Origin of the sequence: Streptomyces sp. NPDC060049, assembly GCF_042736715.1 — a bacterium.
Classification (GTDB): Bacteria; Actinomycetota; Actinomycetes; order Streptomycetales; family Streptomycetaceae; genus Streptomyces.
Genome location: NZ_JBHWVV010000002.1, coordinates 42,441 through 83,906, shown reverse-complemented (window position 1 = coordinate 83,906; position 41,466 = coordinate 42,441). Strand labels below are relative to the sequence as shown.

Here is a 41,466-nt window from a genome sequence, read left to right as displayed (position 1 = left end):
GCGTATGAGCGGCCCCGGCCGTGGGGGGCGCCCACCCCCGCGCCCCCCCACCGGGGGCGGGCCGCCCCCCGGGGGGGGGGGGGGGGCCGGCCGGGCCGGCCGGGCCGCCCCACGACCCGGGCGGCCCGCTTCGCGCACGTGCCGTCGAGCAGCGCGACGAGCCCCGGAATCTGCCGAGGTGGGCATGATCCGCTTGACGAACATCGGAGATCGGCAGTTCGTCCCGGCCGCCGCGGCGCGCTGGATCCCGAGGCTCCCGCCCTCCGGGCTGCCGCGATGGGCGGCCCCGGTGGGGCGGGAGCCTCCTCATGCCGTCAGCCGGCCCGCCCGTAGCGGACGTTATCGCTCCAAATGCGTTCCAGCCTGACGCGGGTGCCCGGACGGGGGGCGTGCCAGATCTTGTCGTGGCCGGCGTAAATACCTACGTGTTCGACGGTCGAGCCCTGCGGGAAGAACACCAGGTCACCCAATGCGCGCTTGTCGCGGGAAACGTGAGAAGTGTGCTCGTACTGCTGCTCGGCGGTGCGGGGAAGCTGTTTGCCGGCTTTCCGGAAGGAATACAGCATCAGGCCCGAGCAGTCGAACCTTCTCGGCCCCGTCGCACCGCGTGCATAAGGGGAACCTTCCTTTGAGGCGGCCACGGCCACGGCCTGGGCGCCGTAGGACGGGGCCGCGCCGGCCGGGGAAACCGGGCCGACCAGGGTGCCCGCCATCAGCAGGCAGAGGAGAAGAAAGGGGCGAGGGGGACGGAATCCGGCGGTGCGTCGGACAACTCGGAGAGTCTGTCGGGCTCTATGGGAGTCGTTCCTGCAAACGGACATCGTAATACCTCCGCGTTCGAATGGACTGTCGGTCGATCGGATACCTGTGAAGGTCCTGCTTTCTCGGATGTGACCCTGGCGCGCAACGGCCGACAGTTTTCTCCGAAGCCGTCCGGAATTCAGGCCGGGACGGTGGTGCGGATGTATCGGTTTTGCAACAGATTCGCGAACATATGGAAAAATAACTGGTGGCGACTGTCCTCCGCCGTGCCGCTGCGCATGAGTGGCGGGCGGATACACGGGTCGCGAGCGGCCTGCCGACCCCGGCCCGACGTGCCACGCTCCGCGCGATCCCGCATCCTCGTCGGCGAGCGTGCGGCCCAGCCGAGGGGCGTCAGTCGGGAGGGCGGGGCGACTGGATGAGGGGGATGGCCGATCCGCGTCCATCGGCTGCGGCGGGTCACCTCGGGACGGTCAAGGGGTCGCACGGCGTCATGCCGGGCCATGCCGGCATCCGCTGCCGGCGACGCCGATGAGTTTCGCGGCGCCCGGATGTCTACCTTTTCGTACGCTCGAGAAGCGAGCAGTCACCCCGGAAGGGTGAGGAACATGAAGTACATGATCCAGATGAACGTGCCTGCCGACGACTGGGACGCCATCATGTCGTCGTACTCCGGCGACGACATGAAGGCCATGTTCGCCCACATGGGCGCCCTCAACGATGACCTCGTCGCCGCCGGAGAATGGGTGGAGGGGCAGGGCCTCGGCGGCCCCTCCCTGGTCAAGACGGTGCGGGCCGGAAGCGACGGGCGCCCGCAGGTCACCGACGGGCCGGCCCAGGGGGGACACATCCTGGCCGGGTACTGGGTGGTCGACGTGAAGAGCGAGGACCGGGCACTGGAGATCGCCGCACGGGCCTCGGCGTGCCCCGGCCCGGGAGGGAAGCCCGGCAGCGACCCGGTCGAAGTGCACCAGATCCCCGGGGACCCGACCCCGGCCTGACCCGCACAGCGAGCAGGGCAGTCAGATCAAGAGTGCGGCCGCCTCCGTGCGAGCACGTTCCAGCCAGACCGTGCGTTGCTCGTCGGCTGAGTCGGTGACGGTCCGGAAGACGATCCGCCGTACGTCGGATATGCCGATGTACGGGAGAACGCATGAGGACCAGATGCGTTGCAGCGGATCCCCGAATTCCTGCTCCTCACGGTCGAGGGGAGTGTCGGAGGTGTTAAGCACCAGGGCCCGGTTCGCCTTCAGCAGTCCAGCGGGCTCCCCCTCCGCGCTGCCCAGTTTGTAGGCGACACCAGGAGCGAGTACGCGCTGCACCCAGCCCGTGAGAACGGCGGGCGGCATGCCCCACCAGTTCGGATGGACGAACACCACGGCGTCCAAAGTGGCCAGCTCATTGCGGTGCAGCTCCACCTGCGCGTCATGGCCTGGTGACGCCGATTCGACCGTCCCCGTCTCCGTGGCGGACAAGAGCGGCTCGAACTCCTCGGCGTAGAGGTCGTGTGCCAGTACCTGGGCCCCTCTTCCGCTCAGTTCCGCAACGACCGCCTCGAACACCGCGTGGTTGAAGCTTCCCGGCCGCGGGTGTGCGAGATAGACCCCTACGCGCATGGTTCCTCCAGTTGATTAAGGGATCCCATCATGGCCGGTCGACGTGGTCGTGCCTGGACTGGCGTCCCCGCTCGGTCGTTGGGCGCAACCCGTCGCTCGGTGCCAGACTGAGAGGTGAGGCGAGTACCCGTGACGGCTGCGCATCGAGGTCCAGGACCTGCCCGGCCAGGAACGCGTGGGCCTCGCGGCCCGGCCCACGGTCGCCTCGGACTCCCCGGCGCACCTTCCGGCTGGACGCTCAAGCTGCCCCGCCCGGGACGAGCCCCAGTACGCAGCACGTGAGCACCCTCAGTGGAATGTGCAATTCCGCGCGAATCAACGCCGAGGTGCGTCCATGAAGCGTTCAACCACATTTGCCGGCGCCGGAGTTCTGGTCGCTCTGCTGGGCCTGTCGCCGGCCGTTCTCACGCCGCCGGCAGTCGCTCAAGTCGTCCGGACGACCAGCGCGATTTCCATGGTTCCGCAGGGACTGCTCAGCGAGGATGACGCCGAGCGCGTACTGGGCAGCCCGGTCAAGCCGATCGTGCTGCAGCCCGAAATGGTGCCCGACCTGCCCGAGTGTCCGGCATACGCCCGCATCGGCAAGGACTTCGATCAACGCGTCGCCTACGGAGGTGACGGAGGGGTCATCGTCGAGTTCATCTCGTACGACGGGACGGAGACGCCGGTCCTCAAGGACCTGGAGAAGTGCCGCGAGGGCACAGAACCGGGTGGCGCCCGTGTCGTGATCGAACCGGTCAAGGCGCCCGGGGGCCCCGGAAACCTGGACGTCACGTTCACCCGTGACGACACGGAACCAACGCGCCTCACGGCCAGGGTGGTCGACGACGGATCCAACATCGAGATCATTACGACCGGGACGCCGGAGCAGGCGAAAACTGCCATGGCCATCGCGGTGGCGCGCTACAACGGCACGCCCGTTTCTTGAGCGTTGTCCCGTAGGGCCTTTTCCGGTTGCGGGGGAGGGCGCCGCGTGGTGCTTTCCGCTCAGGGGGTGACGATGGGGAAGAACCGGGCGTGCCCGACCCCCTCCAGCGCGGGCGGCAGCTGGATCGCTTCGGCGATCTCGGAGGCGACCAGGCCCTCGTCGAGCATGCGCAGCGTCTGGTCGTGCAGATGGGCGTACAGGTTCCGCTGCCGGCCCAGCAGCTCGATGACACGGTCGTGCCCCCAGGTGGACCAGTGGCGGGAGGCGAAGCCGACGTCGTACCGGCCGTGGAACATGCCGAGCGGAGGAGCCGACGCCGCCGAGGAAGGTGGCCCGGCGGCCTGGACCAGTTGGCTCAAACTGGGGCTCGGCGTGCTCTTCGTCGTCCTCGCCTACAAGCAGTTCCGCGGCCGCCCTCGCGAAGGCCGTCCGGCTCCGGCTCCGAGGTGGATGGCGGCGATCGACCGGCCCGGGCCGCGGGCCTGGCCGCCCTGCCGGCGGTGGTCAACCCCAAGAACCTGGTCCTGGTCATCGGTGGAGCGGTCGCCATCGCAGGCGCCGGGGCCGGCCCGGGAGGCACGGCCGTCGGGGTGGCGGTCGGTGCTCCTGAGGGCTGCCCCGCCGCAACGGGACCCCGCCCCGCGCGGTGGTGGGCACGAGGGTCGGAGAGCGGGCTTGTCAGAGGGCGGTGCGAGGATGGCCGTGCGCTCCGGGAGGTGACCGGAGCGAGGACACGGACAGGTTTCGAGCGGTCGGAGGCGGCATGGCCAAGGAATTCCAGGTGACTTACGACTGCGCCGATCCGGGCGCGCTGGCGGCGTTCTGGGCTCAGGCGCTGGGCTATCGCATCCAGCCGCCGCCCGAGGGCTTCCCCGACTGGCCGGCTGCGCTGACGGCGTGGGGCGTGCCGCCCGAGCACCACAACGACCGGTCGGCCATCACGGATCCGGACGGCAAGGGGCCGCGTGTGTTCTTCCAGAAGGTCCCGGAGGGAAAGACGGTGAAGAACCGTTTGCACCTGGACGTGCGCACGGCACCAGGCCAGACCGGGGACGAGCGGATGGCCACGCTGGAGGTGGAGGCCACCAGGCTGGAGGGGCTGGGAGCGAGCCGGCTGTACCGGCTCGAGCCCCACGGTATGGACGAGGGGATCATCGTGATGACCGACCCGGAGGGAAACGAATTCTGCCTGGATTGAGAACCGGGCGCAGGTCTTGAGCCCGGCCTCCGCATCGACGAGGGGCGGATGGGCGCACTGAGCACGAGGCGTCCTGCCGAACCGTCAAGAGGGACGTCGAGGGCCATCGTCGGCGCCGTCACCGCGGTCGTCTTCCCCAAGACCGAGGGCCGGCCCTCCCCTTGAGGGAGAGCCGGCCCCGTGCCGAAACCTGCGGGTGGATCAGCGGTTCTCGTACAGGCCGAACATGTCGATCACCAGGTCGGTGGGCTGCCAGCTGCGGTTCCACCAGTCGATGACACCGTTCTTGCCGGTGCTCGCCTGCACCAGGTTCGGGACGGTCGTGCCCTGCGTCCAGTTCAGGTTGGAGGAGTTCGGCGGGGTAGGCCGGACCTGGGTTTTCGCGATGTACTGATCGCGAGTGTTCGGGTCCGGGGCCACGGAGAGATGGCCGTCGCCGATCGTGTTGGTGACCGTCGTGTTCAGGACGTAAGCCGTGACCGAGGGCCTGTCGTAGGACAGCCACAGGTAGCGGTAGTCCTGTCCGGCGACCGGCCAGGACCAGTCCCGCGAGTCGTGCAGCCGCGTCGGCTTCACGGGCAGGTAGGACGCCTTGCTGTCGGCGCTGTAGTAGCCGACGACGTCCACGATCACGTCGGCCGCGTTCCAGGATCCGTTGCGGAAGTCGATCCAGCCGTCCTGGCCGACCGGCACGATCACCGAGTTGGCCACCGTCTGGCCGGCGGTGAAGTTCACGTTCGACGTGGACGGCGCCTGCTGCCCGCCCGGGAACACCGTCAGGTGACCCGCGGCCTTGGGGTTGGTGACGGTGACGTTGAGCGCCACGGCCGTGACGCCGGTGGCCGGGACACCGGCCTGGCCCGCGACCCGGAGGCCGGAGGTGCTCCCTCCGGGGAGCCCGCCCCGCTGGTCACCCCAGCCGTTGCGGCTGTCCACGAGGCGGGTCGGGTCCAGCGAGGTGTAGCCGCTGGCGGCGGAGCGCGTGAAGTATCCCGTCACGTCCGCGATCAGGTCCACCTGACCCCAACTGCGGTTGGCCAGCTCGACGTACCCGTCCGCGCCGACCGGCACGATGGTCAGGTTCGGGACGGTCTGACCCGCGACGAAGTTGACGTTCGATGCGTCCGGCCGCTCCGTGCCCGACGCGTAGGCCGTGATGTGCCCGGCGGCGACGGCGTTGGTGACCGTGAGGTTGAGGGCCACGGCGCTCACGTCGGCCGGAATGCCGCTGTTGCCGCCGACCTTCACCCGGGTCGTGCCGTACGGGGCGACGGCCTGGGCGAACCCCGTGCCGGTTCCGTCGCGCGTGTCCAGCAGCCTGGCCGGGTCGTGCGGGACGAACTCCGAACCGGCCGAGGTGACGCCCATGCTGTTGGTGACGCTCACGCCGTTGTTCAGGTCGGTCACCGTGACCGTGACCGGGTGCGCGCCGACCTCGGCATAGGTGTGCCGCGAGGACAGCGTCTTGCTCTCGACGGTGTACTCGGTCTCGACCTCGCTGCCGTCGCCCCAGTTGGTCTCGATCCGGATCGCGGAGGCGACACCGGTGGAGACATGGGACGTCAGCTCGATGCCGCGCGCGCTCGTACCCCTCGCGCCGAGCGCGACGTCGAGGCCCGCGTTCTCCCGCGCGAGCGGAGCCGCGTCCGCGGCCGCCCCGCGCAGCCCGGCCGCCTTGTTCAGCTCGGCGGCCTTGCTCCGCTCGGCCGGCGAGACGGCGACGGTCTTGCGTACGGAACGCTCCGTGGAACTCTTGAAGGTGCTGGCCTCCGCCGCCGCTTCCTGCGCGGCATCGACCTTCGCGGACACGTCCTTGGCCGACGCGTCCTTCGCGGCCGGGTCGGCGGCGTGCGCCACACCCGGGACAAGAGAAATGGTGGCTGCGACTACGGCAGCGGAAAGCATGACTCGGTGACGCTGCACCGGCCCCCCCGGTTTCTTGAACTTGTTCAGCGGTCATGATCAGAATACACAACCTTGAGGGCTACCCCCTCGGAATAACCTGGTCAGAGGCCGTTCCCGCAAGGCCGGGCGGTCATGCGGGCAGCCGCTGTCCCGACGAGCGCGGCATCGCGTTCTTCGCCGCTCGGGGAGGTACGCGGCACGCTCCTAGCCTGCCGTGCCCGGCACCAGGCGCCGCGGGCGCGGCCGACAAGATCCGGAAGCGACGACCTAGTCCGGCGGTCCCGGCAGTGGCTTCGCCTCCGTGCCGGGTTCCGCGGCGGTCCGGCGTGCCAGGAGCGCGGCGGGGGATTCGCTGTCCGCTTCGGCCGCGTCGGCGAGGGCTTCGGCCGCGGCCTCAGCGGCCTTCGCCGCGTCGTTCGCGGCCTGGACGGCCAGGTCGTCGGAGGACGCCGCGCGGGTGGCGGTGGACGGGGGGAGGGCCTCGGTGAACGCGCGGGAGACGTTCTGGAGGGCGGAGGTGACCTCGCCGGGGATCACCCAGAACGTGTTGCCCGGGTTCTGTGCGAGCTGCGGGAGCGTCTGGAGGTACTGGTAGGCGAGCAGCTTGGGATCGGGGTCGTTGCGGTGGACGGCCTGGAACACCTCGTCGATGGCTCGCGCCTGGCCCTCCGCCTTGAGGATCTCGGCTGTCCGGTTGCCTTCCGCGCGGAGTACCGCGGCCTGCTTGTCGCCCTCCGCCGTGAGGATCTGGGACTGGCGCTGCCCCTCGGCTCCCAGAATGGCTGCGCGCTTGTCCCGCTCGGCACGCATCTGCTTCTCCATCGCGTCCTTGATGGACTGCGGCGGGTCGATGGCCTTGATCTCCACCCGGTTGACCCTGAGCCCCCACTTGCCCGTGGCGTCGTCGAGCACACCGCGGAGCTGGTTGTTGATGGTGTCCCGCGAGGTCAGGGTCTTCTCCAGGTCCATGGACCCCACCACGTTGCGCAGCGTGGTCACGGTCAGCTGCTCCACCGCCTGCAGGAAGTTGGCGATCTCGTAGGCCGCGGCGCGCGGGTCGGTGACCTGGAAGTACAGCACGGTGTCGATCTCGACGACCAGGTTGTCCTCCGTGATGACCGGCTGAGGCTTGAAGGAGACGACCTGCTCGCGGAGGTCGATCACCGGGTAGACCCGGTCGATGTACGGGATGACGACGTTGAGTCCGGGTTTCAGGGTGCGGTGGTAGCGGCCGAGCCGTTCGACGTTGCGGGCGCGGGCCTGGGGGACGATCCGTACCGCACGGATCACGGTGAAGACCGCGAACACCGCGAGGAGCAGGCCGGCGATGAGGTACGCCGAAGCTTCCATGGGTCACTCCCGGGGATAGACGAGCGCGGTGGTGCCCTTGATCTCGATGACGTCGACGGTCGTGCCGGGAGGGATCACCAGGCTCTCGTCGTAGGCGCAGGCGGTCCATTCCTCGCCGCCGATGCGGACTCGGCCGCCCAGGGCCGTCACCTCGCTGGTGACGTAGGCGGCTCCACCGACCAGTGCGTCGACGCCGAAGCGCTCGCTCTGCAGCGGGGTGAGGCGGCGGAGGGCGATCGGGCGCACGAAGACGACGCCGACCGTAGCGGCGACCGCGAACACCACGAACTGCCAGGCGAGCGGAACGCCCAGTACGGCGGATGCGGCGGCGATCAGCGCGGCGCCGCCGAGCAGCCCGAGCGCGGCGGTCAGCGTGAAGATCTCCGCCACGCCCAGCAGCAATGCGGTGATCAACCAGATGAGCCAGGGATCCATCGCTTGCGCCTCCCGGTGCGTGGAGGAGAACGTAGGCTCTAGTCACTTTTGCGACATTTTACCCGTTTGTGATACCGGGAGGCGGATTCGGCGAGGTTTGCTGTGCGGTCGCTGCCCGCCGCGCGACCGGCGCGGCGCAACTGGGATGCCGAGGTCTGCGGCCGGGTCGGACGGGTCGTTAGACAGGCGAAGAGTTTCCTTACATAATCCTTAGACATGGGAAAGACTTACGAACGCATCGACGGCCGGCTGCGCACCTTCATAGAGCAGCAGCCGATGTTCTTCACCGCGACCGCACCGCTGGGGGGTGACGGCACGGTCAACCTCTCCCCCAAGGGCCTCAAGGGCTCCTTCGCGGTGCTCGACGAGGAGCGGATCGCCTATCTGGACTTCGCCGGCAGCACTGCCGAAACCATCGCGCACCTGCGGGAGAACGGCCGGATCACGGTGATGTGGTGCGCCTTCCAGGGAGCCCCCAACATCGTCCGGGTGCACGGCCGGGGCGAGCCCGTCTTCCGTGACGACCCGCGCTTCAAGGAACTGCTCGCACACTTCCCGGGCATCGATCCGGCCCTGCACGGGCTGCGCGCGATCATCGTGGTGACGGCCGAACTCGTCCGTGACTCCTGTGGGTACGGGGTGCCCTTCATGTCGTACGACGAAGATCGCGACCTGCACGGCAAGCGCTTCTCGCGCGAGGACGACGCCTCGCTGAGCGCGTACTTCGCCAAGAAGGACCACATCGCGCAGAGCATCGACGGCCTGCCCGGGCTGCCTCTTCCGCTGCCGCCCGGCAACTTCTGAGCTGCCCCGGACGGCAGCGGGCCGGCCGCTGCCGGACCACCGGCCGGCGCCGGCGGGGAAGTCAGGGGCCCCGGAGCCGCCGACGGCACACACCGTGCGCCCGGGGCCCGTGCCCCCGCCGTGGCTGCCGTCGTCGAGGTGGGAGGAGTAGCCGAAGGAGGAGCCGCTCATCGAGCCGCGCACCGCCGGCCGGTAGCAAGGATCCGCAGGCCAGGGGCGTGTGCCTGGCCCGGCCCGGGGTGATCCAGGGCCGAGGTGTAGGTGCTCCGCCCGGTGCGGCACACTGGGGCCCGGACGGCCGTGGACGCGCCCTGCGGCAAACACGGACCCCCGAGATGTCAAGTGCGCTCGCGCTTGCGGTTCCCAGGGAGAAGTGAGGTATGTCAGTGATCTGCGTCGGCGGCATGATCGGAATCGGCAAGACGAGCGTGGCCGAGATCCTCGCCAAGGAGCTGGGCAGCGAAGTCTTCTACGAGAGCGTGGAAGACAATCCGATCCTTCCGCTCTTCTACACGGCGAGCCCCGACGAGATCCAGGCGAAGCGCTACCCCTTCCTGCTCCAGCTCTACTTCCTGCAGACGCGTTTCGCCTCGGTCAAGGAGGCGTACAGGCAGGGCGACAACGTCCTCGACCGGTCCATCTACGAGGACTGGTACTTCGCCAAGGTCAACCACGACCTGGGCCGGATCAGTTCCCTCGAGATGCGGGTGTACGAGGGACTGCTCGACGAGATGATGCGCGAGATCGACGGCCTGCCGTACCGCAAGGCACCCGATCTCATGGTCTACCTCAAGGCGGACTTCGAGACGGTGCTGCACCGCATCGGGCTGCGGGGCCGCGACTTCGAGCAGGACGAGGGCCTCGTCGAGTACTACCGGACGCTGTGGTCCGGCTACGACGACTGGGTTCACAAGCACTACTCGGCCAGCGAGGTCCTCGTCGTCGACATGAACCACACGGACGTGGTGAACAACCCCGAGGACGCGGCCCGCGTCGTGCGGGAGGTCAAGGACGCCCTGGCGGCGGCCCGGCTCCGGGCCTGAAGCCCGTCCGCGCGGGGGTCCCCGGGTGCCGGGCCGCCCGCCGCGGACCGGCGGCCGGCCCTACCAGGTGCGCCCGGGCGCGCCGGACCTCATCGGATCGGCGGACGGAGTCGATGTCACTGGTCCTGGATGCGCCGGAAGGGCCGGTCGGCTTCCAGTTCGAACGCGATCTCCAGCAGCTTCCGCTCACCGCCGGGGCGGGCGGAGAACATGACGCCGATGGGCAGCCCGTCCGTCGTGGCGCCCGCGGCGGGCACCGAGACCGACGGGGTGCCGACGACGTTGTCGACCGGTGTGAACGCCACGTACGCGAGGATCCGCTCCATCAGCTTCGCGTAGGGAACGGTCGGGCTGAGGTGGCCGATCGGCGGTGTGGTCTGGGCGAGCACGGGCGACATGACGAGGTCGAGCCCGCGGAAGGACGCCGCATACGCCTCCCTCGTACGCTTCAACCGCCGCAGCACGCCCGGAGTCCGCCGCCAGTTCCGCAGGTACTCCTCGCGCAGCCCCCGGCTGAGGCCGTCCATGCGGTGGCGGTCGAAGTCCGCGCCGAGGGTCCGGCCGGTGACGCCGAGGAGGAAGGACAGCATCCCCCAGTACGTGAGGAAGTCGTCGGTGAAGCTCGGGTCCATGCGCAACTCCACCGGCTCCACGGTGTGTCCGAGCCGACCTAGGGATGCGGCGGTCTCCGTGACCGCCGCCCGCGTTTCGGCGTCGGAGTGGACACCGTTCGGCGAGTCCAGCACGACCCCGATGCGCAGCCGTCGCCCCGAAGGGCCTTCGACCAGGCCGAGGGGCGGCAGCTTGGGGCTCCGCCGGTATGACTCCGCGGCGGCGAGGAACGCGGCGGCGTCCCGCACGGAACGGCTCACGATTCCGTCGGAGATGATGTCGAGCGGCAGTTGCCGGCCCAGGGCACTCGCCACGACGCGGCCACGCGTCGGCTTGAGGCCGACGAGTCCGCAGCAGGCGGCGGGAATCCGGATCGAGCCGCCGCCGTCGTTGGCGTGCGCGATCGGCACGGCACCGGCAGCGACCAGCGCCGCGCTGCCGCCCGACGAACCGCCCGCCGAGTAGCCCGTGTTCCACGGGTTGCGCACCGGCTCCGCGCCGTCGTACTCGGTGGTCGGACTGAACCCGAACTCGGGCAGCCGGGTCTTGCCCAGTACCGTCACGCCGCTGCTCAGGAGCTGCCGGGTGAACGGCGCGTGCCGGCGCGCCGCCCTCGGCCGGAAGGCGGCGCTGCCGTGACCCGTGGGCAGCCCCTGGTAGTCGGTGTTGTCCTTGACGAAGGTCGGCACCCCGGCGAAGACCCCGTCCGCTCCAGCGGCGTGCGCCGGGCTGTCGACGCGCGCTTGGACCGCGCCCAGTCGTACGTCAACCGCCTGTACCCGCTCCCTGGCATCCCGGGCTGCTTCGGCGGGGGAGACCTCACCCCGCCGGATCGCCGCGGCGAGACCGACGGCGTCGTGCTCTCCCAGGGCGTCGTCCCGGAAAGCGTGCACGATGGTCCGTTCGTCGAAAGTTGTCACCGCTGCCTCAGCCCCCGCCGTGTGGATGGTCGTCCGCCATCATTCCTTACCGTCAAGTAACACGCGAGGAGTTCGCCGAGCCCATTCGGTGTCCACGACACGCGCCCTCACCCGAGAAGCCCGCCCGCCGTCGCTGACGCCACCCAAGGGAGGGCCGCGTCGTCCCTGACTCAGCGGGGTGCGTGCCTCGGAAGCGGGGTAAGCCAAGGGCACGACGCGTGGGGTTCGGCAAGCGCGAGGCCGCGGTCGCGACGGCGGGGTGGAGCGCCTGGCGCTCAAGGGGGCGGCGGCGCCGCAGGCGGGCGGGTCCGTCGAGGTGACCCGCGATCCGCGGGGCGAGGTACCGATCCGCTTCGGCCCGCGCCCGGACGCGCCCGGCAGCGTCCTCGCGACGATCGCGCTGGTCGTCGTGATCGGCAGCTGCCTGGTCTGTTCCGTCGCGGCAGCCGAAGCATTTCGTTGGGGGCGGGAGGTCCGGGGGCTCCCGCCGTCTGACGTCGAGGCGGGGCTGTCGGACGGCAACTCGGTGTCGATCCGGTTCTCGAAGGCGGCCTGCCGGATCCGCGCGCCCCTGGGAGCACTCCGCCGATGGGCCGAGTGGATCAGCGGCATTGACTCTTCCAGGGACCGATCCGTCCTCGACGGCGAGCTATCGCGTGACGGGGCGGCGGCATTGACTACGAAGGAGTCAGGCAGCGCAAGAGCGACCCGGGAGAGGTGAATGGAGAAGCCTCCGGCGACCGAAGGAGCGGGAACGGGCGGCCGCCCTTCCCTCTCGACCGACCGCAGACGCCTCCTCGCACTCGCCGCCGCGTCCCTGGGAGCCGCCCGCATCCCTGGCGGCGGCGCCGTTGCCGCGCACGCCGTCCCGCGCTGCGGCCTCGACGTATCCGCGGAGAACGCCCTCACCGGCACGGCCGACTGGCGCGTGACCCGCACGGGAGCGGCCCGCGACATCGAGGGCTTCACCAGCCGGGTCAGCGTTCTGCCCGGCGAACCAGTGGACTTGCACGTATCGACCACCGCGACCGGCTACACCGTCTCCGCGTTCCGCATGGGCTGGTACGGCGGCACCCGGGGACGCCTGGTATGGCGCTCCGCACCGCTGCCCGGAGCAGTGCAGCCTCCGGCCGCTACCGACACCGAGACCCGCATGACCCGCGCCGACTGGCGGCCCTCCGCCCGGCTGGACACCGCCGCCTGGCCCGAGGGCTGCTACCTCCTGCGCCTGGAAACCAGCGACGGCCGTGCGCAACGATACGTGCCGCTCACCATCCGATCCGCCTCCACGACCGGCCGCCTGGTGATCGTCAACTCCGTGGCGACCTGGCAGGCCTACAACCGCTGGGGCGGAGCCGACCTCTACAAGGGGACCAGCGGGAAGAAGGCCTCGCGCTCCCTGGCGGTCTCCTTCGACCGCCCCTACGCCGGCGGCTGGGGATCCGGTCAGTTCCTCGTCTACGAAGCCCCGCTCGTCGCACTCGCCGAACGCCTGGGCCTTCCCCTGGCCTACACGACCGGCCTCGACATCGCACGGGACCCGCGACTGCTGCTCGGGGCGGCCGCGGTCATCTCCCTGGGACACGACGAGTACTGGAGCCCGGAGCAACGACTCCACGTATCCGAAGCGCGGGACACCGGTACCAACCTGGCGGTCCTGGGTGCCAATTGCTGCTATCGCCGCATCCGCTACGAGTCGTCCCCGATCGGCTCCCACCGGACCGTCGTCTGCTACAAGGAAGACTACGCCCGGGACCCGGGCTACCAGAGCGGACACCCGCCGACCAACGACTTCCGGCGTTCCCCGGCGGCCGACGCCGAGAGCAGGCTCCTCGGAGTCATCTATGACGGCTACCCGGTCGATGCCCCCTACGTCGTCACCCATCCCCACCACTGGCTGCTCGCGGGGACCGGCGCCCGGCTCGGCGAGTCCATCCCCCACCTCGTCGGGGTCGAGTACGACCGGGTCAACACCGGACACCCCACCCCGCGACCGATCGAGATCCTCTCCCACTCCCCGGTGGTGCGCAAAGGACACCGGGCGCACGCGAACTCGGCCTACCTGACGCTGCCCGGCGGCGCGGGAGTCTTCGCCACCGGCACCATGCGCTGGGTCGAGGCGCTGGACGCGGGCGAGCCCGGCGGCACCACCCACCACGGCTTGAACGCCCGGGCCGGCGCGTTCACCCGTGTCGTCACGGAGAACGTCCTACGTGCCTTCGCGCAGGGCCCTGCCGGCACCCGCCGCCCGGCGGCCGACAACGTGGCCGCCCACTACCCGGCAAGGCCGGCAAAGCCTGCGAAGCCGGCAAGCCCGGCAGCCGCCACGCCCGCCCCGTAGCCCCCGGCCCGAATCCCGACTCCGCGAAGCCGTGTACACCCCGAAAGGCCGTCATGCGCAGACTCGGTACCTCTCTCGTCGTCCTCTCCGCCCTCGTCACACTCACCGCACTCGCCCCCGCCGCCCACCCCACACCGGTCCGCACACCGGGGGCGGGTACCAACATCCTCGTCGTCGGCATCGACAGCCGGGCCGGACTGTCCAAGGCCGAGAAGAACCGCCTGAACGTCGGCGGCAAGGGGTGCAACTGCACCGACGTGATGATGCTCGTCCACCTGTCCGCCGACGAACGGCGCGCCAGTGTCGTCTCCATCCCCCGTGACTCCTACGTCACCTACCCCGAGGGCAGGACACCCGCCCGCTCCGGCAAGATCAATGGCGCCTATGCCCTGGGCGGGGCCACCCTCACCATCCGCACCGTCGAAGAGGTCACAGGTCTGCACGTCGACCACTACCTCGAAACCGGGTTCACCGGCTTCGAACAAGCGGTCAACGCCCTCGGTGGTGCCGTCATCTGCACCGACAAGCCCCTCAAGGACGTCAACTCCGGCCTCGACGTCCCCACCGGCGTCCACGAGGTCGACGGCCGGGGCAGCCTCCGCTACGTCCGCGCCCGTCACATCGACAACCCCGGCGATCTCGGCCGCGTCCGACGGCAGCAGCGCTTCACCACCGACCTTCTCGCCCGCCTGACCGGCCGTGATGCCTTTTCCGGCCCCCTCGCCGCCGCACGGACCGCGCGCACCCTGCTGAAATCCGTCCACACCGACCCGTCGACCAGCATGGAAGACCTGGTCCGCATCGGATGGGCGCTGGGCCGGATGAAGCCCGGCCAGAGGGAGTTCACCACCGTGCCGATCAGCGTTTTCGACCACCGGGTCCCGGGAGTCGGCTCGACGCTGCTGTGGGATCAGACCCGCTCCGACGCACTGTGGTCCGCCCTCGCCGCGGACAAGCCCATCAGGGGAGACGCCCGCATCCAGCCGGCATCCGGTACGCCCGCCAGGCCGCACAAGGTGCAGGCCCGCGTGGACGACGCCACTGCGGCGCGGGCTCTGCGAGCCGCCGGTTTCCAGGTCACCGACACCTCCGCGACCGCACCGGCCGCGCGCCCCGCCGGCCCGCCCGTCATCCGCTACGCCCCCGGCGCCGAGCACGGCGCGACCACCCTCGCCACAGCCCTTCCGGGGGCCCGTCTCGTGCGTGTTCCCGGACATGACGCCGTGTTCGACGTCGCGCTCGGCACCAAGCCGGTCACCGTCCAGAAGGTCCAGTACGACCGCAACACCATCGAAGGTGCCCCTGCGAGCGGTCAGCAACTGGGCTGCGCGGATGGCCGGCTCCAAGGGTCTCTTTGAACCCCGTGGTGACTTGTTCCATGACGGTATTCGACACCGAAGCAGCAGGTCAGGGGCTCGTCCGCAGTGCCGGTCAGGTCCCTGAGCGGCACTGGGGGCCGCCTGGGAAGATGGGAGAGGGGATCTCGGTCGGCGTCTCTCCCGCCAGGCGGTGGGCTCTGAGCTAGAAGGGCCGAACCCATGATCATTTTTGGCACCAAGGAGTACTGGTACCAGCTCGCGATACTCATGCTGACGTGCCGCTACTGCGGCAACCCCGCCGCGCACACGATCACGAAGCGCGTCACCAAGTTCACGCTGTTCTTCGTGCCGCTGTTCCCCATCTCGACGAAATACGCGTCTCAGTGCACGTTCTGCGGCATGGGGCAGGAGGTGCCCAGGGAATGGGCCGAGCAGTCGCAGGCACAAGCCGCGGGCGCTCGCGGCGACGAAGCGTACGGGCAGTCGCAGCAGCCGTACCAGCACCCCGGAGCCTGATCGATCACCGACGCCCTCCGCGCGGCCGCCGACCAGGTGTGCGCATCGACCACCGCAGACGGATCCCGTCGTGCAGGCTGTCGGTGCGCATAGCCGCATAGCCGCATAGCCGCATAGCCGCACCGCCGTGACCGCGGCCCTCGCCGCACTGCCCCGGTGACCGGGCCGGGACGCGGTCACGCCGGCGTCGGGCGCCGCCCCGTCAGGTGCGGTTCAGGGGCAGGTCGAGGTGGGCGACGGTCAGGGTCTGGTCGGTGACGCTGACGTCGGAGTCGGTGAACCGGGCGGACTTGAGCCGGTCGCGGACGAGGGCGCGCAGGGCGGGGTGGTAGGAGTCGAGGTCGTCGAGGACGGCCTGCGGAACTTCGACGGTGCCGTAGAAGCTCCTCGGCTGGGTGGTGAGCCCCGGGGCCCGAGGGGTCTGGCGCAGGCCGTCGACCGTATGCAGAGTGAGCCGGAGCTCCTGGCCGCCCGCCTGTAGGACCAGGGGTGTGGCCGCGACGGCGACGTCGAATTCGTCGATGCGGGCGGTGATGTCGCCGAGCGTGCCGGCGTAGTCGTACGGCGAGGGCGGGGCGAGGGTGTCGGCGGAGCGGTCGGCGGGCGTGTTCTGCAGGGCGTGGCCTTCGACCGCTTCGCCGGTGGAGGTGAAGGTCCACTCGGGCGCGGTGAGGGCTTTGCTCCAGTAGCCGGTGCGGCCGCGGTCGCTGCCCTCGACGCGGAGTTCGCGGGCGTCCGATCCGACGCCGGTCTTGTGGATCGAGATCCGGTCGGTGACCTGCCCGGGGATCTTGGGCTGGCGCATCCAGTCGGGGGCCGGCAGCTGGATCTTGGGGAAGGCCGCCCCGCGCTGGTCCTCGTAGGAGTAGCTGAAGAAGACCTTGTCGGAACCCGCGATGTCGAAGTCGTACAGGCGGGTGTACATGTCCCCGTAGCGGTTGATGACGAACGAGGTGGAGGCGGCGGTGGACAGCGCCTGGGCCTGGAAGCGTCCGCGCAGCGGGGTGGCCATCTCGTAGCTGTGGTCGGCGGGGAGCCAGGGGTCGACCCAGGTGATGCGGCTGCCGTCGTCGTTGAGCGCGAAGACGTGGGAGACCTTGGCGCCGCCCGCCGGGTGATCGTTGCCCGCGGTGTCGCGCCACACCTTGTCCTCGCCGGGGGACAGGACCGACCAGGTCCAGCGGGCCGACCGGTAGGGGACCGTGTTGCCGCCTCCCAGCCACAGCGGTGCCCCGTAGCGGTGCGTCCAGTTCCACGTCCAGGGCGCGTTGAGGGCGTGGTCCATGGTGTAGATGTTGCCGCCTTCGTCGAGAGCGACCAGCTCGTCGTCGTCCACGGAGATCCCGGTGACGTGCCCGGCCAGGCATGCGGGCAGCGACATCACACGCCAACCACCGTTCTCGGCAGCTTCCTTGACATGGATCCGGCCCTCACGCAGGGCGAAGGACCACCTGCGGTTGAAGGTGCCCGCAGTTCCCCGCAGGTGGATCTGCGGCGGCAGGTCGAGGGTGGCCGCCGGCAGTGCGGAGAGCCCCAGGGTGCTGTCGCCCGGTACGAGGTCGGCGAGGCCCGCGGTTCCGGCGAGGTGGCACGGACCGGTGGTGGCCGCTGCCGGGGCGGTGGGGGCGAGCGTGGCCACCGTGAGCACAGCGGCGGCCAGGGAGGAGCGAAGCATGTCGGGTCCGTTCGAGAGAGATGGGGCGACCAACAGCAGGCGCGTGCCGAGGACTTGATCGTGCACGGGGGTCATGGACTCCGGTGGCTGACGAGGCGGGGGGAGTCTGGCAGTGAAGCCCCGGCGAGCTGAAGGTCCATCATATTACTTTTGAGTAACCACTTGGAGGTCTTCTCGCGCATCCGCTCGGCGCGAGGAGTTGCGAGCGGATCGTCGGCACTCGCGTCGGACAAGGGTTTCCGTAGCCAGGGAAGCGATATGGCGCTGATTTCGTTGAATGCTGGCGCGAGATTGCCGATATCGGTAGCTTGAGGGACTCGCCGCTCCGATTGTGTCCGGCGGCTCCAGCCGGAACCCCGTTTGTGAAAGAGATGACGTGAACCACAGCCAACTCCCGTCCCAGCTCCCGGATTCAGACCGCACCCGTCACCGCCGCCTGCGGGCTCAGGGAAGCCTGGACCGGGCCGAACTCGACGCGATCCTGGGCGCGGGTTTCATGTGCCACTTCGGAGTGGTCGTCGAGGGCCACCCCATGGTCGTCCCCACCGTCTACGGGAGCGACGGCCGAAACCTCTACTTCCACGGGTCCGTGGCCAGTCGGAGCCTGCTCGCCTCACCCGGGGCGACGGTGTGCGTGACCGTGACGCACGTGGACGGTCTGGTCCTCGCACGGTCGGTGTTCGAGCACGGCGTCAACTACCGCAGCGCGATGATCTACGGCGTCCCGCGTCCGGTCACGGACGAGGAGGAGAAGCTGGAGGGCCTGCGCTGCCTGACCGAGCAGGCCGCACCCGGACAGTGGGACTACGCGCGCCGGCCGAACGCCAAGGAGATGGCGGCGACCACTCTGCTCTCCTTGTCGCTCGCGGAGGCGTCGGTCAAAACGAGCACCGGCGGCCCGGAGGACGGCGACGGACCCGACGCCGCTCTCGGGATCTGGGCCGGAGTCCTCCCGTTGGTCGCCACCTGGGGCGAACCGGAAGCCGACCCCCTCCTCGCGGACGGCGTCGAACCACCCGAGCACGTCACCGCCCGGAGCGACACCCGCGCGTTCGAGACGCGGGCGGCCGGCCACTGACGGGCGCGCGCCCCTGCTCGCCCCTGCGGCCGGTCACGGGATGCCGGTCACAGGGTGCCGGTCACAGGGTGCCGGTCACGGGGTGCCGGTCACGGGGATGCGGGAGCGAAAAAATGTCACTGTCGGTGAGGGAGAGGGGGGGACAGGATGGAGATCAGTCAAGGGGAAACGCCCCGGGACACGAACTCACCGGAGATGACATGGACTTCTCGCAGAACACCGACGCTCCCGCCAAGACCGGTCTGAACCTCTCCCGCAAGGCCGCGCTGGGCGTGGCGGCGGCCGCGGTCGTCGGCGGGGCGCTCTTCGCGCCGAGCGCCTTCGCCGCCGACGCCGCGCCGGCCGGCAGCGCCGTTGTGGCCGGCTGCGCGGAGTGCTACCCCGACGTCATCTGATCCCGACGACCGACCGTCTGCTGCTGGGGCCCGCCCACCGTTTTTGGGCGGCGGGCCCCGGCAGCCGGGTCAGAGCAAGGAGAGTGAGCCGTGGACTGGCTCGAACGCTGTGTGACCGACGCGGACCGCTTCCTGCGCACGCAGTGGCGCCGAGGGCCCGCTCTGCTGCGGCCGGCCGATCCGCCGACCGAGGTTCTGGGGCTCGCGGATCTGGACGCGCTGCTGGATTCGGGCACCTTGAGAGTGCCCTACGCCGGGCTGTTCACCATGGCGGGCGCGGTACCCGAGGCGGCCTACTGTCCGCCCCGGGTGGTGGCCGGCCGCTACCTGGAGGGCTGGCTCGACGCGGAGCGGGTGCGTGCCCTGATCCGGGACGAACAGGCCACCTTGCAGCTGCGCTACGTCAATCACTGGTATCCGCCGGTGCGGGAGCTCACCGCGGGACTGGCACGGGAGCTCGACCGGCTGGTCGAGGCCTTCCTCTTCTATTCGCAACCCGGGCGCTTCGGTGCGGTGCACCGCGACGACGGCGACATCCTGGTGCTCCAGCTGAGCGGCGCCAAGCACTGGAAGGTCTACGGGGGGCCGGCGGACGGGCACTGGCAGCCCGTGCGGGAGGACTCCCCGGGTGAGGTGCTGCTGGACACCGTCGTACGGCCCGGCGAGGTGTTGTACGTGCCCAACGGGTACGCCCATACCGCCCAGGCCACGGCCGACGGTCCCTCGCTGCACCTGACGATCGTGCTGCGCGAGGCCGGGGCCGACCACCTGCGGGCGGAGCTGCGGTCCTTCCTCGCCGAGGGTCTCGCCCTGCCCGCCCGTCCCCTCGGCGACGAGGACCTGACGGCGACGGCCGCCGCCCTGCTGGCCCACGTACGCGACCGGCTCGACGCAGCCGATGCCCCTTCCCTCGTGCACAGCGCCCGCCTGCACGCCTACAGCAGCCGCCCCACGGCCTGAGCGAGAGTGAGACCGAGAATGGACTGGTTGACCCGATGCGTGGGCGACGAGCAGGAGTTCTTCGCCGCGCACTGGCGCCGCGCACCGGCTGTGCTGCGTCCCGAGTGCCCCCCGGTGGACGTGATCGGCACCGCCGAGCTGGACGCCCTTCTGGACGCCGGACTGCTCAAGGTCCCGTACATCGGGCTGGTCCATGCGGACAGCCACGTGCCCGTCGAGCGGTTCTGCGTCCCGCGGGTGGTGCTCGGTGAGCTCGTCGAGGACTACGCGGACGGGGACCTCGTGCGGCGCCTGGTCGAGGAGGAGCGGGCCACCGTGCTCCTGCGGTACGTCGACCAGTGGCACCAGGGCGTACGGGCACTGTCCGCCGGGCTGGGCGAGCAACTCGGCCGCCAGGTGGAGGCGTTCTTCTTCCGTACTCCGGCCGGTACCCAGGGCCGCCCCCTGCACCGCGACGACGCCGACGTCCTCGCGATCCAGATCAGCGGTGAGAAGCGCTGGCACGTCTACGCCGGACCGCGCGACGGCAACTGGGAGCCGGCCCGGGAGGACGGCGACCCGGGTGACGTGCTCCTGGAGACCGTGCTGCGACCGGGCGAGGTGCTGTACGTACCGCGGGGGTTCGCGCACCGCGCCGACGCCGTCGGGGACGTGCCGTCCGCGCACCTGTCGCTGACCGTGCGCGAGGCGGGCACCGCCAACCTGTACGCCCTGTTGCTGGCGGTCCTCGCCGACGGGGCGCACATTCCGGGCCGGCCCCTGGACGACCGGGAACTGACCGAGGCCGCCGCGACGCTGATCGAGCACCAGCGCCGCGCGGTGGACGCCCTGGCTCCGCGGACGCTGGTCGCTCTCGCCCGTGACGCCATGCGTGGTGTGTGACATCGCCTCGTACCCCTTGTGGATGGATGCGGCCGGCCCCCGATGCCTTCGACGCCCGGGGGCCGGCCGTCTGCCGTCCGGAGGGCACGTGGCTCACGGATCCGGCGCCGGTCTGGCTCGCGAAGCGGGGGATCAGCCGCCCCAGGAGGTGTCGCACGGCTCCATCCGGCCGTCGCCGCCCAGCTGGACGTCCGTGCCGGTGGGGGACGTGCCGGTGAGGGACGTACCGGTCGACTGGAGCTCGATGTGGCCGCATTCGATGTCGTCGGCGTACGCGGGGGAAGCGGGCTGGAGGGCCAGCAGGGCGGCGGTGGCGACGGCGGTGAGGAGCAGGACGAGGCGCTTCGGCATGGTTTCCCCAGGGACATGGCGGGCCCGCCCGCTGAGCGGGCCCGGCGCGGTGTGTAGTGCGGCTGCGGTGCATGGACAACACTGGCGCAGCCAGGTGGCGTACGTACGGGAGCGGGCCCTTCACCAACGTGCGTGACCGCAAAATGAGGGGTGCCCAGCTTGCTGCAAATACGGGCAAGGCAGGGCGAACCCAAGGGTCTGGTGGGGCTCAGGGGACGTAACCGCGCTGGAGGGCGAGCACCACGAGCTGGGTGCGGTTGACCGTGCCGGTCTTGTCGCGCAGCCGGCGCAGGTACGTGTCGACGGTGTGCGGGCTGATGCCCAGCCTCCGGCCGATGCCGCAGTACGTCTCACCGCCCGCGAGCAGGGCCAGGACCTGGCGCTCGCGGGGGGTCGGTGTGAACGCGCAGTCGGCGGCCTTCAGGGTGTCCGGCATGGCTGGCTACTCCTCGTCGACGGGGCCCGGAGGCGGGCCGTCGAGCCCGTCCGGGACATCTCCGACCCTGGGGCAGGCCGGCGTGCGCGGCGACGGGGGTGACACCTCAGCAAACTGCGTGGCAGCAAGGCGAGGACTCGGCGAAGTCGACATAACGGACGGACAGGTGTTGCCCTGGCGGGACTACTACCCGCTTGGCGATCGGGGGGTCGGCCTCGGAGTGATCGAGACCTCAAAGGTCCCCCCTCAAAGGTCCCCTCGTGCTCGGTCGACTACTCCGAGGGGCGGGAGGAACTACTTAAATCCCGCTCCGCCAGTCCTGCGCCGTAGCGCACATCTGCGTGACACGACGCCCGCAGGGCACTCTGCCGGGCCCCGCAACTTCCGGGGGCCTCGCCGGGGTGTGCCGCCACCGCTGCCGACGAGCGGCGCACGCACTTGCGGTCCCTCACGAGGTCCAGATCGGATCGTCCGGAGCGGGCCGACCAGAGAAACGCTGGAGTGGATCTCCAGCATCCGAGAGCCGGCGGCGCGCGACGGTGATGAAGCTGTTCTGCGCCGATTCGACCCCCGAGCGTAGAACGAGCCAGTTCTCCTCGGGGGTCAGGCCACGCTTGACCATGGTGTGTAGACGCCATATCTGCTCATCGAGACCGTGAGCAGCTTCCGCGATTTCCTTGTCAGCGACAAGGTTCACCATGCTCAAGGCTTCGTTCCACGGTCGCCAGTCGATGGTGGTGGGAAGCACCACGCCTTGGGGCACGGTATCGGGTCGACTGGCTTCCATCTCGCTGAGGTCCACGAGTAGGCCTGATGACTCGCGCAGCACACGCGCGCACGTCGCGGACAGTTGGTCCCGGACCCAGTGCCTGTCCTGTGTCCTCCTGCTGACCGCACTTCCCGCGACCACACCGATCAGTGTGGTCACGACCGCTCCGACAGGGGCGGCCAGCAAACTCCACAGCCCGGACATGGACCCAGTTTGACGCATTGATCGATCGGCCCGCAGGCGCTTGCAACACCCGTGTCCGGTTCGGGTGACCGCCCGGACCGCCACGTCAGCCTCCCGGTCTGCTCGACCCCTCGCACGACCCCTTGGCGGCGTCACCAGCTGATGCCGGCCGCCACCGGGAGATGGTCGCTGTCGGTGGCCGGCAGTACCCACGAGCTCTTCGGCTCCACGCCCCTGACCAGGATCTGGTCGATCCGCGCCATCGGGAAGGACGCCGGCCAGCTGAAGCCGAAGCCGTCCCCGGCAGCTTCCTGGGCCGAGCGCAACTGCGAGGTGAGCCCGTGGAACGCGCGGTCGTCGGTGGTGCCGTTCATGTCGCCGAGCACCACCACCCGCTCGTTCTCCTCGGCGGCGACGGCCTTGGCGAGCGCGGCCGCCCCGACGTCGCGCGAGTCCGTCCAGAAGCCGCGCCTGGGCATCAGCCGTACCGAGCCCAGGTGCGTCACGTACACCACCAGCGGCCCCTGGTCCGTGGCCACCGTGGTGCGCAGCGCCCGGGGCGGGTCCACGGGCGGGTCCTCGGCGCTCCGGGTCTTCGCCAGCGGCCCGGCATCGCCCCGCAGGACGTCGACCGACCGGGAGTCCGACAGAGGCAGTTTGCTCCACAACCCCACCGTGCCCTGCACCGTGTGGAACGGGTACGCCGTCGCCAGTTCTTCCTCGTACGCGACCGTGGCCTGCGGGGTCATCTCCTCGAGCGCCAGCAGGTCCGCCCCGGAGGCGGCCAGGTCGCGGGCGGTGCCGGCCGGGTCGGGGTTCTCGGCGTTGACGTTGTGGCTGACCAGGGTGACCTCACCGTCCGGCCGGGCGTTGTCGAAGAGGAGTCCGCCGAAGAGGCTCACCCACGCCACGACCGGCAGGAGCAGCGCGACCAGCGCCGCGGCGGAGCGGCGCCACAGCGCCCTGGCAAGGAGAGCCGGCACGAACAGGCCGGACCACGGCAGGAACGTCTCTGCCAGGCTGCCGAGACCGCCCCGGTCGGTGATGTCCGCGTGCAGCAGCATGAGCAGGCCGAGGGCCGTCCCCAGCGCCGCGAGCACCGGGCCGCGCTTCCACGGCTCCGGCCCGGAGAGACTGCGGAGCGCCCGGCGCAGATGCGCGCGCCGGGAACCCGAGCCGGTGTCCGCGCGACCGGCCGGTCGGCGGCGGTGAGCATGAGGATCGGCATTCCGCTGCCGGAGGCGACGATGTGTTGGGCGATCTCGTCGCCGGAAGGACCGGGAATGTCGCGGTCGAGGACGGCGATGTCGTAGGCGTTGACGCTCAGCAGTCCCAAAGCGGTGTCACCGTCACCGGCGATGTCGGACGCGATCGCTTCCAGACGCAGGCCATCGCGGATGGCTTCTGCCATATAGGGCTCGTCCTCGACGATCAGCACTCGCATGATCCGAGGGTACGAGTCGCCGCATATCGCCGACGTATCGAAAACCGCAGGGGTGGGTGGCACCACCGCATGGCGGTGCGGCCGGCGCCACCCTCGTCGACCGCTCAGAACTCGCAGCTCGCGCCCATCGGCGTCCCGACGTACCGGGCGTCCATCCAGGCGATCGCGTCGTCCAGCGGACCGTCGCCGATGGTGTGCCCCTGGTCGGCGTAGTGCTTGAACTCCAGGGTCACGCCCTTGTCGCACAGCTGCCGGGCGAGCGCCTGGTTGAGGCTGCTCAGCACATCGTTTCCACCCTGCGGCAACAGCACCGGGACCTTGGTGGTGACCTCGTTGCCGGCGCTGGCCTTGAGGGCGGCGTTCAGCGGCCCCAGATCGGCGCCGGGCCGGAGGATGCCCTCGGCGGGCGGGACCACGGTGTCGCCGACGATGCAGGATTCCGTCCACATGCGGTCCGCGGCGGCCAGCCCTTCGGGGGTGAGGAGTTCGGCGGGCTTGACCGCCGGGTCGGCTGCCGAGGCCCCGTTCATGAGCAGCAGCAGCATTCCGGCGTAGGGGGTGGCTATCGCGCTCTGCTGGGCGAACAGGGCGGGCATCCACTCGAATCCGACCGCCGGCGCGTTGGCGACCACGCCCTTGAGGTCGAGGTCGGGAGCGTACTCATCGGCGTAGTGCGCGCTCCACAGCGCCGCGTGCCCGCCCTGTGATCCGCCGTAGACGAGCGATGTCGTGCTCGCTCCCGGGTCGATCCCGCGAGCGGCACGGAGGATGTCGAGAGTGGCGTAGGCGGCGGACTTGCCGTTGAGGTACGGGTGCCTGACCCCGGTCACTCCCAGACCGATGTAGTCGGGCTGCACGACGACGAATCCACGCGCGAGGAGTTTCGCGACCGGACTCGTGTCCTCCAGCCCGGCGAAGCCGGGCATCCGGGACGGGGTGCACGTCGCACCGATTCCCATCGTGCCGTGGTCCACGGCGGCAACAGGCCGTCCCCCGGTGGGTGCGGGGCCGTCCGGAACGGTCACCAGTCCACTCGCGGCCACCGGCCTGCCGTCGGTCCCGGTGCTCAGGTACATCACGAGGAAGGTGCGCGACGGCAGCGTCAGCCTCGCTTCCGACGGCGTGAAGGGGCGTTGGCGGATCACCGTGCCGGGCTTGCCCGCGGGCAGCGGACTCGGCGGGTCGTAGAACGCGTCGCCCTCGGGTACCGGCGTGGCCGAGGCCCGTCCCTCCGGGGGCCGGTCGTCGCCGGCTCGGCTGCAGCCCGACATCGCCAGTACCGCGACGATCGCGCAGGTGACGGCCCAGCGGGACGCCCGGACCAACGCCTGTGCACGACCACCGCGTCCGTTCTGCGGGCACGGAGGCGTGCTCGGCGGGAGGGGAACCGTTCGCATGGTGCCGGGGAGGCGGCTCTGTCCGTGCGTCAAGGACGATCTCCTCTGCGTACGCGGCTGCCGTTCGGCGCCGCCGGATGGAGGCTCTGACCTGGGCGGAGCGGTTCCGGGCCGCGCGGTGCGGCCGTTCGTCCGGGTTGCGGCGTACGGGTTGCGGCGTTGTGCGTCAGGGAGGCGGCGGCCCGTGCGCCTCGACGGCCGATCCCTCGGGATGCGAGGTGACGTCCACGACCAGGGCGACGATGGTGTCGATGACGCCCCCCATGTCCACGGAGGGGTCGAGCAGCCACTGGTGCTGGATGCCGTCCGCTGCGGCGAGGGCCAGCCGGGCGATCGCGTCGGGCGTGACGTCGGGGCGAAGGCGGCCCTCGCGTTGCAGTTCGGTGAGGCCGTCGCGCAGGGAGACGAGGATGTCGCCGTTGCGGACCTCGAAGAAGTCGCGCGCCGGGTGGTCGGGGAAACCGGATGCGGCCGCCATGCTCACGTACAGGCGCACCAGTCCTGCCACATCGCCGCTGCGGCGCAACGTCGCGGCCATCGGCGAGATCGGGTCTCCGTAGGACTCCTGGGCGACTCGCTCCTTGGCGAGCCTGTCCCGCTCGGCCAGGGCCCAGATCAACAAGCCCTCACGCGAACCGAAGTAGCGCAGGACGCCGGCCTGGGACATGCTCATGCGGTCGGCGATCTCCTTGATCAGCGCGCCCTTCTCGCCGAGCATCGCGAAGACCTCCAGAGCCACCGCCAGGATCTCGTTGCGGCGGCGGACGCCCTTCGCGTAACGGCCGCGCGGCGTACGGATGTTGTCGAGCCGTGCGGCACGCTCGGGGTCCATGTGCGAAACGCTAGTCGAGTTCACCTTTTCTTTCGAGGGGTGCGACGGACAGCGGTGAAACGGATCGAACACCGGCTGAGTACGATCACCTACGCCGGTCTGAGTACGCGAGCGATTGCCCGCCGCGCGCGGCGCAGGAAGGGTGGACGCATGCGCCGACTGCTGCTCCTCGCCCCGCTGTTGCTCCTCACCGTCGGCTGCGGGGTGTTCCAGTCCCCAGAAGACGAGGCGACGGACGCCGCGCGGGAGGTGGCCAGGAAGGCGGGCGAGCGGCTCTACGGCCAGCGTCCGCGCACGGCGGAGGAGGTCGGGCGCTCCGCCGCGGGCATCGACGGAGTGGAGGTACTGCGGATGACGGGTACCTCGACACACGACGGGGACGGCGTCCACGTGGTCGTCCGCACGTCCGGCACGGCGTACAAAGGATGGCTCGGCCCTGAGGAGGTCGTCGTGGGGCGCTGCTTCTCCGTGCGGGTGTCGCCCAAGACGGAGTGGAGTGAGGATCCCCGTGACGTGGACTGCCCGGACGACCCTCCGCTGACCTTCGCCCCGCCACCCGAACCGCCCCGGCTGCCGTACGAGGCGCTCGAAGCGAAACTTCCGCGCGTGCCGGAGGGCGGCCGGGTGGACGAGGCCGAGGTGCGCCGTACGCTCGCCGCCCTGAACCTGGATCCGGCGATCCGTACCGAGGTGAAGGCGGACGGCGGCCGGGTCGGCGTTCTCCTGTCGGTCAAGGGCAACGGCTTCGACGCGCAGGACTGCCTTCTGGCCCGCGTGGGCCCCGGCGCCACCAAAGTCTGGGTGCCGCCCCGGATCCAGCGGATGCCCGGAGAAGGCGGCTGCAGCGTCGGCAACGCCCTGGACCCGAAGCCGGCACCGCACTGAACGGGTTGCCCGGCTCCAGGGAAGAGCCACCGCCCCGGCACGTGCTCACGACCGCGATGGGTGGTCAGCGGGTGAACGTCACCGGCAGGGTCAGGGGGCCGCGCAGGCCTCCGGGGCGCCAGGGGATCTCCGCCGGGGGGACCGCGAGGGCGAGGCCGGGTAGGCGCCGCAGGGCGGTGCCGATGGCGATCCGGCCCTCCAGGCGGGCCAGCGGAGCGCCCAGGCAGTAGTGGATGCCGTGCCCGAACGCCAGGTGGGCGTTGTCCGGCCGGGTGATGTCCAGGCGGTCGGGATCCGGGAACCGCCCAGGGTCCCGGTCGGCGACGGCCGAGCCGATCAGCACGGTCGCGCCCCGTGGGATACGCACGCCCGCGATCTCCAGCTCCTCGCGCGCGAAGCGGGCGATCCCGGGGCTGACGGGGCCGTCGTAGCGGAGGAACTCCTCGATCGCGCCCGGCAGTAGACCGGGATCGGAGCGCAGCAGGTCGAGCTGGTCGGGATGGGCGAGCAGCACGGCGATGCCGCCGGCGATCAGGTTGACCGTGGTGATGTAGCCGGCGGCCAGCAGCAGGAACACCATCGCGACGAGCTCGTCCTCGGTCAGCCGCTGTTCCTCGTCCCGGGCGGCGATGAGGGCGCTGAGCAGGTCACCGCCGGGGTCCGCCCGCTTGGCGCGGATGAGCCCGGCGACGTACGCGCGCATGTGCTGCCACGCCTCGTTCACCACGGCGGGGTCCGGCGGCTCCGCGCCCCGCATGATCATGCGCTCGGTCCAGTGCTGGAACTCGTGCCGCTCGTCCACCGGCACCCCGAGCAGTTCGCTGATCACCGTGACCGGGAGCGGCAGCGCGAAGTCCGCGACGAGGTCGGCGCGGCCGGCCGCCACGACCGCGTCCAGCAACCGGTCGGTGACGGCCTGGATCCGCGGCCGCATCTCGGCCACGCGGTGGGCGGTGAACGCCTTGGAGACCAGGCGGCGCAGCCGCGTGTGGTCGGGCGGATCGCTGCGCAGCATGTTGCCCAGCATCGCCTCCCGCTCCGTGTCGGGCAGCTGCTCCAGGAGCCGGGTGTCCGAGGCGTCGCGCACATCGCTGCTGAGGCGGGAGTCGGACAGGGCCGAGAGCCCGTCCTCGTAGCGGGTGACGAGCCAGGCCTCCAGGCCGCCCGCGATGACGACCCGGCGGACCGGGCCGTCCTCGCGCAGCTGCCGGTACAGCGGGAACGGGTCCGCGACGAAGGCCGGGTCGGCGTAGGGGAGGAGGACCGGTCCCTCGCTCATGACGCCCCCCGCACCTTGGAGCCGCTGCGCATCGATTCCGCCGGCGGCCGCTCGCGCAGCGCTCCGTACCCGATGAAGTAGGCCGGTACCCGGTTCAGCCACCGCGAGTCGGTGACGAGCTCCGTCAGCCGCTTCGCCCGCTGCGGATGGCCGAACGCGGCGCGCCCGGCCAGCAGAGGCTCGATGACCTGGGCATGGGCCAGGCGTTGCAGGCCCTGGGTCACCACCGTCGTGGGCATGCGGCGGCGCTGTACGCGGCGTACGTCGTGAAGCCCTACGGTCCCCGCGCGCAACGGTCCCACGAGGTGGCGGGCGGCGGCCACCGCGTCCTGTACGGCGAGGTTGATGCCGATGCCGAAGACCGGCGACATGGCATGGGCGGCGTCGCCGATGCACAGCAGCCCCGGCCGGTGCCAGCGGCACAGCCGGTCCAGCCGCACGTCGAGCAGCTTGACCTCGTCCCAGGAGGCGACCGAGTGCGCCCGGTCGGCCAGCCACGGGACGGCCTGCGCGAACTGGGCCATGAACCGGTCCAGGCCTTCGGCGCGGCGCTCGGCGTCCGTCCCCTTGGGGATGAGCCCCGCGCACTGCCAGTAGTCGCCGCGGTCGATGAGCGCGCTGAAGAACCGCTCGCCCAGGCCTCCCACGAGCCCGCTGGGATCGCCCTCGTGGCGCGGTAGCCGGAACCACCAGGCGTCCATCGGGCACGGGAAGCCCTCCAGGCCGAGCTCGGGGAGCGCCCTGGCGAAGGATCCGCGGCCGTCGCAGGCCACCGTGAGCGTGGCCCTGAGCTCACCGGTGGTGCCGTCCGGGGTGCGGTACCGCACGCCCGCCACCCGGCCGCGTTCCATCAGGAAGGACGTCGCCTCGGTGTCCATGCGCAGCCGGAAGGAAGGCTCCTTGGCCGCCTCGTCGGCGAGCAGGTCGAGCAGGTCCCACTGCGGCACCATCGCGATGTAGTTGTACTTCCCGTGCAGCGCCCCGATGTTCCCGACCGTGACGAGGGAGCGGTCCGGCCCGATGGGCAGCTGCACCGACGTCACCCGCCGCTGCGGCAGCGCCGCGAACCGCTCGGCGAGGCCGATGTCGTCCAGCAGCGACAGGGTGGACGGGTGCACGGTGTCGCCGCGGAAGTCGCGAAGGAAGTCGCCGTGCTTCTCCAGCACGGTGACCTCCACCCCGGCCCGGGCCAGCAGCAGGGCCAGTACCATCCCGGCGGGCCCGCCTCCCACCACACAGCAGGCCGTACGCTCCACGGCAACCACTCCCTTCGCCGGCATCGGGTAAGGCCAAGACGACGTATACCCCACCAGGGGCCGCGGTTGCGGTAGCGCCCCGTGCGTCGGCCGTTTGCCAGGACACCCCGGGGCCGGGGGACTACGGTGAAAGAAGAAGCGGTCGTCGCGTGCCACATCGGACATGCTGCCCAGGGGGGTTACCGGGGGGCGCGGACAGGTGACCCGTCAATGAGTAGACACAGCAATCTTGTCGTGGCGTCAACCCTCTTGATCGCAATGTGCGGGGCTACCGGGGCTACCGGTGCGACAGCGCGCGAGCCCTCCCCCGGAAACCCCGAGCAAGCCGAGGCGGCTGTCGTCCAAGTGCTGGGTGATGTCGGATCCGGTACTGGCTTCCTTTACGATGCCGACAAAGGGCTTATCGTCACCACGGCGTACATCACTGCGGCGCAAAGCGACCTGAAGGCGCTCGTAGCCGGTAAGCCGGAGGCTTCTGCCCGGTTGCTGGGAAGTGACCTCTGTCAGGACCTGGCCGTGCTCAAGCTCACCAATCCGCAAGCGGGTCTGAGAGACTTGCAGTTCGGGGATAGCGACAAGGTATTCGACGGTGACGCCGTCACCTCTCTCGGCTACCGGGGTGCGGGCACTCCAAAGGCGGATGTTGTAGCTCTCGCCGGCAAGGCGGAGGAGGAGCCGGGCGGAAGAATTGTTTTCCAGTCCACTCCCGACTATCCCTCCCTGATCTACCATTCCACGGAAGGTGTCGAGGCAGGGGGGCCGGTGCTGAATAGTGGGGGTGAAGTGATCGGCATCAACACCGGGCTCTCGATAAAGCAAGACAAAGTGTCTGCTGCCATAAGCAGCGATCAGGTGACGGCCGAGATTCCTGCCCTGGCTGCCGGTGCGATGAAGAATGATCCCGGCTGGTGGATCCGTGCGGTATCGGACCCCAATCTTGCGGGGGATGCTGCGGTTTCCGGGCTTGATAAAGGTGCATCACAGGCCGCACAGAAGCGTCTTCAAGATGCGGGAATAGAAGGTTTGTTCGTTTTCGATGTCCGTAAGGGCTCTCCGGCCGAAAAGGCGGGTGTCCAACAAGGCGCCGTGATCACCAAAGTGAACGGGGAGGGCGTTTCCTCGTTCCCCGAGCTGTGTGATGTCCTCGAGCCTGCCGCAGTGGGCGACACGCTGAAGCTCGAAGGTCTCCACGCAGGGGTCGGCGCGGCAGGCCACACGTTCGGCGAGGCGTGGAGTGCCAACGTGGTGTTGGCGGACAGTCCGTAGAGGACGCCTCGGCGACGGAGGTCGGGCGGCAGTGGCCTGAGGGTTGGCGTCGCGCGTCGCGCGTCGCGCCGAAGGGCGTCAGCGGGGCGCGGGGCCGCTCGTCACGGTCGACCAGCTGCCGCCGTTCACCGTGTACACCGTCAGCCTGCGGTTGACCGCGTCGCCGTTCCCGTCGAAGGCGACGCGCCCCGTGACACCGTCGAAGCCCAGCCCCGCCACGGCCTGCGGCAGTTTCGCCCGGGCGTCGCGGGGAAGGGTGCCGCCGTTGGCCGTCACGACGGCCTTCACCGCCTCGATGAGGGTCCAGGTCGCGTCGTAGGCATAGGGGCCGTACCAGCCGGCTGCCTCCGGGTAGCCCGCCTTCCCGTACCGGGCGAGGAAGTCCTGCCCTGCCGCCGACCCCTCGGCGGGTACGCCGATGTTGGTCGCGAGGTCGCCCTCGGCCTTCGGGTTCCCGGTCAGGTACTGCTGGTCGAAGATTCCGTCGCCGCCCATCAGCGGGGCGCTCACCCCCGCCTCCTTGAGCTGCTGGGAGATCGGCGCCGCGGTGTCGTAGTAGCCGCCGAAGTAGACGGCGTCGGCGCCCGAGGACCGCACCCTCTCGGCCAGGCCCGCGAAGGCGCGCTCCGCGGGATCGACCTGCTCGGTACCGACGACGGTCCCGCCGAGCTTCGTGAACTCGGCCGTGAAACCGGAGGTGAGGGCCGTGCCGTGGGCGCTCGCGTCGTCGACCACGTACAGCTTGGTCTTCTTCGCCTCGCGGTGCAGGTACCGGGCGGCGAACGGCCCCTGGTCGACGTCCGTGGCGACGGTGCGGAAGTAGGTGGAGTGTGGACGGGACGTGGTGCCGGCGGCCCAGTCGGGACCCAGCGTCAGCACGGGGTCGGTGTTGCCCGGTGACACGTTGACCACGCCCGCCCGCGCGAGCGGTGCCACCAGCGTCCGGGCGACACCGGAGTTGAGGGGTCCGACGATCCCCAGCACCTTCTCGTCGGACACGAACCGGGCGGCGTTGGGGCCGCCCTTGGCGGGGTCGGCCCCGTCGTCCAGGGCCTCGATCTCGAAGTTCACTCCGGGGACGTGCCGGGTTTCGTTGGCGGTCCTGGCCGCCAGGTCGGCGGAGTTCTTGACGCCGACGCCCATCGGGGACAGCCCGCCGCTGAGGGGCGCGTCCACCCCGATCACCACCGTGACGGAGGAGGCCCCCGATCCGCTGCCGGTCACCCCGCCGCCGTGGGGGGAGTCGTCGTCACGGGTGAGGGTCCAGGTCAGGACGGAGCCGGTGGCGAGCGTGGCCAGTGCCGCGCCCAGGACCACGGAGCGCCGGGTGAGGGCCCGCCTCCGGGCGGACACCCGCCCACCGTGCTCCACTTCGGCCGTCACCCGGAGCGTGACCGGGTCCTCGGCCGGAGGCACGGGCACGGGCGGGCCCGTCGGCCGGTCCGGCACCGGGCGCCGCGGGGTGCCGGCGTCGGAGCCGGAGTCCAGGACCGTGGGGGTCCGCGGTGACGGCGTCGTCGACGGTCCCTGCTCCGGCGCCCTCGGAGCGGGAGCGTGCTCCGCCGCCGCGTCCGGTGCCGGTACGGGGGTCGCCCTCGGATCCGGCGTGGGTGGGGGAGTGGGCCCGGGCTCGCGTTCCGGCGCGGGCTCGTGCCCCGGGCCGTGCCCGGCGGACGTGTCGGCCCGGGCCGGGGAGGACCGCAGCACCGACGCCAGCATCTCCGCCGCTTCCGCGGCGCCCACGCGCCGCGCCGGGTCCTTGGCGAGGAGCGCGTCCAGCACGGGCGCCAGTGGGCCGGCATGGACCGGAGGCCGGTGGGGGCGGGTGAACACGGCCACGGCGAGGGCGTGGAGGCCCTCCGCCGCGAACGGCGGGTGCCCTTCGACGGCGTGGTAAAGGGTGGCGCCGAGCGCCCACAGGTCGTTGGCGGGCGTCGGGCGCTTGCCCTCCAGCTGCTCCGGCGGCATGTACTGCGGCGTGCCGATGACGATCCCGCTGTGGCTCAGCTTGGTCGTGGCGTCGGCGAGGTGGGCGATGCCGAAGTCGGTGAGGACGACGCGGTCCTTGGTCAGGAGCACGTTGTCCGGCTTGATGTCGCGGTGGACGATCCGCGCCCCGTGCGCCTCGGCCAGCGCGTCGAGCATGGCGGCGCCGATCTCCGCCACCCGCTGCACGGGCAGCCGGCCCCGGCTGCGGATGGCGTCGGCAAGGGACTGTCCGCGGATCAGCTCCATGACGATGACGGGGGCACCCTGGTGCTCCACGACGTCATGGATGGTGATGATCCCGGGGTGGCTGAGAGTGACCGCCGCGCGGGCTTCGCCGGTGAACCGCCGGAGCAGCGCGGCGCGGTCGCCGTCGTCCATACCCGGGGGGAAGAGGATCTCCTTGACGGCGACCTCGCGTCCGAAGAGCTGGTGGTCGACGCCACGCCAGACCCGGCCCATACCGCCCTGGCCGATGCGTTCGACCAGCTGGTACCGGCCGGCGATGAGTTCGGGATTCTGCTCGGTCACGCGCACACTCTAGGTCCTGCTGAGCCGATCAGGTGACGGAAGCATGGCTTGATCCCGCCCACGGTGACGGGGGCACGGCGTACCCGGCGGGGAACGCGGCGCAGCTGCTCGCCCCGGGGCTCGCCGGGGCCTTCACCCCGCCCTCCCGGGCCCGCGGGCACGCTGCCGGGCCGGGAGAGCCGGTTGATCGGTGGGCACCGCCTGGTCCATCCCCGAACGAAAAGGGGGCGCGGGCAACCGCGCCCCCGACACACGCCGCGATCCGCCTATACGGGGGTGTCCTCGACGGGCACGAAGCCGGTGCCGCACGCGCCCGGCAGGTTCGCCGGGGTGAACGGCGTGGAGGACGTGTCGCACCGGGCCTGGTGGAGCTCCCCGTCCTTGCCCAGAAGGCTGACGTAGAGGTACCCGGGGTTGGCTTCGGTGACCGATGCCGCGGTGTCCGTGACGCACTTCGGGGCGTTGGCGAGGAGCCCGAGGTTGATCCACACGCCCGGATTCCGGCTGTCGTTGAGGAAGGCGTGTCCCTGCCGGTCGGTCGCGACGCGGAAGATCACTCCGGTGGGAAAGTTGACGAAGTCCGGCGCGGCGGTACTGATGTCGCGCGACGTGGAGCACTTCTTCTTGTGCTCGTCCCGCTGGCCGTCCTTGGACTCGGAGGACTTCTTCTCCTGGGGGGTCGGGTCCATGCCTCCGCTGGCGGCCGCGGACGGCGCCACGAGCGTTCCGAGGAGCAAGGCCCCCGACACCGCCGAAATCCCTCGTGCGGTCCAAGCGAGCTTCTTCATGTCATTCCTCTCCGAGACTGCAGGTCTGCTGTCCCGACCGAACATCCCCGTCGCCCTCCGAATAGACACATAACGTAATCAATCGTCACTCATCGAGACCATGACGCGGCCCCGAACGGCGGCGGGCCCGCTCAGCGCCGGCGCTTGCGTTTCCGGTCGTGGCGCCACGAGCTGTCCTCAGCAGCGTGGCGCGCACGGACGGCCGCGTGGCGCGCACGTACGGCCAGTGGACGGGGGACGATGGGATGGTCGTGAGCACGGAGGCCGCGGTACACGGCCCCGGCCCGGCAGGAGGCTGCGGCCTTACACGGCCGGAAGGAGTCCGGAGTATGGGTGCGATCGAGCCTTTGCAGGGCGATGCCGACGGGGCGCGGGCCGCTGCGTCCGGGCCGGGCGGCCTGCTCGACGTGCTGGGCGTCGCAGCCGTTCTCCTCGACTCCGAAGGCAGGATCGACCTGTGGAGCCCGCAGGCCGAGGACCTGTTCGGCTACACCGCCGAGGAGGCACTCGGCGAGTTCGCGGGCCGCTTGCTGATCCACGAAGAGCACCTGGCGGTCGTGCTGGACATGTTCGCCAAGGTCATGGAAGGCAAGGGCAACTGGGCCGGCACCTTTCCCATCCGGCACAAGGACGGCAGCACGCGCATGATCGAGTTCCGCAACATGCGGCTGCTGGACTCCCAGGAGGAGTACTACGCCCTGGGCCTGGCCGCGGACCAGGCGACCGTACGGCAGGTCGAACGGGACCTGGCACTGTCCGCCCGGCTGGTGGCCCAGTCGCCGATCGGGCTGGGCGTGCTGGACACCGACCTACGGTACGTCTCGGTCAACCCCGCGGAGGAGCGCCTGAACGGGGTGCCGGCCGCCGACCACGTCGGACGGCACGTCCACGAGGTGCTGCCCGCCGTGGACGCGTCTTTCGAAGCGGCGATGCACGAGGTCCTGGCCACCGGCGTGCCGATCGTGGACCAGTACACCGTCGGCCGTACTGCGGCCGACCCGGACCACGATCACGCCTGGTCGATCTCGTTCTACCGACTCGAAACCCCCAGCGGAACCGTGCTGGGCGTGGCCACCGCCAGTGTGGACGTCACCGAGCGCCACCGCGCCGTCGAGGAGCAGCGCCACACCGCCCTCACCCTCCAGCACAGCCTGCTGCCCCACACGCCACCGCGGCGGCCGGGCCTGGAAGTGGCCACCCGCTACCGGCCGGCCCAGGCCACCATGGAGATCGGCGGCGACTGGTTCGACGTGATTCCCCTCAGCGGCGACAAGACCGCCCTCGTCGTCGGCGACGTCATGGGCAGCGGAGTCGCAGCCGCAGCCACCATGGGCCAGCTGCGCACCGCGACCCGGACGCTGGCCGATCTCGATCTCGACCCCGCCCAGGTCCTGTACCACCTCGACCATGTCACCGAGGGTCTCGACACCCTCGCGACCTGCGTTTATGCCGTCTACGACCCCCAAACGGCGCAGTGTCACCTCTCGCTCGCCGGGCACCTGCCGCCCGTCCTCCTCCACCCGGACGGCACCCGCGAGCTCCTCGACCTGCCCACCGGCGCGCCGCTGGGCGGCTGCGGCGTTGCCTTCCACACCACCAGCCTCACCATCGGGGCGGGCGACCAGCTCGTCCTCTACACCGACGGCCTGGTCGAGACCCGCGACGAGCCGATCGACACCCGCCTCGAAGTTCTCCTCGATGCCCTCGATCCCCACCGCTCACTGGACGACACCTGCGACCAGCTCCTGAATTCCATGCGCCACCCAGGCGACCACGACGACGTGGCCCTGCTCATCGCCCGAGCCACACCGACGGCAGGACAGGCTGGGACGTGAGTACGTCGGAGAGGTCCGGTTCCCCCTCGGGGTCGTGATATGCGTCACGGCCCGCACGTCGGCCCGGCGGCCCCCACGGTGATCCTCGACCTGTCCGCATGTCGCCATATGTGCCTGTTTGGTAATGACATGCCGTACTCCGCCAGAAAAGGAATCCGGAGCTCCTGTTTCCCGCGCTCCAACCTGGCTTACGGGGAGCGGTTCTGGCGGTGAGCCAGACGCGTGCCGTAGCGGCCGCGACGGGGGAATGCACGATCTTCCGGCCGATTCAAGCCGCGTCCCGGACCTCCTCCACGGCTCGGCGGCGGAGGCTTGCCAGGCCGCTGCCGGGCTTCTAAGAATGGCGACTCCTCCGGCGCCTTCGCGGTCCGGCGCCGGGAGCTTCGCGATCACCGAGTGAGGTCCCGCATGAAGAAGCACCGTAAGAAGTCGCACCACAGGAAAATAGTCGTCGCCGTCGGGGCACTGGCCCTCGTGGGCGTACCCACCACGGCCATGGCCTGCTTCGACACGCAGGAGACCGGCCCCGTGCGGCCCGTCGCGGCCCAGCAGCACAGCCGCCCCTGGCACGGCGGCCCCCTCGGCGACCCGGGCGCTCAGCCGCCCGTTGAGTTCCCGGTCGAGGCAGACGCCCCCGCCGAGCCCGTCGAGCAGCCCGTCGCCGAGCCCGTCGAGCAGCCCGTCGCCGAGGCGCCCGCCGAGCCCGCGCCTCCCGTACAGCCCCAGCCGCAGCAGCCGGTGGAACCGCCCGCCGAGCCGGCCGGGACCCCCGCACCCACGGACTCCGCGGCACCTTCCGGCGCCGTGGCCGAGGTCCTCGCGCTCGTCAACAAGGAGCGCGCCGCCGTCGGGTGCCCCGTGCTCACCGTCAACGGGAAGCTCACGAAGGCCGCGCAGGACCACAGTGAGGACATGGCCGCCCACTCCAACATGTCCCACACCGGCTCCGACGGCTCCGACCCGGGCCAGCGGATCACCCGCGCCGGATACCAGTGGAGTACCTACGCCGAGAACGTCGCGTACGGCTACGACACCGCCGCCAAGGTCATGGACGGCTGGATGAACAGCCCGGGCCACAAGCGGAACATCCTCGACTGCAACGTCAAGGAGATCGGCATCGGCCTCGCGCAGCCCGGTCACTACTGGACGCAGGACTTCGGCGCCACCCGCTGATCCGGCCGCTCCCGCAGCCGACGACGACGCGTGAGGGTGGTCGGTACCCGTCCGCCCCCACGCGTCCGTCCGCCCGGATCCACCCGCGCCGCGGCGCGTCCGCGGTGCCCGCGCGGCGAGGCGTGCACCGCGCACCGCTTCCGGTCTGCCGTACGCGCGAATCGTTCCTCCGGTGAATGTCCTCGGCTGTGTGGGTGAGCTCAGCCCGTTGTGTCTCCGTCGGAGGTGAGGAGACCGGTAGAACGCGGGGGTCGTTCCGTCGTCCTGAGGGGTGTTCGTGATGAGCCGAGGCTTGATCGTCGTGGATGTGCAGAAGGACTTCTGCGAAGGAGGCAGCGTTCCGGTCGCGGGAGGCGCACAGATCGCTACCGCGATCGCCGAGCTGGTCGAGCAGAGCGCGGACCGTGACTACCAGTACGTCGTGGCCACCCGGGACCACCACATCGACCCGGGAAGCCACTTCTCCGCGAACCCGGACTTCAAGGACAGCTTCCCCGTCCACTGCGTGGCCGGGGACGAAGGCGGTGAGTTCCACCCGAACTTCGCCCCCACCGTCGCGGGCGGCAAGGTCCACGCAGTCTTCTTCAAAGGCGCCCACAGCGCCTCCAAGAGCGGCTTCGAAGGCGCGGACGCCGAAGGAACCCCCCTCGCCGACTGGCTGCGCGCCCGCGGGGTGAGGGACGTCGACGTGGTGGGCATCGCGACCGACCACTGCGTGCGCGCCACCGCCCTGGACGCCGCCGCGGCGGGATTCGGCACCCGGGTACGCCTGGACTACTCGGTCGGCGTCGCCCGCGAAACCATCGCCTCCACCCTGGACGACTTCCGCCAGGCAGGCATCGAGACGTCCGGCCAGGCACCGGTACCGAGCTAGGCCGTCTCTTTCGGATCGTGCCGGGCCCGCGGTGTCCGCCACCGCACCTGGCCGCGTTGCCGCGAGCTTCTGCCCGCCTTACTCAAGGACGAGTGGCCCGCTGTCGTGGCCCGTCAACGTCGCCACGGCAGTCGACGGTGCCTCGAGGAAACGTTGCCGAGGGATGCCTCCGCGGTCGTGAGGTTGTGACGGCTCCCACGAGTGTCGGGGTGGTCGGGTCCCAGGACGCGTTCGCGGTCGCTGAGGTTTCGGCGGTAGAGGTCGACGGCCTGCCGGTCCTCGCCGAGGTAGTAGAGCTCATTGGCGAGGTCGTTGCAGCTGCGGAGGGTGTCGGGGTGGTCGGGTCCCAGGACGCGTTCGCGGTCGCTGAGATTCTGGCGGTGGAGGTCCGCGGCCTGCTGGTGTCGCCTGAGGCTGCTGAAGGTGTGAGCCAGATTGTGTCGGCTGTCCAGAGTCTGGGGGTGGTCGGGTCCCAGGATGCGTACGAGGTCGGTGAGGCTTTCTCGGCGGAGGTCCGCGGCCCGCTGGTGTTCCCCGATGCCGTCCAGCGAGATGGCCACGTTGCCGCGGCTTCGGAGGGTGTCGGGGTGGTCGGGCCCCTGGATGCGTTCCCGGTCGCTGAGGACCCCTCCGTAGAGGACTCCGGCCTGTTCGTGGTCCCCGAGCCCGGTCAGCGCGCTGGCAAGGTTCTCCCGGCTGTCCAGGGTCCGGGGGTGGTCGGGTCCCAGGATGCGTTCGCGGTCGGCGAGGTTCCGACGGTGGAGGTCTACGGCCTGCTGGTGTTCCCCGATGCTGTCCAGTGCGGTGGCCAGGTTGTTGCGGCTCGCCAGGGTGTCGGGGTGGTCGGGCCCCTGAACGCGTTCCCGGTCGCTGAGGACCCGTCGGTAGAGTTCCGCGGCCTGTTGCTGTTCCCCGATGCTGTCGAGTGAGAGGGCGAGGTTGCTGCGGCTGGCCAGGGTGGCGATGTGGTCGGGTCCCAGGGTGCGCTCGAAGGTGGTGAGGATGTGCCGGTGGAGTTCTGCGGCTTGGTGGTACTCCCCGGCCGATTGCAGTGCGTTGGCCAGGTTGTTGTGGCTGGTGAGCGTGTCGGGGTGATCGGCTCCGAGCCGGCGATCGGTGGCGGTGAGGACGTTTTGGCGCAAGAGCAGTTCCTCGAAGACTGCTCCCGCCTCGCAGAGAGTGTTGCCCAAGTCCCTCAGGACGAGGCGGGTCGCGGCGAAGTCCTGGTCGCAGGTCCGGTCGAGAAGGGCGCCGAGGTGGGGGGCGAGCAGGCGCGCAGTGGGCCATCCCTCCCGTCCGGGGATGCCGACGGTATCGGTGGCGGCTTGGACGAGGTGCCGGGCGAGCGCGGTCCGCCAGCCCTCCGCCGGGTCCGGGCGGGTGAGGGTGTGGGCGGTGACCTCCCGGACAAGGGGATGCAACAGGAGCTGTCCCGGAGACGCGGCGTCCTCGGCGGTCCGCCCGGTGCCGAGGAGCCCGTAACGGTGCAGCCCGGCCAACGCCCCGTCCACCATGGCCGCGGTCGCCTCCGACCCCGTCACCTCCGCCAGCAGGGCAGGGGTGATCAGCGCGCGGGGAATGGGAGCAGGCTCGAACAGGGCAAGGAGCTGGAGGACCGGGCGGGCGAGGGCGTAACCCTCCCGGTGGAGCTGGTCCAACGAGAGGTCCCAGGTGTGGCGGACCAATCTCCGGGCGACCTCGGGATCACCCCCCGCCCGGGGGTGGGTGGCGCCGAGCAGGTCACCGAACTCCGTTTCCAAGGCGCGCTGGTAGGCGGTGAAAGTACGGTGCCGGCTGGTGGGAACGGACAAGTAGCTTCCCGCGGCGTTCAGCGCGAGTGGTACTCCACCCAGCCGTACGGCCAGAGCTTCGGCCTGTGGCCTCGTGCCGGCGCGGGGTGTGGTGTCCATTAGTAGCTCGCCTCCTGCCTGGTCCGTCAAGGGTTCGAGTTGCATCAGCACCGCTTCGGATCCCCAGGTTTGCGGCGAGGTGTCGCGGCTGGTGATCAGCAGCACTCCCGCCCCCTCGGCTCGCAGCCACCCCCGGTACCCACTGATCTCCTCGGAACCCGGACCGACGTGCGAAGGGGTGTCGACGTTGTCCACCACGATCAGCCAGCCCGGTACCGAGGCGAGCTGCTCCCACACGGCGTCGACCAAGGGTGCCCGGCCGGAGCGGGCCTCCTCCAGGCGGGATTCCGGCAGGCCCAGGACAAGTGCGGCTTGGGTGAGGTCGTGGGCGAGCTGAGCCGAATTCTCCCGCCAGCGGATCCACACCACCGCTTTCCCGGCTGCCCGCGCCCGGCTCGCGGCTTCGGCGGCGACGGTGGTCTTCCCCAGACCACCCGCCCCGCACACCACGACCATCCCTCCACCCGGGCCCCGTACCAACCTCTCGATCCGTGCCAGCTCAATGTCCCGGCCCCTCACGAGGGCCGGGGTTGCCGGGGGGTTCAGGGAGTGCCCGCTCCCTGCGGCGATGTTCCGCAGGTCCGTCACCGGCGGCCCGTTCTCCGGCGCACCGGCGAGGCGCCGCTCCCACAGCAGGAGGGAGAGCGAACCAGCAGCCAGAAGGACGAACAGTGACCACACCACGGGGCCGCTCTCAGCCCACTCCGGTGGGTTCGCCGTGACGTAGTTCGTCACGACCGCCACCAGAATCGTTACCACCGCGGATCCGCCCGACACTGCGGATCCGATCCGTACGGCACGCCTGCCCGCCACCCCAACGCCCCCTCGACCCGGTCGGAACTCACATCATGGCCGCCCGACCACGTGCGTGACTCCGGATCTCGCGGGCCGACACCGGCCCGTGATGCGCCGTCAGCCATTGCCTCGCCGCCACCCTCGCGGGCAGGGGTTCACAGGGCGGCGGCTCGCGTCCATGTGGGTTACAAGGTTTCCGGCCTTCCGGGATGTGGCACCGACTTTCCGCTTCCCGTGCTCCGGGCGGGACAGGGCAGCCCAAACATCGATTTCTGGATATTTTAAGCGGTCAATCGGTATATGGGTCTGTTTGGGTGTCCTAGTCGAATCGCATGTACCAGGTGCAACGTGCGATGTGAAAGGGGCACAGGCATGGCTGACTGGAAGCAGATCTCTGGTGGTCTGACGACGATCTCGGTGGGGTCGCGGACCCATGTGTGGGGTGTGAACTCCTCGGGGCAGATCTACCGGTACACCGGGCATGACGCGAACCCGTGGACCGGTATCCCGGGGCGGGCGGTGGACATCGGTGTGGCCGCCGACGGGACGGTGTGGCACGTGAACTCCGCGGGTGGCATCTTCCGCTACACCGGGGACCAGGGCTCCACCGACTGGGTAGGCGTCACCGGCGGGTTGACCCGCATCTCGGTGGGGTCGCGGACCCATGTGTGGGGTGTGAACTCCTCGGGGCAGATCTACCGGTACACCGGGCATGACGCGAACCCGTGGACCGGTAT

38 protein-coding genes and 1 pseudogene are annotated in these 41,466 nt (G+C 70.5%); 19 read left to right on the top strand and 20 right to left on the bottom strand.

The features are described 5' to 3' along the window. Positions 1 to 314 precede the first annotated feature (314 nt). On the bottom strand, positions 315 to 713 hold the full coding sequence (locus ACFWBY_RS03080) for a C40 family peptidase (protein ID WP_385336180.1): 399 nt from the start codon (positions 711 to 713) through the stop codon (positions 315 to 317). A 657-nt stretch (positions 714 to 1,370) separates the two neighbouring features. On the opposite strand from ACFWBY_RS03080, the gene ACFWBY_RS03075 reads away from it, so the two are divergent. Further along, a complete protein-coding gene (locus ACFWBY_RS03075) occupies positions 1,371 to 1,763 on the top strand; it encodes a YciI family protein (protein WP_385336182.1) in 393 nt (130 codons plus the stop codon). 21 nt (positions 1,764 to 1,784) lie between these two features. Here ACFWBY_RS03075 and ACFWBY_RS03070 read toward each other — a convergent pair whose 3' ends face one another. Continuing rightward, a complete protein-coding gene (locus ACFWBY_RS03070; protein ID WP_385336184.1) occupies positions 1,785 to 2,378 on the bottom strand; it encodes an NAD(P)H-dependent oxidoreductase in 594 nt (197 codons plus the stop codon). Between the two features lie 334 nt (positions 2,379 to 2,712). On the opposite strand from ACFWBY_RS03070, the gene ACFWBY_RS03065 reads away from it, so the two are divergent. Continuing rightward, positions 2,713 to 3,306 carry a hypothetical protein gene (locus ACFWBY_RS03065; protein WP_385336186.1) on the top strand — a complete coding sequence of 198 codons (594 nt, stop codon included), beginning with the start codon at positions 2,713 to 2,715 and terminating at the stop codon, positions 3,304 to 3,306. A gap of 59 nt (positions 3,307 to 3,365) precedes the next feature. Here the strand turns inward: ACFWBY_RS03065 and ACFWBY_RS03060 are convergent, their stop codons facing one another. After that, complete coding sequence (locus ACFWBY_RS03060; protein ID WP_385336188.1) at positions 3,366 to 3,665, bottom strand: hypothetical protein; 300 nt, start codon at positions 3,663 to 3,665, stop codon at positions 3,366 to 3,368. Positions 3,666 to 4,069: 404 nt separating this feature from the next. Here ACFWBY_RS03060 and ACFWBY_RS03055 point away from each other — a divergent pair, with 404 nt between their 5' ends. Beyond that, positions 4,070 to 4,504, top strand: coding sequence for a VOC family protein (locus ACFWBY_RS03055; protein WP_385336190.1), 435 nt, complete (start codon positions 4,070 to 4,072; stop codon positions 4,502 to 4,504). 201 nt (positions 4,505 to 4,705) lie between these two features. Here the strand turns inward: ACFWBY_RS03055 and ACFWBY_RS03050 are convergent, their stop codons facing one another. The 3 genes from ACFWBY_RS03050 to ACFWBY_RS03040 all read right to left on the bottom strand — a co-directional run bounded on the left by ACFWBY_RS03050 (position 4,706) and on the right by ACFWBY_RS03040 (position 8,194). Then, positions 4,706 to 6,361, bottom strand: coding sequence for a hypothetical protein (locus tag ACFWBY_RS03050; RefSeq protein WP_385336192.1), 1,656 nt, complete (start codon positions 6,359 to 6,361; stop codon positions 4,706 to 4,708). Positions 6,362 to 6,676: 315 nt separating this feature from the next. After that, positions 6,677 to 7,759 carry an SPFH domain-containing protein gene (locus ACFWBY_RS03045; RefSeq protein WP_385336194.1) on the bottom strand — a complete coding sequence of 361 codons (1,083 nt, stop codon included), beginning with the start codon at positions 7,757 to 7,759 and terminating at the stop codon, positions 6,677 to 6,679. A 3-nt stretch (positions 7,760 to 7,762) separates the two neighbouring features. Further along, complete coding sequence (locus ACFWBY_RS03040) at positions 7,763 to 8,194, bottom strand: NfeD family protein (RefSeq protein WP_385336196.1); 432 nt, start codon at positions 8,192 to 8,194, stop codon at positions 7,763 to 7,765. A gap of 216 nt (positions 8,195 to 8,410) precedes the next feature. On the opposite strand from ACFWBY_RS03040, the gene ACFWBY_RS03035 reads away from it, so the two are divergent. Continuing rightward, entirely contained in the window at positions 8,411 to 8,998 is a 588-nt protein-coding gene (locus tag ACFWBY_RS03035; protein ID WP_385336198.1) for a pyridoxamine 5'-phosphate oxidase family protein, read from the top strand. Positions 8,999 to 9,378: 380 nt separating this feature from the next. Next, the gene (locus ACFWBY_RS03030) at positions 9,379 to 10,041 is read left to right on the top strand and encodes a deoxynucleoside kinase (protein ID WP_385336200.1); all 663 of its coding nucleotides are present in this window, start codon (positions 9,379 to 9,381) and stop codon (positions 10,039 to 10,041) included. A 116-nt stretch (positions 10,042 to 10,157) separates the two neighbouring features. On the opposite strand, the gene ACFWBY_RS03025 is transcribed toward ACFWBY_RS03030, so the two are convergent. After that, a complete protein-coding gene (locus tag ACFWBY_RS03025) occupies positions 10,158 to 11,573 on the bottom strand; it encodes an amidase (RefSeq protein ID WP_385336202.1) in 1,416 nt (471 codons plus the stop codon). Between the two features lie 259 nt (positions 11,574 to 11,832). Between ACFWBY_RS03025 and ACFWBY_RS03020 the strand changes: the two genes are divergently transcribed. The 4 genes from ACFWBY_RS03020 to ACFWBY_RS03005 all read left to right on the top strand — a co-directional run bounded on the left by ACFWBY_RS03020 (position 11,833) and on the right by ACFWBY_RS03005 (position 15,749). Then, entirely contained in the window at positions 11,833 to 12,294 is a 462-nt protein-coding gene (locus ACFWBY_RS03020; RefSeq protein WP_385336204.1) for a hypothetical protein, read from the top strand. Then, complete coding sequence (locus ACFWBY_RS03015; protein ID WP_385336205.1) at positions 12,295 to 13,914, top strand: N,N-dimethylformamidase beta subunit family domain-containing protein; 1,620 nt, start codon at positions 12,295 to 12,297, stop codon at positions 13,912 to 13,914. Between the two features lie 53 nt (positions 13,915 to 13,967). Continuing rightward, positions 13,968 to 15,272 (top strand): LCP family protein, encoded by a 1,305-nt coding sequence (locus ACFWBY_RS03010; protein WP_385336207.1) that lies wholly within the window; start codon positions 13,968 to 13,970, stop codon positions 15,270 to 15,272. Positions 15,273 to 15,452: 180 nt separating this feature from the next. After that, a complete protein-coding gene (locus ACFWBY_RS03005; RefSeq protein WP_385336209.1) occupies positions 15,453 to 15,749 on the top strand; it encodes a zinc-ribbon domain-containing protein in 297 nt (98 codons plus the stop codon). Between the two features lie 202 nt (positions 15,750 to 15,951). On the opposite strand, the gene ACFWBY_RS03000 is transcribed toward ACFWBY_RS03005, so the two are convergent. Next, entirely contained in the window at positions 15,952 to 17,424 is a 1,473-nt protein-coding gene (locus ACFWBY_RS03000; protein ID WP_385336211.1) for a hypothetical protein, read from the bottom strand. A 376-nt stretch (positions 17,425 to 17,800) separates the two neighbouring features. On the opposite strand from ACFWBY_RS03000, the gene ACFWBY_RS02995 reads away from it, so the two are divergent. From ACFWBY_RS02995 to ACFWBY_RS02980, 4 genes are all read left to right on the top strand, one after another. Next, positions 17,801 to 18,502, top strand: coding sequence for a pyridoxamine 5'-phosphate oxidase family protein (locus ACFWBY_RS02995; protein WP_385336213.1), 702 nt, complete (start codon positions 17,801 to 17,803; stop codon positions 18,500 to 18,502). Positions 18,503 to 18,702: 200 nt separating this feature from the next. Then, positions 18,703 to 18,897, top strand: coding sequence for a hypothetical protein (locus ACFWBY_RS02990; RefSeq protein ID WP_385336215.1), 195 nt, complete (start codon positions 18,703 to 18,705; stop codon positions 18,895 to 18,897). Positions 18,898 to 18,987: 90 nt separating this feature from the next. Further along, a complete protein-coding gene (locus ACFWBY_RS02985) occupies positions 18,988 to 19,857 on the top strand; it encodes a JmjC domain-containing protein (protein WP_385336217.1) in 870 nt (289 codons plus the stop codon). Positions 19,858 to 19,884: 27 nt separating this feature from the next. Continuing rightward, positions 19,885 to 20,739, top strand: a complete 855-nt coding sequence (locus ACFWBY_RS02980; protein ID WP_385336219.1) for a JmjC domain-containing protein — start codon at positions 19,885 to 19,887, stop codon at positions 20,737 to 20,739. 132 nt (positions 20,740 to 20,871) lie between these two features. Here ACFWBY_RS02980 and ACFWBY_RS02975 read toward each other — a convergent pair whose 3' ends face one another. The 7 genes and pseudogenes from ACFWBY_RS02975 to ACFWBY_RS02945 form a co-directional block, all read right to left on the bottom strand. Further along, positions 20,872 to 21,090 (bottom strand): hypothetical protein, encoded by a 219-nt coding sequence (locus ACFWBY_RS02975; protein ID WP_385336222.1) that lies wholly within the window; start codon positions 21,088 to 21,090, stop codon positions 20,872 to 20,874. 208 nt (positions 21,091 to 21,298) lie between these two features. Further along, positions 21,299 to 21,526, bottom strand: coding sequence for a response regulator transcription factor (locus ACFWBY_RS02970; RefSeq protein WP_385336224.1), 228 nt, complete (start codon positions 21,524 to 21,526; stop codon positions 21,299 to 21,301). Positions 21,527 to 21,974: 448 nt separating this feature from the next. Then, the gene (locus ACFWBY_RS02965) at positions 21,975 to 22,499 is read right to left on the bottom strand and encodes a hypothetical protein (RefSeq protein WP_385336226.1); all 525 of its coding nucleotides are present in this window, start codon (positions 22,497 to 22,499) and stop codon (positions 21,975 to 21,977) included. Positions 22,500 to 22,630: 131 nt separating this feature from the next. After that, positions 22,631 to 23,542 carry an endonuclease/exonuclease/phosphatase family protein gene (locus ACFWBY_RS02960; RefSeq protein ID WP_385336228.1) on the bottom strand — a complete coding sequence of 304 codons (912 nt, stop codon included), beginning with the start codon at positions 23,540 to 23,542 and terminating at the stop codon, positions 22,631 to 22,633. Positions 23,543 to 23,673: 131 nt separating this feature from the next. Then, positions 23,674 to 23,922: pseudogene (locus ACFWBY_RS02955) on the bottom strand (response regulator); the annotation flags it as partial. A 104-nt stretch (positions 23,923 to 24,026) separates the two neighbouring features. After that, the gene (locus ACFWBY_RS02950; protein WP_385336230.1) at positions 24,027 to 25,352 is read right to left on the bottom strand and encodes a lipase family protein; all 1,326 of its coding nucleotides are present in this window, start codon (positions 25,350 to 25,352) and stop codon (positions 24,027 to 24,029) included. A 133-nt stretch (positions 25,353 to 25,485) separates the two neighbouring features. Beyond that, positions 25,486 to 26,151, bottom strand: a complete 666-nt coding sequence (locus ACFWBY_RS02945) for a TetR/AcrR family transcriptional regulator (RefSeq protein WP_385336232.1) — start codon at positions 26,149 to 26,151, stop codon at positions 25,486 to 25,488. Positions 26,152 to 26,301: 150 nt separating this feature from the next. Between ACFWBY_RS02945 and ACFWBY_RS02940 the strand changes: the two genes are divergently transcribed. After that, complete coding sequence (locus ACFWBY_RS02940; RefSeq protein ID WP_385336234.1) at positions 26,302 to 27,036, top strand: translation initiation factor IF-2; 735 nt, start codon at positions 26,302 to 26,304, stop codon at positions 27,034 to 27,036. A gap of 64 nt (positions 27,037 to 27,100) precedes the next feature. On the opposite strand, the gene ACFWBY_RS02935 is transcribed toward ACFWBY_RS02940, so the two are convergent. After that, a complete protein-coding gene (locus ACFWBY_RS02935; protein WP_385336236.1) occupies positions 27,101 to 28,315 on the bottom strand; it encodes a cytochrome P450 in 1,215 nt (404 codons plus the stop codon). After that, positions 28,312 to 29,571 carry an FAD-dependent oxidoreductase gene (locus tag ACFWBY_RS02930; protein ID WP_385336238.1) on the bottom strand — a complete coding sequence of 420 codons (1,260 nt, stop codon included), beginning with the start codon at positions 29,569 to 29,571 and terminating at the stop codon, positions 28,312 to 28,314. Before ACFWBY_RS02930 ends, ACFWBY_RS02935 begins: the two co-directional genes overlap by 4 nt. Positions 29,572 to 29,781: 210 nt before the next feature. Between ACFWBY_RS02930 and ACFWBY_RS02925 the strand changes: the two genes are divergently transcribed. Beyond that, positions 29,782 to 30,837 (top strand): S1C family serine protease, encoded by a 1,056-nt coding sequence (locus ACFWBY_RS02925; protein ID WP_385336240.1) that lies wholly within the window; start codon positions 29,782 to 29,784, stop codon positions 30,835 to 30,837. 78 nt (positions 30,838 to 30,915) lie between these two features. On the opposite strand, the gene ACFWBY_RS02920 is transcribed toward ACFWBY_RS02925, so the two are convergent. Further along, positions 30,916 to 33,354, bottom strand: a complete 2,439-nt coding sequence (locus tag ACFWBY_RS02920; protein ID WP_385336242.1) for an ABC transporter substrate-binding protein — start codon at positions 33,352 to 33,354, stop codon at positions 30,916 to 30,918. 266 nt (positions 33,355 to 33,620) lie between these two features. Continuing rightward, positions 33,621 to 34,142 (bottom strand): hypothetical protein, encoded by a 522-nt coding sequence (locus tag ACFWBY_RS02915; protein ID WP_385336244.1) that lies wholly within the window; start codon positions 34,140 to 34,142, stop codon positions 33,621 to 33,623. 329 nt (positions 34,143 to 34,471) lie between these two features. Here ACFWBY_RS02915 and ACFWBY_RS02910 point away from each other — a divergent pair, with 329 nt between their 5' ends. From ACFWBY_RS02910 to ACFWBY_RS02900, 3 genes are all read left to right on the top strand, one after another. Then, complete coding sequence (locus tag ACFWBY_RS02910) at positions 34,472 to 35,977, top strand: SpoIIE family protein phosphatase (RefSeq protein WP_385336246.1); 1,506 nt, start codon at positions 34,472 to 34,474, stop codon at positions 35,975 to 35,977. Between the two features lie 408 nt (positions 35,978 to 36,385). Next, positions 36,386 to 37,150 (top strand): CAP domain-containing protein, encoded by a 765-nt coding sequence (locus ACFWBY_RS02905; RefSeq protein WP_385336248.1) that lies wholly within the window; start codon positions 36,386 to 36,388, stop codon positions 37,148 to 37,150. 280 nt (positions 37,151 to 37,430) lie between these two features. Continuing rightward, positions 37,431 to 38,024 carry an isochorismatase family protein gene (locus ACFWBY_RS02900; RefSeq protein ID WP_385336250.1) on the top strand — a complete coding sequence of 198 codons (594 nt, stop codon included), beginning with the start codon at positions 37,431 to 37,433 and terminating at the stop codon, positions 38,022 to 38,024. A gap of 113 nt (positions 38,025 to 38,137) precedes the next feature. Here ACFWBY_RS02900 and ACFWBY_RS02895 read toward each other — a convergent pair whose 3' ends face one another. Next, positions 38,138 to 40,669 carry a tetratricopeptide repeat protein gene (locus ACFWBY_RS02895; protein WP_385409618.1) on the bottom strand — a complete coding sequence of 844 codons (2,532 nt, stop codon included), beginning with the start codon at positions 40,667 to 40,669 and terminating at the stop codon, positions 38,138 to 38,140. Between the two features lie 432 nt (positions 40,670 to 41,101). Between ACFWBY_RS02895 and ACFWBY_RS02890 the strand changes: the two genes are divergently transcribed. After that, on the top strand, positions 41,102 to 41,466 hold a 365-nt coding region (locus ACFWBY_RS02890; RefSeq protein ID WP_385336254.1), incomplete at its 3' end, for a tectonin domain-containing protein.

What these genes read in the sequence shown, in the direction of transcription:
- ACFWBY_RS03005 (WP_385336209.1), top strand. Translation starts at nt 15,453, where the DNA reads ATGATCATTTTTGGCACCAAGGAGTACTGGTACCAGCTCGCGATACTC.
- ACFWBY_RS02975 (WP_385336222.1), bottom strand. Translation starts at nt 21,090, where the DNA reads ATGCCGAAGCGCCTCGTCCTGCTCCTCACCGCCGTCGCCACCGCCGCC.
- ACFWBY_RS02935 (WP_385336236.1), bottom strand. Translation starts at nt 28,315, where the DNA reads ATGAGCGAGGGACCGGTCCTCCTCCCCTACGCCGACCCGGCCTTCGTC.
- ACFWBY_RS03040 (WP_385336196.1), bottom strand. Translation starts at nt 8,194, where the DNA reads ATGGATCCCTGGCTCATCTGGTTGATCACCGCATTGCTGCTGGGCGTG.
- ACFWBY_RS02965 (WP_385336226.1), bottom strand. Translation starts at nt 22,499, where the DNA reads ATGTCCGGGCTGTGGAGTTTGCTGGCCGCCCCTGTCGGAGCGGTCGTG.
- ACFWBY_RS02910 (WP_385336246.1), top strand. Translation starts at nt 34,472, where the DNA reads ATGGGTGCGATCGAGCCTTTGCAGGGCGATGCCGACGGGGCGCGGGCC.
- ACFWBY_RS03015 (WP_385336205.1), top strand. Translation starts at nt 12,295, where the DNA reads ATGGAGAAGCCTCCGGCGACCGAAGGAGCGGGAACGGGCGGCCGCCCT.
- ACFWBY_RS02960 (WP_385336228.1), bottom strand. Translation starts at nt 23,542, where the DNA reads ATGCTGCTGCACGCGGACATCACCGACCGGGGCGGTCTCGGCAGCCTG.
- ACFWBY_RS03035 (WP_385336198.1), top strand. Translation starts at nt 8,411, where the DNA reads ATGGGAAAGACTTACGAACGCATCGACGGCCGGCTGCGCACCTTCATA.
- ACFWBY_RS02905 (WP_385336248.1), top strand. Translation starts at nt 36,386, where the DNA reads ATGAAGAAGCACCGTAAGAAGTCGCACCACAGGAAAATAGTCGTCGCC.
- ACFWBY_RS02900 (WP_385336250.1), top strand. Translation starts at nt 37,431, where the DNA reads ATGAGCCGAGGCTTGATCGTCGTGGATGTGCAGAAGGACTTCTGCGAA.
- ACFWBY_RS03000 (WP_385336211.1), bottom strand. Translation starts at nt 17,424, where the DNA reads ATGCTTCGCTCCTCCCTGGCCGCCGCTGTGCTCACGGTGGCCACGCTC.
- ACFWBY_RS02945 (WP_385336232.1), bottom strand. Translation starts at nt 26,151, where the DNA reads ATGGACCCCGAGCGTGCCGCACGGCTCGACAACATCCGTACGCCGCGC.
- ACFWBY_RS02990 (WP_385336215.1), top strand. Translation starts at nt 18,703, where the DNA reads ATGGACTTCTCGCAGAACACCGACGCTCCCGCCAAGACCGGTCTGAAC.
- ACFWBY_RS02925 (WP_385336240.1), top strand. Translation starts at nt 29,782, where the DNA reads ATGAGTAGACACAGCAATCTTGTCGTGGCGTCAACCCTCTTGATCGCA.
- ACFWBY_RS02915 (WP_385336244.1), bottom strand. Translation starts at nt 34,142, where the DNA reads ATGAAGAAGCTCGCTTGGACCGCACGAGGGATTTCGGCGGTGTCGGGG.
- ACFWBY_RS03010 (WP_385336207.1), top strand. Translation starts at nt 13,968, where the DNA reads ATGCGCAGACTCGGTACCTCTCTCGTCGTCCTCTCCGCCCTCGTCACA.
- ACFWBY_RS02970 (WP_385336224.1), bottom strand. Translation starts at nt 21,526, where the DNA reads ATGCCGGACACCCTGAAGGCCGCCGACTGCGCGTTCACACCGACCCCC.
- ACFWBY_RS02940 (WP_385336234.1), top strand. Translation starts at nt 26,302, where the DNA reads ATGCGCCGACTGCTGCTCCTCGCCCCGCTGTTGCTCCTCACCGTCGGC.
- ACFWBY_RS03070 (WP_385336184.1), bottom strand. Translation starts at nt 2,378, where the DNA reads ATGCGCGTAGGGGTCTATCTCGCACACCCGCGGCCGGGAAGCTTCAAC.
- ACFWBY_RS03030 (WP_385336200.1), top strand. Translation starts at nt 9,379, where the DNA reads ATGTCAGTGATCTGCGTCGGCGGCATGATCGGAATCGGCAAGACGAGC.
- ACFWBY_RS03075 (WP_385336182.1), top strand. Translation starts at nt 1,371, where the DNA reads ATGAAGTACATGATCCAGATGAACGTGCCTGCCGACGACTGGGACGCC.
- ACFWBY_RS03065 (WP_385336186.1), top strand. Translation starts at nt 2,713, where the DNA reads ATGAAGCGTTCAACCACATTTGCCGGCGCCGGAGTTCTGGTCGCTCTG.
- ACFWBY_RS03055 (WP_385336190.1), top strand. Translation starts at nt 4,070, where the DNA reads ATGGCCAAGGAATTCCAGGTGACTTACGACTGCGCCGATCCGGGCGCG.
- ACFWBY_RS03080 (WP_385336180.1), bottom strand. Translation starts at nt 713, where the DNA reads ATGGCGGGCACCCTGGTCGGCCCGGTTTCCCCGGCCGGCGCGGCCCCG.
- ACFWBY_RS03045 (WP_385336194.1), bottom strand. Translation starts at nt 7,759, where the DNA reads ATGGAAGCTTCGGCGTACCTCATCGCCGGCCTGCTCCTCGCGGTGTTC.